Annotated in this window: 34 protein-coding genes, 1 tRNA gene and 2 pseudogenes; 21 read left to right on the forward strand and 16 right to left on the reverse strand. The window is 60.5% G+C overall.

What is annotated here, in order from left to right; translation table 11 throughout:
• Positions 1 to 71: 71 nt before the first annotated feature.
• The 5 genes from QZ294_RS06750 to QZ294_RS06770 all read left to right on the forward strand — a co-directional run bounded on the left by QZ294_RS06750 (position 72) and on the right by QZ294_RS06770 (position 4917).
• Complete coding sequence (locus QZ294_RS06750) at positions 72 to 1304, forward strand: dicarboxylate/amino acid:cation symporter (RefSeq protein WP_297048251.1); 1233 nt, start codon at positions 72 to 74, stop codon at positions 1302 to 1304.
• A gap of 18 nt (positions 1305 to 1322) precedes the next feature.
• Positions 1323 to 2033, forward strand: a complete 711-nt coding sequence (locus QZ294_RS06755) for an amino acid racemase (RefSeq protein WP_297048253.1) — start codon at positions 1323 to 1325, stop codon at positions 2031 to 2033.
• A 109-nt stretch (positions 2034 to 2142) separates the two neighbouring features.
• Complete coding sequence (locus QZ294_RS06760; protein WP_297048255.1) at positions 2143 to 3150, forward strand: D-cysteine desulfhydrase; 1008 nt, start codon at positions 2143 to 2145, stop codon at positions 3148 to 3150.
• 205 nt (positions 3151 to 3355) lie between these two features.
• Positions 3356 to 4015: a GntR family transcriptional regulator gene (locus QZ294_RS06765; RefSeq protein ID WP_297048257.1), complete on the forward strand. Its 660-nt coding sequence runs from the start codon at positions 3356 to 3358 to the stop codon at positions 4013 to 4015.
• A gap of 20 nt (positions 4016 to 4035) precedes the next feature.
• Positions 4036 to 4917 carry a DMT family transporter gene (locus QZ294_RS06770; RefSeq protein WP_297048259.1) on the forward strand — a complete coding sequence of 294 codons (882 nt, stop codon included), beginning with the start codon at positions 4036 to 4038 and terminating at the stop codon, positions 4915 to 4917.
• 210 nt (positions 4918 to 5127) lie between these two features.
• Here the strand turns inward: QZ294_RS06770 and QZ294_RS06775 are convergent.
• The 5 genes and pseudogenes from QZ294_RS06775 to QZ294_RS06795 form a co-directional block, all read right to left on the reverse strand.
• A pseudogene (locus QZ294_RS06775) lies at positions 5128 to 5673 on the reverse strand (DNA-3-methyladenine glycosylase); the annotation flags it as partial.
• Positions 5670 to 6734 carry a DHH family phosphoesterase gene (locus QZ294_RS06780; protein WP_297048261.1) on the reverse strand — a complete coding sequence of 355 codons (1065 nt, stop codon included), beginning with the start codon at positions 6732 to 6734 and terminating at the stop codon, positions 5670 to 5672. The gene QZ294_RS06780 and the pseudogene QZ294_RS06775, both read right to left, overlap by 4 nt.
• A 10-nt stretch (positions 6735 to 6744) precedes the next feature.
• Positions 6745 to 7494, reverse strand: coding sequence for a cobamide remodeling phosphodiesterase CbiR (gene cbiR / locus QZ294_RS06785; protein ID WP_297048263.1), 750 nt, complete (start codon positions 7492 to 7494; stop codon positions 6745 to 6747).
• Entirely contained in the window at positions 7491 to 8396 is a 906-nt protein-coding gene (locus QZ294_RS06790) for a glycosyl transferase family 1 (protein ID WP_297048265.1), read from the reverse strand. Before QZ294_RS06790 ends, cbiR begins: the two co-directional genes overlap by 4 nt.
• Positions 8397 to 8399: 3 nt before the next feature.
• Entirely contained in the window at positions 8400 to 11345 is a 2946-nt protein-coding gene (locus QZ294_RS06795) for an insulinase family protein (RefSeq protein WP_297048268.1), read from the reverse strand.
• A gap of 200 nt (positions 11346 to 11545) precedes the next feature.
• On the opposite strand from QZ294_RS06795, the gene aroC reads away from it, so the two are divergent.
• The 4 genes from aroC (at position 11546) to QZ294_RS06815 (ending at position 15432) form a co-directional block, all read left to right on the forward strand.
• Entirely contained in the window at positions 11546 to 12664 is a 1119-nt protein-coding gene (gene aroC, locus QZ294_RS06800; protein WP_297048270.1) for a chorismate synthase, read from the forward strand.
• Positions 12661 to 12960 (forward strand): helix-hairpin-helix domain-containing protein, encoded by a 300-nt coding sequence (locus QZ294_RS06805; RefSeq protein WP_297048272.1) that lies wholly within the window; start codon positions 12661 to 12663, stop codon positions 12958 to 12960. The genes aroC and QZ294_RS06805 overlap by 4 nt, the downstream gene beginning before the upstream one ends.
• Positions 12960 to 15278 carry an ATP-dependent RecD-like DNA helicase gene (locus QZ294_RS06810; RefSeq protein ID WP_297048274.1) on the forward strand — a complete coding sequence of 773 codons (2319 nt, stop codon included), beginning with the start codon at positions 12960 to 12962 and terminating at the stop codon, positions 15276 to 15278. The genes QZ294_RS06805 and QZ294_RS06810 overlap by 1 nt, the downstream gene beginning before the upstream one ends.
• A gap of 78 nt (positions 15279 to 15356) precedes the next feature.
• Positions 15357 to 15432, forward strand: a tRNA-Val gene (locus QZ294_RS06815).
• 51 nt (positions 15433 to 15483) lie between these two features.
• Here QZ294_RS06815 and QZ294_RS06820 read toward each other — a convergent pair.
• Complete coding sequence (locus tag QZ294_RS06820) at positions 15484 to 16569, reverse strand: site-specific integrase (RefSeq protein WP_297048276.1); 1086 nt, start codon at positions 16567 to 16569, stop codon at positions 15484 to 15486.
• A gap of 552 nt (positions 16570 to 17121) precedes the next feature.
• Entirely contained in the window at positions 17122 to 17580 is a 459-nt protein-coding gene (locus QZ294_RS06825; RefSeq protein WP_297048279.1) for a hypothetical protein, read from the reverse strand.
• Between QZ294_RS06825 and QZ294_RS06830 the strand changes: the two genes are divergently transcribed.
• Positions 17579 to 17923, forward strand: a complete 345-nt coding sequence (locus tag QZ294_RS06830; RefSeq protein ID WP_297048281.1) for a hypothetical protein — start codon at positions 17579 to 17581, stop codon at positions 17921 to 17923. The genes QZ294_RS06825 and QZ294_RS06830 overlap by 2 nt on opposite strands.
• Before the next feature lie 52 nt (positions 17924 to 17975).
• Here the strand turns inward: QZ294_RS06830 and QZ294_RS06835 are convergent, their stop codons facing one another.
• The 4 genes from QZ294_RS06835 to dndC are packed head-to-tail and all read right to left on the reverse strand — an operon-like array spanning position 17976 to position 22848.
• Complete coding sequence (locus QZ294_RS06835) at positions 17976 to 19526, reverse strand: type IV secretion system DNA-binding domain-containing protein (RefSeq protein ID WP_297048283.1); 1551 nt, start codon at positions 19524 to 19526, stop codon at positions 17976 to 17978.
• A complete protein-coding gene (gene dndD, locus QZ294_RS06840) occupies positions 19513 to 21564 on the reverse strand; it encodes a DNA sulfur modification protein DndD (RefSeq protein ID WP_297048285.1) in 2052 nt (683 codons plus the stop codon). The genes QZ294_RS06835 and dndD overlap by 14 nt, the downstream gene beginning before the upstream one ends.
• Complete coding sequence (locus QZ294_RS06845; protein ID WP_297048286.1) at positions 21561 to 21767, reverse strand: DNA modification system-associated small protein; 207 nt, start codon at positions 21765 to 21767, stop codon at positions 21561 to 21563. Before QZ294_RS06845 ends, dndD begins: the two co-directional genes overlap by 4 nt.
• Complete coding sequence (gene dndC, locus QZ294_RS06850; RefSeq protein WP_297048288.1) at positions 21760 to 22848, reverse strand: DNA phosphorothioation system sulfurtransferase DndC; 1089 nt, start codon at positions 22846 to 22848, stop codon at positions 21760 to 21762. The genes QZ294_RS06845 and dndC overlap by 8 nt, the downstream gene beginning before the upstream one ends.
• 418 nt (positions 22849 to 23266) lie before the next feature.
• Between dndC and QZ294_RS06855 the strand changes: the two are divergent.
• From QZ294_RS06855 to QZ294_RS06900, 10 genes and pseudogenes are all read left to right on the forward strand, one after another.
• Positions 23267 to 23946: pseudogene (locus tag QZ294_RS06855) on the forward strand (IS1595 family transposase).
• A gap of 147 nt (positions 23947 to 24093) precedes the next feature.
• Positions 24094 to 24333, forward strand: a complete 240-nt coding sequence (locus QZ294_RS06860; RefSeq protein ID WP_297048290.1) for a hypothetical protein — start codon at positions 24094 to 24096, stop codon at positions 24331 to 24333.
• Positions 24320 to 24628, forward strand: coding sequence for a hypothetical protein (locus tag QZ294_RS06865; protein WP_297048291.1), 309 nt, complete (start codon positions 24320 to 24322; stop codon positions 24626 to 24628). Before QZ294_RS06860 ends, QZ294_RS06865 begins: the two co-directional genes overlap by 14 nt.
• Entirely contained in the window at positions 24621 to 25019 is a 399-nt protein-coding gene (locus tag QZ294_RS06870; RefSeq protein WP_297048292.1) for a HepT-like ribonuclease domain-containing protein, read from the forward strand. The genes QZ294_RS06865 and QZ294_RS06870 overlap by 8 nt, the downstream gene beginning before the upstream one ends.
• A 166-nt stretch (positions 25020 to 25185) precedes the next feature.
• On the forward strand, positions 25186 to 25458 hold the full coding sequence (locus QZ294_RS06875) for an AbrB/MazE/SpoVT family DNA-binding domain-containing protein (RefSeq protein WP_297048294.1): 273 nt from the start codon (positions 25186 to 25188) through the stop codon (positions 25456 to 25458).
• Positions 25440 to 25772, forward strand: a complete 333-nt coding sequence (locus QZ294_RS06880; protein ID WP_297048296.1) for a type II toxin-antitoxin system PemK/MazF family toxin — start codon at positions 25440 to 25442, stop codon at positions 25770 to 25772. The genes QZ294_RS06875 and QZ294_RS06880 overlap by 19 nt, the downstream gene beginning before the upstream one ends.
• Before the next feature lie 129 nt (positions 25773 to 25901).
• Positions 25902 to 27152 carry a hypothetical protein gene (locus tag QZ294_RS06885; protein ID WP_297048298.1) on the forward strand — a complete coding sequence of 417 codons (1251 nt, stop codon included), beginning with the start codon at positions 25902 to 25904 and terminating at the stop codon, positions 27150 to 27152.
• Between the two features lie 711 nt (positions 27153 to 27863).
• Entirely contained in the window at positions 27864 to 29390 is a 1527-nt protein-coding gene (locus QZ294_RS06890) for an outer membrane homotrimeric porin (RefSeq protein WP_297048299.1), read from the forward strand.
• 28 nt (positions 29391 to 29418) lie between these two features.
• Positions 29419 to 31662, forward strand: coding sequence for an ATP-binding protein (locus QZ294_RS06895; RefSeq protein WP_297048300.1), 2244 nt, complete (start codon positions 29419 to 29421; stop codon positions 31660 to 31662).
• Entirely contained in the window at positions 31659 to 32981 is a 1323-nt protein-coding gene (locus tag QZ294_RS06900) for an extracellular solute-binding protein (RefSeq protein WP_297048302.1), read from the forward strand. The genes QZ294_RS06895 and QZ294_RS06900 overlap by 4 nt, the downstream gene beginning before the upstream one ends.
• A gap of 340 nt (positions 32982 to 33321) precedes the next feature.
• Here QZ294_RS06900 and QZ294_RS06905 read toward each other — a convergent pair whose 3' ends face one another.
• The 5 genes from QZ294_RS06905 to zraS form a co-directional block, all read right to left on the reverse strand.
• Positions 33322 to 36411, reverse strand: a complete 3090-nt coding sequence (locus tag QZ294_RS06905) for a response regulator (RefSeq protein WP_297048304.1) — start codon at positions 36409 to 36411, stop codon at positions 33322 to 33324.
• Between the two features lie 388 nt (positions 36412 to 36799).
• A complete protein-coding gene (locus QZ294_RS06910; RefSeq protein WP_297048306.1) occupies positions 36800 to 37312 on the reverse strand; it encodes a GTP cyclohydrolase in 513 nt (170 codons plus the stop codon).
• A 238-nt stretch (positions 37313 to 37550) separates the two neighbouring features.
• Positions 37551 to 38612 carry a LacI family DNA-binding transcriptional regulator gene (locus QZ294_RS06915; protein ID WP_297048308.1) on the reverse strand — a complete coding sequence of 354 codons (1062 nt, stop codon included), beginning with the start codon at positions 38610 to 38612 and terminating at the stop codon, positions 37551 to 37553.
• Positions 38613 to 38703: 91 nt separating this feature from the next.
• Positions 38704 to 40074 carry a sigma-54 dependent transcriptional regulator gene (locus QZ294_RS06920; RefSeq protein ID WP_297048310.1) on the reverse strand — a complete coding sequence of 457 codons (1371 nt, stop codon included), beginning with the start codon at positions 40072 to 40074 and terminating at the stop codon, positions 38704 to 38706.
• A gap of 41 nt (positions 40075 to 40115) precedes the next feature.
• The gene (zraS, locus tag QZ294_RS06925) at positions 40116 to 41687 is read right to left on the reverse strand and encodes a two-component system sensor histidine kinase ZraS (RefSeq protein ID WP_297048312.1); all 1572 of its coding nucleotides are present in this window, start codon (positions 41685 to 41687) and stop codon (positions 40116 to 40118) included.
• Positions 41688 to 41877: 190 nt separating this feature from the next.
• On the opposite strand from zraS, the gene QZ294_RS06930 reads away from it, so the two are divergent.
• Complete coding sequence (locus QZ294_RS06930; protein ID WP_297048314.1) at positions 41878 to 42474, forward strand: hypothetical protein; 597 nt, start codon at positions 41878 to 41880, stop codon at positions 42472 to 42474.
• Positions 42475 to 42535 lie beyond the last annotated feature (61 nt).

Genomic DNA, 42535 nt, shown 5'->3' on the forward strand with positions numbered 1-42535 from the left:
GATCATCCCGGCGGCGTGGCCGGGTGCCAACACCTTTCCGGGCAGTCCCGGAAAAGAGCAAAGGAGGGCATATGAACGGGAAACAACGGATGAGCCTGCCCGCGCAGATGGGCATCGGCATGGTGCTGGGCGTCCTTGCCGGGGCGCTCGCGCCGCATGTGGGCTTTGACCCCCAGTGGTTCAAGCCTTTCGGTCAGCTCTTCATCAACCTCGTGCGCATGGTGGTGGTGCCGCTGGTCTTTGCCACCCTGGTCGCCGGCGCCGCCAGCGTGGGCGATGTGGGCCGTCTTGGCCGCGTGGCCGGCAAGACCCTGGTCTACTACTTCGCCACCACGGCCATCGCCATCTGCATCGGCCTGGTGCTCGCCAATCTTTTCCAGCCGGGCGTGGGCCTTGATCTGTCCACGGCCAACCTCAAGGCCAGGGACGTCACCCCGCCAAGCCTCACCCAGGTGCTCCTCAACATCGTGCCCATCAATCCCATGGACAGCCTTGCCAAGGGCAGCATGCTCCAGATCATCTTCTTTGCCGTGCTGCTCGGATTTTCCCTGAGCATCTGCGGCGAGCGGGTCAGGGTGGTCACGGACTTCTTCAACGGCATGGGCGAGGTCATGATCCGCGTGACCACCATCGTCATGCTCTACGCGCCCATCGGCGTTTTCGCCCTGATGGCCTTCACCGTGGCCTCGCACGGGCTTGCGGTGCTGCTGCCGCTCATCAAGCTCGTCATCATCATGTATGTGGCGTGCCTGCTCCAGATCCTGCTTGTCTATCTGCCCTGCGTGAGGTTCAGCGGCCTCACGCCGGGCCGGTTCCTCAAGGGCATCAGCGAGCCGCTGCTCATCGCCTTCACCACCTGTTCCAGCGCCGCCGCCCTTTCCACCAACCTCATCAGCGTGGAAAAGCTCGGCGCCTCGCGCAGCGTCTCCAGCTTCTCCATTCCGCTCGGCAACACCATCAATATGGATGGCGCGGCCATCTACATGGGCATTGCCGCCATTTTCGCGGCCGAGGTCTATGGCATCCCCATGCCGCTGGACAAGCAGTTCGTGGTGCTGCTCATGGCCCTGCTGGCCTCCATCGGGTCCATGGGCGTTCCCGGCGCGGCGCTCATCATGATCACCATGGTCTTCACCCAGGTGGGCATCCCGCTTGAGGCCATCGCCCTGGTGGCGGGCGTGGACAGGATCATGGACATGGCCCGCACCACCATCAACGTCATGGGCGATGCCACGGGCGCCATCTTCGTCTCCAGGCTGGAGAACGACATGGACCCCGCGCGCGGCGCGGCCATGAAGCTATGAGATATGACGGAGGGAGTCATGCGGACATGCGGCATCCTCGGCGGCATGGGTCCCGAGGCCACCATTGACCTCATGCGGCGCATCGTGGCCCATACCCGGGCGCAGGACGATGCGGACCATGTCCACTGCCTGGTGGACAACAATCCCCAGGTGCCCTCGCGCATCAAGGTCCTGCTGGAGGGCGGGACGGTCTCGCCCGGCCCGTGCATGGCGGCCATGGGCCGGGGGCTGGAGGCCCAGGGGGCGGACTTTCTCTGCATCGCCTGCAATACCGCCCACAACTGGCGCGACGAAGTGGCCCGGGCCGTAAACATCCCGGTGCTGGACATGATCGCCCTGGCCGCGGCCGAGGCGGCGCGCCGCGCGCCCAAAGCGCGGGCGGGCATTCTCGCCTCGCCCGCCGTGCGGCTCACCGGCCTGTACGAGGCGCCCTGCCGCGGGCAGGGCCTTGAGCCGGTCTTTGCCGACGAGGCCGAGGAAGCGCGGCTCCTGGGCGTCATCCGCGCCATCAAGGCCGGAAGGACAGGCGACGACGTGCGCGCCGACCTGAAGCGCGTGGTCGAAAATGTGCTGAACAAGGGCGCGGGCGTGCTCATCGCGGCCTGCACCGAGCTTGGCGTCATCGGCGTGGAGGCGCCCGTGCCCGTGGTGGATGCCGCCGATGCGCTGGCCGCCGCCATCGTGCTGGAGGGCGCCGGCCCGGACGCCCTGAAGCGGCCTGGAGCCTGACGCGACGGCGGCCCGGGCCTCCCCCGGGCCGCCACACACGCACACCAACAAACGCGCGGTCATACGGCCCGCCCCTGGCCGCGCAAGACCTCCCAAGGAGGAACATACGATGAATCTGGCACGCTTTCCCCGTCGCGGCTATGTGAAGGAACCCACGCCGCTGGAATTCCTGCCCGCCTTCAGCAAGGCGCTGGGCGACAATATCCAGATCTGGATCAAGCGTGACGACCTGCTCCCCGGTGCGGGCGGCGGCAACAAGACCCGCAAGCTCGACTTCACCATCGCCGATGCTCTTTCCAAGGGCGCGGACACCATCATCACCTGCGGGGCCGTCCAGTCCAACCACTGCCGCCTGACGCTCGCCTGGGCCGTCCATGAAGGGCTGGACTGCCACCTTGTGCTGGAAGAACGCGTGCCCCACAGCTACAAGCCCACGGCATCGGGCAACAACTTCCTGTATCAGCTGCTCGGCGTGAAGAGCATCACCGTGGTGCCCGGCGGCAGCCCCATGATGGAAGAAATGGAAAAGGTGGCCGCCAAACTGCGCGCCGAGGGACGCAAGCCCTACATCGTTCCCGGGGGCGCCTCCAACGCCGTGGGCGCCCTGGGCTATGTGGCCTGCGCCCAGGAACTCATGGAACAGATGTTCGCCCAGCAGCTCAACTTCGACCACATCATCGTGCCCAGCGGCAGCGCGGGCACGCATGCGGGCTTTTTGTTCGGCATGCTCGGCTGCAACATGAACATTCCGGTGACGGGCATCGGCGTCAACCGCAAGAAGTCCGTCCAGGAAGAGGCCATCTACACGCTCATGCAGCAGATCGCGGACTACACGGACGCGCGCTTCCCGCTCCCGCGCGAGGCGGTCTCCGTCTTTGACGACTATGTGGGTCCGGGCTATTCGCTGCCCACGGACGCCATGGTCGAGGCCGTGACCATGCTGGCGCGCACGGAGAGCATCCTCCTGGATCCCGTGTATTCCGGCAAGGCCATGTCGGGACTCATCGATCTCGCCCGCAAGGGCTGGTTCACCAGGGGCAGCCGCGTGCTCTTCCTGCATACCGGCGGTTCCCCGGCGCTCTTTGCCTACGAGGACACCTTCCGCAAAGCCTGGTAAGGGAGTCCGCCCCGGAGCGCCCCGGCGCTCCGGGGTCCTTTCCCCGGCGGTCTGGCGCCCCTTCCGGTGCTCATCCTTGGCCTTGTCCGGCCTTCGGTGGAGCAGCGGGGCGGCACAGCCTGACGGCCCATAGCAAAACGCCAACGGGGATTGACACAGGACAAGGGCGGCGCTACCTCATACGTTCATTCGAGGAGGGCTGCCCTTGTCCCAGATCAAGACCTATGCCGAACAGGCCACGGCCTACATCAAGCAATGTCTTCTTGACGGCACCCTGTCCCCCGGCGACCCCATCCGCGAGACCGAGATCGCGCGCCATCTCGGCATCAGCCGCGGCCCGGTGCGCGAAGCCCTGCAAGGGCTGCTCCTGCAGGGCCTGGTCACGGGCGAACCGCAGAAGACCCGCTGCATCCGCCACCTCACCCTTCAGGAGATCGAGGACAGCTACTGCCTGGGCGGCACGCTGGAAGGCGCGTGCATCGTCCAGTCCCTGGAGCGCTGGGACGCGGGCGCCCTGGCGAACCTGGAGGGCATCCTCCAGGAGATGGCGCGGCAAAGCAGGACGGCCCCGGGCCTGGCCGCCCTGAGCCAGATCGACGAAGCCTTTCACGACGCCCTGCTGGCCCCCTGCCGCAACCGGCTCATGGCGGGCATCGCGCGCAATTCCTGCGCGCACATCTCCAAATTCCTCTACTACAAGTGCTGGGACACGCTCTTTTCCCCCGGCGAGTTTTACCAGCGCCATACCGTGCTATACGAGGCCGTTCGCAGCCGCGACCCGCGCATCATCGAGCGCGCCCTGCTGGAGCATTATGCCGAATCGGGCCGCAGGCTGGGGCTGGTCTGCGGCAGGCAGGAAGACTAAAGCGCGCCCCGGTCACACACATGTCCGCCCGGGCCAGAGGCTACATCCTGGCGGCGCTTGCCGCCGCCTTTTACGGCACGAACCCCATCTTCGCCGTGCCGCTGTACGGAACGGGCATGAATCCGGTCTCCGTCCTGCTGTTCCGGTACCTGCTCGGCATCCCGCTGCTGGCGGCGATCGTCATTTTCCGTTCCGAACGCCTGCTGCCGCGGGCGCGGGAGGTGTTCCCCGTGGCCCTGCTGGGCATCATCATGGGGATGTCATCCCTGACACTCTACGAAGCCTATACCTGTATGGATGCCGGCGTGGCATCCACCCTGCTGTTCATGTATCCGATCCTCACATCGCTGCTGATGTCGCTGTTTTTCCATGAAAAATTCAGGCTCAGTACAGGGATATGCCTGCTGATGATGGGCGCGGGACTCTACCTCCTCATGGACCCGGCGCAGCAGGATGCGGGCATCGGCATGAAGGGCTTTGTCCTGATTTTCGTCTCTTCCCTGCTGTATGCCGTCTATCTCGTCATGATCAAGGTCTCGAAGGTGCTTCCGTATATCCCCGCCGTCCAGTCCCTGCTCTATCAGCTGCTCTCCGGCGGCCTGGTTTTTCTCGCCGCCGTCGCCGCGGGAGACAGCCTCGTCCTCCCGGGGACGCTGTTTGACTGGGGAAACCTGGCCGCCCTGGCGATATTTCCCACAGTGCTTTCACTGCTGTTCACCATCAGGGCCATCCGCCGCATCGGTCCCACGCCCACGGCCATATTCGGCGCTCTTGAGCCGATCACCGCGGTGGCGCTGAGCATCCTCTTTCTGGGAGAAAACCCGACCTTGCGGGAATTCGCCGGCGGCGCGCTCATCGTGCTCTCGACCATGCTGGTCGTCGTGGCGGACAGGGGCAAATGACGCCCCGGCGGACCGGGGCGCGGAACGGCGGCACCGCCCGCGCGGCAGGCTCCCCGGCGCCTGTTTCCCCGTTGCCTGCGCCGGGTCGGCGTAGTCCGCGCCGCCGGCGCCCCCCGCCAGCGCCCAAAGGTAGAGGCTCGCCACCGAGGCGCAGGGCGAATAGCGCTTTTTGCAGCGGGCAATGAAGGCCGGGGTCAGCTCCCGCTTGCGGTAGAGCATACGCAGGCCCTTGCGGATGCCGAAATCCCCGGCGCTGAGGACGTTCCTCCGCTCCAGGCAGAAGATCATGACCATTTCCGCGGTCCACAGGCCCACGCCGGGAAGCTCGCAGAGGCGCGCGCACAGGGCCGCGTCCTCCAGCGCGGGCAGCGAGGCGAGGTCCAGCTCGCCGCAGGTGGCGCGGCGCGCGATCTCGCGCACATGCCCGGCCTTGCGCGCCGACAGGCCGCAGGCGCGCAGCTCTTCCGGCGCGGCGCCGGCCAGCCGGTCAGGCGTGAAACGGGGAAAGGCCTCCAGAAGCCGCCGCCAGACCGTGGCATGCGCGGCGGCGGAGATCTGCTGGCCCGCAATGGCGTGGACAAGGGCCATGAAAGGGTCGGGGATGCGCTCGCGCCGGAGGGGACCAACGGCGTCCATGAGCCGGCCGAGCGCCGCGTCCCGGGCGGCCAGATGGGCCATTTCCGCCGCCGTGCAGCGAACGAGGCATGGCTCCGGGTCCGTTCCGGCGCCGGCGTCCGGCGCGTCATGCCGCGTCATGCCCCGGCCGGGCTTTCCGGCGCGGAGAGCGCCGGGAGAGTGGGCGGCAGGGCGGCGGGCGTGTGGCTCCTGGGGCGGAGCTTGCGGGTCATGAGCCTGCGGCGGACGAAATCCACGGGCTTCACGCCCTCCGGCACGGCCGCGAGGGGAAATTCCGCGCGGCCCATGTTGCGATGGCCGCCGGCGGTGCCCACATCATGGAAGCAGGCATCGGCGAAACGGCCGATGTCGCGGCTGCCGTCGCCCCGGAAGATGACGGTGACCGTCTTGCCCACCAGGCCGCTCACGGCAATCCACTTGAGTCCGTGGACCCGCGTGAAGAAATCCGCCACGGAGACAAGCAGGTCCGCGCTCTTGATCTCGTTGAGCGAGGCATAGGCGCCGCCGCCCCGGCAGTCCGTGAGGCTGCGAAAGGCGCGGGAGAAGAACGGCAGCCACGCGCGGAGGTATTCGCTGCGGCTGATGCGGCGCAGGAGATTGGCGTCCGCATGGTGGGAAAGCCACTGGTAGGCGCGCAGGTCCTCCTCGCTGCCGGAACGCTCGAACGCGCCCGTATCCGTGCGGATGCCGTAGAGCAGAGCCGTGGCGAGCAAAGGCCCGGGCCGCAGGCGCAGGGCCTGGAGAAAGCGGGTCATCATGCTGCTGGTGGCGCCCACATCCGGCCGCACGTCGCAAAAGGCGTCTGGCTCGAGCAGGGCGGAAAGATCCGTCAGCGGATGATGGTCGATGACAAGGCCATAGGTCAGGCCGGCAAAGGCCGGATTGTGCGCGGGCTGGGAATCCACCATGGCAAAGTGGTCGTAGCAGGAGGCGCGCTCCGGCTGCCAGGGCCTGGCGGGGATACGCAGGTAGCGCACCATGGCGAGATTGTCCGGCCGGGTCACCTCGTTGATGCGCATGATGTCCACGGAATGGGTCTTGTTGTGCATGATGCGCTTGAGCGCCAGGGCCGAGGCCAGCGCGTCCGGGTCGGCATTGATGAGGATGCACCAGCGCTCGTCCTTCACCAGAGCCTGCCGCCACTGTCTGAAGCCGAGGATCTGTTCCGCTCTCGCCGCCATGCGTCCTCCTTCAGCGTGCCCGCGGCGCCGCATGCGCCGCCAGCTCCGCCAGATACCGCCGGGATGCCGCCACCCCCGCCCAGTCAAAGACTTCGGTCAGGTGGACGGCCTCCGGGGAAAAACGCCACAACAGGGCCTGCGCCACCGCCCGCTGCTCCTGCGTGAACGCGTCCAGCGGCAGGTGCCGGTCATGCCCCGGCCGGTCGCCCGGCGCGCTCCAATGGATGAGCCGCGCGCGCTCCGGCAGTTCCGACGCCAGAAGGGATGCCTGAGCATAGCCCAGCAGGTGCCCGACGTCCAGACAGACGCCCAGGCCATGCCTGTCAAGAAAGGCCGCGCCCAGCCTCGTGAGTTCGCAGCCCCGGATATTTTCCAGCAGGAGTTGCGGCGCCCCGCTCCGGCGCCAGCGGTCGGCAAATGCCGCCAGGGCATGCGCCGCCGCCGTTTCCGGACCGTCGGCGCCCGGCGGCGGATGCAGGACGGCCAGATGCGGGCCGAGATACGCCACCCTGTCCCAAACGGCCAGCGCCGCGCCGGCGGCCGCATGGCCGCCCTCCTTCCACGGCAGGTCCACGGGCAGGTGCAGGTGCCAGCGCAGGGGCAGACGCGCCAGGTCCGGCGGCAGGTCCGCGGCCGTATAGGCAAGGCACGCGGCCGTCTCGAAGCAGCAGAGCGCCACCTCCTCCACCCGGCCGGCGAGAAAACGCGCGTTTTCCGCCACAGTGCCGGGCAGGACGAAGGACGGCGCGGCCAGCCTCATGGCAGGCGCGCCCCGGCAAGCGCCTCCCGGGCCTGTCCCCGCAGACGCGCCAGACGCGCCCGGGCCAGGCCCTGTTCCAGCGTTTCGGGAAGGGCAGCCGCCAGTTCCTCCAGCGCCGCATGCAGGCGCGGGGAAAGCCGGGCGCACAGGCCGCGCGGCTCCTCCCCGCCACCGGCGGCGGCCGGCGCGCCATGATGGCAGAGGGCGGCGTCAAGAAATTCCCCGGCAAAGACGGCGAGCGCCTCCGCGTCCACCCGCAGGCCCAGGGCATGCCCGATACGCGCCAGCTCGCGGCCGGGCGCGGCCAGCAGGCGCTCATAGGACACCAGCAGCCGGGGCAGCCCCCGGCTGCCGTCCAGGGCATCGAGGGTATGGCACAGCCACAGCGCATGGGCGGTCTCCGCGGCCATGCCGTCGCGCCGCGCCAGCGACTGCGCCACGGCGTCGGGATGGCGCAGGGCCAGCAGGCAGGCCGGCATCAGCCCGGCCGCCGCCAGCACCGGCCGCCAGAACGGCATGAGCCGGGACATGCGCGGGTCCTTGAAGGCCGGGAGCGGGCGCCCGGCGATCTTGCGCCGCACAAGTTCCAGGGCCTGCGCGCCGGTCTCGCCGGCGGCCAGGGCCACAAGACGGCGCGGCTCCACAGGCGCGGCATCGGCCCAGGCGAGGCCGAGCGCTCCCAGAAGCGCCTTGTTGCAGGCGTAGATATCCCTGTCTTCAAAGAAGCCGCGCGGATTGCAGGGATGCTCCGGCAACAGCTCGTCGCCGAGGTCCGCGCCCAGAACGGCCAGCCCGCGCGCCAGGGCGCTGGTGCCGCTGCGGTGCATCCCGAGGACAAGCAGGCAGGGACGCGGCCTGTTTTCCGCGCCGGCCGCCGCATTCGGCCCGCATGCGCCGTCCATGCGCTACAGCACCCGGCGCGACGTCCAGCCGCGCTCCCGGGCCGCGGTCTCGGCCGCCTGCCCGCCCAGGACGCAGATCTCCCCGGCGCCGGCCGCGGCTTCGAGCGTGTCGGCGAAACGGCGGAAATCCTCCGCCGTGGTGGCGAGCATTTCCTCGCGCGTGCGCTGGCGCAGTTCCTCCGTGGTGCCGCTCAGCCAGCAGCCGAGCGCCTTGGCGCCCCGCGCATCCGGCAAAAGATAGGTGTCCAGATCCCCCACGGCGCCCACGATGGCCTGGGTCAGGCGGGCGCTGTCCGGCGCGGCCGCGCGCAAAAAGGCGGCCAGCCCGTCATAGGCTTCCAGCGTGCGTTCCACGTTGGGGTCCCGGTAGGAGGCGCAGACAAGGGTGCCCCCCACGCGGTCCAGAGAGCAGGAGACGCCGTAGGCGCCGCCGCGCACGCGCACCTCGTCCCAGAGGCGCCCCATGCGCAGATAGCGCAGGATGACGCTGGCCGAGCCGTGCCACTGGTAGCCGAGGTCGTAGAGGTTGGCGGCCTTGCCCACATAGTTGACCTGGGCCGGCGCCAGCAGCGCCTCGGCCCGGGGCAGGCCGTCCATGGGCGCAAGCGCGCGCATGTCCACGCCGTCGGCCGCCGCGTTTTCGGGCAGGCGCGCGAGCAGGGGCGCGGCATGGCGTTCGGCCAGGGCCAGGCCAGCGGACTCGGCCGTGCAGTCGAAAATGGCTCCCCCGGCCGCCACGATGCGGCGGCGCACTTCCTCCAGATCGGCCAGCACCGTTTCCGGCGCGTCTTCCAGCCGCCGGAGGAGTCCGCGCACGGAGTCCAGATAGGTCAGGCCCGCCAGTTGTTCGGAAAGCGCGCCCTCGCCGGTGTACCGGGCGCGCAGGCGCGCGCCCACGGTGGCGTGCCCGGCCGCCTGGATGCCGTATTCCAGACGGGCCTTTTCCTCCAGCAGCATCTGGCCCGCCCGCTCGCGCAGGACCTGCGGGTCGCGGGCGGGTTCCAGCAATATCTCTTCCAGGATGGCGAAGAGATCCGGGATCTTGTCATAGACGGCCTTGCCGCTGAGGGCCACATGGCAGAAGGTCTCGCGGCTGCCGAGCTTGAGGCCGCAGAGCGGCGTGGCGCCGACGCCGCCGGTCTTGGCGGCCATGTGGGCGCCCAGGGCCGCCATGTCGCGCCGGGCGGTGCCCGTTTCGGTGAGGGAGCGGCAAAAGAGCGGCAGCAGCGGCAGCAGCCGTTCCGGGAGCCGCGTCACGGGCAAAAGCAGGCTCACATAGGCAATGCCCGCCGTGGGAAGCTCATGGGCCAGGGCGGTCTGGGGGAGCCGGCGCTCCGTGAGCGGCAGGGGCTGGTTTTGGGGCGGCAGGTCGGCAAGGCCCAGCGCCGGGATGGTGGCGAGCGCCTCGGCGCTGTCCGGCGTGGTCTGCGCCTCTTCCAGCCGCCGCGTTTCCCGGACGAGGGCGCCGCGGCGCTCCGGCGAGGCCGCGGCGCGCAACGCCTCCAGCCGGGCCGCTTCGGCGTCGAGCCGCGTCTCGCCGAGGCTGCTGTCCGGCAGGAGCACCACATGGGCGCGGTGGGGATTGTCGAGGAAATGGCGGCGCAGGGCGTCTTCGAACACAGGCTCCCCGGCGGCCAGCCGGGCCTTGATGGCCGCCAGCGGCGCTTCCCAGGCCAGCGGCGCCAGAGGGTCGCCATCGTAGAGCCAGGTGGAGAGCGCCTGGATCATGGCCGCAAGCCCGCGCGGGAAGCGGCCGGAATTGTTCTCGCGATACGCGAATTCCACGCTGTTGACCGCGGCCTCCACGGCTTCGGCGGGGATGCCGTTCTCCGCAAGGCCGCGCAGCGTCTCAAGGATGAGCGCCTCGGCGCGGGGCAGGTCGTCCGGCTTTACGCCCTTGAGTCCCGTGGAATAGTACATCTGGCGCAGATCCGTCTCCAGCCCGCAGCCCGTGGTGTCCTCGCCCAGGCCCGAGCTGATGAGGGCCTGGCGCAGCGGCGAACCGGGCAGCCCCTCCAGGATATGTTCCAGCATCTCCATGAGCAGGGCCTCGCGCACATCCCCGCGTTCGCCCAGAAGCCAGTTGACGGTAAAGAGCGCGCGGGTCTCCCCCGGGTCCGCCGCGTAGGGCACCACCACGCGGCGCGGCGCATCCAGCCGTTTCTGGAGGGGCACGGCCGCGTCCGCCGCGTCCGCCGCGTCCGCCGCTTCCGGCCCGCGCGGCTCAAGGCGCGCCAGCTCCGCGTCGATGCGGGCCAGGCGCGCCTCCTCCGGGTCATCGCCCCAGAAAAAGAAGCGCGCGTTGCCGGGCTGGTAGTGACGGCGGTGGAAGTCGCGGAAGGCGGCATAGGAGAGGTCCGGGATGCGCTCCGGGTCGCCGCCGGAATCCAGGCTGTAGAGCGTATCGGGAAAAACGGCCTGCTGGCTCTTTTCCGCCAGGACGGAATCGGGCGAGGAATAGGCGCCCTTCATCTCGTTGTAGACCACGCCCCTGTAGGTCCAGGGGGCGTCATCCGGGCCGGCCTCCACATGCCAGCCCTCCTGGCGGAAGATATCCTCGCTGATGCGCGGGTGAAAGACCGCGTCCAGATAGACATCCACAAGGTTGTGAAAATCCTGGAGATTGGCGCTCGCCACCGGGTAGCAGGTCTTGTCGGGAAAGGTGAAGGCATTGAGGAATGTCTGGAGCGACCCCTTGAGCAGCTCCACAAACGGCTCCTTGACCGGATAGCGCTCCGAACCGCAGAGTACGGAATGTTCAAGGATATGGGCCACGCCGGTGGAATCCGTCGGCGGCGTGCGGAAACTCACGCCGAAGCACTTGTTTTCGTCCGCATTGCAGACGGAGAGCAGCTCCGCGCCCGTGGCGTCATGCCGCCAGAGCCGCGCCGTGCCCCCCACTTCGGGCAACTGCCGTTCTTCCACCAGACTGAAACCATTCCGGCCCATGCGTCCTCCTCGTTCCGGTTGCGGTGCCGCCGCCGGCAAGCCCCGGGGCGTTGGCAAAAAACTATAGGCACAGGGCCGGTTTTTGCAAGGGGGGCGGGGCAGGGGCGCCGCGCTTGTCAGCGGCGCGGGCCTCTCCTATACTCTGGCCGCCGCCTGCCCCGCACGCGGCCCTGCGAATCCCCTCAGCCCTGGACAAAAGCATGGCGGGCAACACTTTCGGGCGCGTCCTGCGCCTGACCACCTTCGGCGAATCCCACGGTCCCGGTCTTGGCGGCGTCCTTGACGGCTGCCCGGCGGGCATCCCGCTCGGCGAGGCCGACCTTCAGGCCGAGCTTGACCTGCGGCGCCCCGGCAACGGGCCGGCCTCCACCCGGCGCAGGGAGCCGGACACCGTGCGCCTGCTCTCCGGCGTGTTCGAGGGGCGCACCACGGGCACGCCCATTGCGTTTTACATCGCCAATGAGGACCAGCGCTCGCGCGATTACGGCGACCTTGCCGCACTCTTCCGCCCGGGGCATGCCGACTGGAGCTATCACCAGAAGTATCGCGGCATCCGCGACCACCGGGGCGGCGGCCGCTCCTCGGGCCGGGAAACGGCGGCCCGCGTGGCCGGGGGCGCCATTGCCAAAAAGCTGCTCGCCCGCGCCTGCGGCACGGTCATCCGCGCCGCCTGCGTGGAGCTGGGCGGCATTGCCGTGCCCGAGGCCGAGGTGGACATGGCGGGGGCCTCCGGCCGGGCCTATTTCGCGGCCTCGGCTGCGGCCCCGGCGCTCTGGGATGCGGCCGTGGCCGAAGCCCGCGCCCAGGGCGACACCCTGGGCGGCATCGTGCGCATCGTGGCGGAGCGGGTGCCCGCGGGACTCGGCGAGCCGGTCTTTGACCGGCTGGACGCCACGCTGGCCCACGCGCTCATGAGCGTGGGCGCGGTCAAGGGCGTGGAGGTGGGCGACGGCTTCGCCGCCGCGCGACGGCGCGGCTCGGCCAACAATGACCCCCTTTTCCCCGCCGGGGGGCAGGGCTGCGGCGCGCACCCGGAGGCCCGCTTCGGCAGCAATCACGCGGGCGGCATCCTGGGCGGCATCTCCAGCGGGCAGGACATCGTGCTCCGGGCGGCGGTCAAGCCCATCGCCTCCATCGCCCGCGAACAGGCCACCGTGGATACGGACGGCAACGCCGCCGCCGTCACCGTGGGCGGCCGCCACGACCTTTCGGCCATCCCGCGCATCGTGCCCGTGCTCTCGGCCATGACCGCCCTTGCCCTGGCCGACGCCCTGCTGCTCCAGCGGCGCATGACCGGCGACGGGGAGCCGCGGCCATGAACGACCGGCGCCCCCTCGCGGGCCTGCGCTCCGTGGGCAGGGCCACGCTGGAGGATTTTCGCCGGCTCGGCATCGACAGTCCGGAGGCACTGGCTGCCTCCGACCCGCGCGACCTCTACGACCGGCTCTGCGCGCTGGAAGGCCGCCGCGTGGATATCTGCCAGTATGATCTCTTCTGCTGCGCCGTGGCCCAGGCACGCGATCCCCATCTGCCGCCGGAACAGCGCGACTGGTTCTGGTGGTCGCGGCGACGCAAGGCGCGCAACGCCGCCGGAACACGCGGGCCGGAGGACTGATGCCCGATCTGCCCCTGCTGCGCGATGCGGACGCCGTGGAGCTTTGCGGCACGGTGGAGCGCATCGTCTTTCACAATGAGGAGAACGGCTTCACGGTCCTCAGGCTCATGCCGGATGACGGCGCCACGGACAGCGCGCCGACGCCCGGCAGCGCCCGCACACGACGCCCGACCCCGCGCGGCCAGCGCGACCCCGTGGCCTGCGTGGGGCACATGACCCTGCCCAGGGCCGGAACGCGCCTGCGCGTGCGCGGTCGCTGGATCACCAATCCGCGTTTCGGGCGCCAGGTGGAGTTCAGCGAGACCGAGGAACTGCTCCCGGCCACCGAGGAAGGCATCCGCCTCTATCTCGCGTCAGGACTCATCAAGGGCGTGGGTGAGGAAATGGCCGGGCGCATCGTGGCGAAATTCGGCACGGACGCCATCCGCGTGCTGGACGAGGCGCCGGAACGCCTGCTCGCCGTGCGCGGGCTTGGACCCAAGAGCCTTGAGCGCATCCGCGCGTCCTGGGCGCAGCACCGGGGCGTGCGCGACCTTTTGCTCTTCCTCCAGCCGCATGGCATCACCCCGGCCCTGGGCATCCGCATCCACCGGGCCTACGGCGAGCACGCGCTGGAGATCGTGCGCGAAAATCCCTACCGTCTCGCCATGGACATCCGGGGCATCGGCTTTGTCACGGCGGACGCCATCGCGGCCAAGCTGGGCTTTGCGCCCGACAGCCCCCTGCGCGTGGAGGCCGCCGCGCTCTATGCCCTGCAAAAGGCCACGGAAGAGGGGAACGTCTATCTGCCGCAGGCCCGGCTCGTGGAGGAAGTGGGCGCGCAGGTGGGCGCGCCGCCCGAAGCGGTGCTGGACGCCCTGGACGCCCTGGAGCGCGACGAACGCCTTGTGCGCGAAGATTTTTCGGAAGACGACGCCCCCGCGCCGGACCCCGCGGACGAGGCGGACACGGCGGAAGGCGCGGACATCGGCGTCTATCTCGGCCGCTACCACCATTGCGAGGCAAAAACCGCCTATTATCTGCACCGCCTGCTCCATTCGCCCAAGGCCGTGCGCTTTCCCGATCCCGACGCCCTTGCCGCCCGGGCGGCGGCAAAGCTGCCCATCGAGCTGGCCCCGGAGCAGCTGGCCGCGGTGACGGCCGCCGCGCGCAGCAAGGTGCTGGTCATCACCGGCGGCCCGGGCACGGGCAAGACCACCATCATCGACGCCATCATCAAGCTCTTTGAGACCACGCGGGCGCGCATCCTCCTGGCGGCGCCCACCGGGCGCGCGGCCAAGCGCATGGCCGAGACCTCGGGCCGGGAGGCCCGGACCATCCACCGCCTGCTCGAATACAGCCCGCGCGAGGACGGCTTTGCCCGCAACGAGGACAATCCGCTGGCCTGCGGCCTTCTGGTGGTGGACGAGGCCTCCATGATGGACTGCCTCCTCTTCTACCATCTGCTCAAGGCCGTGCCGCTGGGGGCCACGCTGGTCCTGGTGGGCGATGTCCACCAGTTGCCTTCCGTGGGTCCGGGCAATGTGCTCGGGGATGTCATCGCCTCCCGCGCGGCGCCCGTGGTGGAACTGACGGAAATTTTCCGCCAGTCGGCGGAAAGCGCGATCATCTGCAACGCCCACAGCATCAACCGGGGCGAAGTGCCCCCGCTGGAATCGAGCCGCGAGCGGCTCTCGGATTTCTACTTCATCCGCCAGGACGACCCGGAGCGCGCGGCAGCCCTCATGGTCGATCTGGTGACGCGCCATATCCCGCGCCGCTTCGGGCTTGACCCGGTGGACGAGGTCCAGGTGCTCACGCCCATGCACAAGGGCGCCGTGGGCGCCGGCCGGATGAACGCCCTGCTCCAGGAGGCGCTCAACCCCAACGGCCTTGAGGTGCGCCGGGGCGACCGCGCCTTCCGCCTCCATGACAAGGTCATGCAGGTGCGTAACAACTACGAAAAGGACATTTTCAACGGCGATATGGGCCGCATCACCTTTCTGGACCCGCGCGAGCGCACCCTGAGCGTCACCTTTGACGGACGCGTGGTGCCGTATGACTTCGACGAGCTTGACGAGCTGGCCCCGGCCTACGCCATCTCCATCCACAAGTCGCAGGGTTCGGAATACCCGGCCGTGGTCATCCCCATCATGATGCAGCACTATGTGCTCCTGCAGCGCAACCTCATCTATACCGGCGTGACGCGCGGCAAGCGCCTGGTCATTCTGGTGGGTGAACCGCGCGCCCTGCACATGGCCGTCAAGAACAACAAGACCCGGCGCCGCTACACGCGCCTGGCGCAACGCCTGGCCGGAGCCGAGGCCCCGGCGCATTGACACGGACGCCGCTCCCGCATAGGCTGCTGCTCACCTTTTTTCGTGCAGCATGCGCCGGACGGCGCGTCCATGACTTTCGGGCAGTTAGCTCAGCTGGTGGAGCATCGCCCTTACAAGGCGAGGGCCACAGGTTCAAGTCCTGTACTGCCCACCAAGGATTTCAGGGGGTTAGGGCAACGCTATTTTTGCCCGGCCCCCTTTTTGGTCATACAGAATCGGCCTTTTGGTCATACGGACTGCCCCTGAAAACAATCGGGGGCATTTTTTCCATGACCGTCACTTTCTGCGCGTTTTTGACGTGCTGATAGTGCTTCAGAACCATCATCGGGCTTTTGTGCCCCATGAGCGCGGCCACCGTGCCGTAATCCGCGCCCGCTGCAATAGCCTCGGTGGCGAAGCCGTGCCGCAGGTCATAGGGCCTGATGTGCCGCGTGATACCCGCCCGTTTCAGGGCGCATTGCCACGCATGCCGGATATGCGTCACAGGCTCGCCCTTGTAGGAAACCACATAGGCGATTCCGGCGGCGCCATCCTTTTCCTGCCACTCCCGAACCAACGGCAGGAGGGATGCCCTGATGGGCACTTCCCGCCACGCATCCGTGTTGCCCTTTTTGGCGTTGGGGACGCGGATGACGCCCTGACGGATGTCCACATGCTCCCAGCGCAGACTGAGCATTTCGCAGGGGCCGACACGCATACCGAACATGAAGCCGAGGATGATGACGCGCTTCAGATGCTCGGGTGCCACCTCGTATAACGCCGAGACTTCCTGCGGCGTTGGCGGCATGTATCGGGCGGCAACGCTGGTCGGGGCCACAGGGAAAAGCGGCAGGCTTTCAATGACCCCGTTGCGATACGCCCAATTAAACATCGCCTTGATGACTGCCATCTTGCGCCTGACGGTCGCGCCCTTGTTTCCTGTTGCAAGGCATCTGCGCTGCATTTCGATGAGGAGCAGCTTGTCCACCCGGTCAACGCTCATCTGTCCGTACCGTTCCAGCAGGTCTTTGACGCATGCGAGCGTCCGCGAAAGGTTGGCCTCCGTAAAGTTCCTGTCCTGAAGGTACAGATAGAGAAGGCGTTCAATCGTGAGCGGCACATCCTCCGCCTGCGTGGATTCAGGCTTTTGCACCTTTTCCGGCTCGAACTGGAGCTGGTAGAGAATCAGGGCGTTGAGTTTCTCGGCTTCTGCCCTCGTCGCAACAGACTTGCTCTCCAGCTTATGTGTTGTCGGGTTCCTCCAATAGACCTGATAGGGGTTTTTCCTGTTCTTCCTGACTCTAATTGCCATTGCACACCTCGGCATTTCTCCGGGATTTCCCGTTGAACTCCGCAAAAAGCTGTGCCGCTGACTTCCCGACCACGGTATGGGCAGGAGTCCTTCGACACTTCTTGCTGCCTTTTGCCTGTGCTTCAGCGTGCAGTATGTCCGCTACCCTGATAACAGCGGAGGTATGCCATCGCAAGCCATTCCCGCGTCCCCGGCCAAGGTTAATGGGCATGATGCCATGCGCTTCGAGCGTTTTTCTGGCGTTGCTCTCGCTCATGTTCAACGCGAGACCGATTTGTGTGCGCGTGAGCAGGAGGGGTTGGATTGAGTGTTCTGTCCTGGTGACCTGATTTTCGACGGATGCCCTGTCGCTTGCGCTTTCGCGCGTGATTGAAGAAGCCTCCAAGAAAGCCCGCATCGGGATTGTCCTTGATTCCCGCGCCCAGGAGCGCGGGCTTGGTGGCAGGACAATATGCCGTTAGACGATGTAAATGGGATTCGCCTGAAATTGCCTGAGGCTCCACGAAATAGGCGCCGACAGGAAGATCCCCTGTCGGCGCAGAGAGGCAATGCTTAGGCCGCTGTCGAGGCCTGGGCCAATTCGAAGAATTCCGGGCGGCGACCACGCGCGATGGTCTGGACAGTCTTTGTCACCCGGCTATGGTTGATGAGAGAGGTCAACGCTGTTTCAATGACGTTTCGGGGCAGACGGCTGGAAAGCGCCTGCATGAGCGGTGTCCGCTGGGTACGGCCATGCTCCTGGAGGTAGTGCAGAATGACCTGTTCGGGAGACTCCTCTTCACTGGCTCCGAACAACTCGGCAATGGTTTTCCGCGAATAGTCGATGATGGTGCAGGCTTCTTCCATCGTCTGCCTGGTGATGCTTGCCTCGCGGTTCACGAGCGCGAGGGTCAAGGCAAGTTTGAGGCACATGACGGACATACGCTGCTGGAGCGCGCGAAGCCTGTCAGTGCATGTTGCGGCTCGCAGGGAGCGCACGAGGTGCAGGAAGACTTCTCGTGCTTCCGCCATGCTCGGAATCGTTTCCGAGGAGGATGATGACGGCAATGCCGCCTCTGGAAGAAAAACCAAAGGCCCGGGAAGAGGAGTGAAGGATGCGGGAGTGAAGCCCGGCCCCACTGCGGGCAAAAAAGCAGCCCCCGCTGACCATGTTCCCCTGAGCCAACTGCTTGCCGACCTTGGACTATCGGAACTCACACCCTGCTATCGGGCCTATCTCCGCAAGGAATATGGCTGCTCCACGGACAAGATTACCGTGGAACAGTACGAAGAACAGAAAGCCATGCTTGAAACGTGCAAACAGGAGCCATTGAAGTTGAGGAATCTCATGCGGACTTTGCATGGGTTTATGTAGGAGAAAAAAGACCCCAGAGGATTCCGGGGTTTATATTTTCAACTTATTTATTTTAGTCGTCGCTGTCGAATTGCAATTTTAGTAGGACTGGCCGGCTTGCCTTAACGTCAACAGTATAACAAGTGCCTGGACGCAGGGCTGAAAAATTAACATCTCCCTTAAACATATTCTTAAGACTTCGTGGGCTTGCCGCATTAGTCTTAAGGCAAAGTGGTAAACCTATATTCTCTAAATAGTCATCTTTTCTTCCATCATAATCATCGGGACTTTGTGAAACAAGAATTACTGAAAGTCCCTTTGAACGGTGTAGCCGAATATTATTAGCTAATCCGGAATGATTCATGGATAGAAGTTCACGTGCCTCATCAATAGCTAGTACTAAGCGTAATCCTCGATATTCATTATCATCAAGCGGTGCTTCTTTCTGGCGTTTAAGATAGTAGTCGAGGGCAGATAATAATAGACATACAGTAAATATTTTTACATCAGCGCGTGCATTTGCAAAAGTTATGATCCAACTTTTTTGAAAAAAAACAGAAGGGGAATATTGAGGGTGAAATAAATCTCGTAAGGTTAAGCTATTAATGGTGGAAATGACACTATCTTTACTAAGGCCATTATCTAAATAAAATGCCTCTAAAGCCTCACGTATTTGCTGAAATGATGCATGATTGTGAGTGCGAAAAAAGGGTAATAATGCTTCACGAATATTATCAGTTTGCTTTGGGCCAAGTTTCCCTGCCACTTGAACAAAAGCGTCGCGGAAATTCTCCATTGCAGCAGTTGTTTCGTTATTATCGCTAAGGTTGTCGATATAAAACATATCTAATGGAATAGGTTCTTCAGGTACTGAAATAACGGTGGCCCCAAGTGAGTTAATGAGGTCTGTATTATTGCCCAAGTCTCCTTTACCTAAGTCTAGTAAGATAACTGAACATTCTGCTTGGCGTCTAATTTGATTTAATATATGCCGCATGACGCGTGTTTTTCCAGAACCTGCCTGTCCCATAATAGCAATATGAGGGGAATAACCTGACCCATTAAGTTCATGCGAAAAAATTTCCCCTTCTTCAGAATTTCTTAGCATATTACCAATTACTAACTTGATAGCCCCAGAGGAAGGACGCATTGTAGAATTGTCTAAATGGGGATGAATATATTGATCTGTATTTGGTAGGTCAACATATTTACCTAAAATTATCTCCCAAAATCTATGTTGATTTTGATTCGATTGTTCCCATATGTCATGAAGAAGAAAGAGTCCATTATCCCAGTGCGCTTTTACTACTGCTTGAAGCATTGGCATAGAGATATTATCAATCTCTTCTGGATGATGATTAATATAATTTGTCAATAATATCCCCACCCATAAAGGGTAATCATGTTTATCAAATAATATATTACCTCGAATTGACCCTGCACTACCAGAGCGGTGGTTATCAGGGTAATTTTTCTGTCCCATAGATAATCCAATCGCAAGTCTTGCTACTTCGTAGTTACTTTCAAATCCCAAATTTCGACGTAACTCCTTCATAAGGCCAGCGCCTTCCGCGCTTACAGAAAAGTTGGTAGAAAACAGATCATTAATATTAAGCTTCATCATTGCTATCTCCAAAGTATCCAGGGTGTGCAGTTGTTTGACCAGCGCCTGTTCCCATATCAATATGCTTTAATGTATAGGCTTTTAGTATATGAGGCTTTAATTTTTGATACTGTTCAACGTCAATCTCTTCATCTTGGCTAAGTAGTATCACCTGACGGCTATGGTCCTGAGTCCAAAAATTTAAAATATTTTTCCTGTGGAGGCTATCAAGCCTCCCAAGTGGCGTATCTACTATGAGAGGGGCATCAGCACCTGAAATGCTTGCAAGGGCTGATAGTAGCGCTGTGGCAAAAAGTTGTGATTCCCCAGCAGATTTATCAAAATCAAGTTCTTGACCATCTTTCGCCCATATCCTTGCAGTTGCGTCACTTTCAAGTGAAATTCTATCAATCTGATGCTTATGAGATAACTCTTTAAATACGTGCGTAATTTCTTCACTAATTTGATTAATCTTTAGTTTATATAGTTCATCAATCAATCTGCCGATGAAATTAGATATTTTGTCGGCTGTATGTAACAAGTAGTTAGTCGGTGCATTATCTAGAAAACGTTTATTTTCACGGGCAAACTCTGTTTTTATATTTTCCAGCTCTGCATTATCCGATGTCAACTTATTCCTTGTTCTATCTAAATTAGTTATACAGTCTTCACTTTTGACTTTAATTTCATCCATCTGTCTTTTAATACGCTCAACAAGTTCACCTGAATGGTCTAGTCCTTCTAGTTTTGCCATCTGTTTATGCCATGCTTCAAGCCTCTTGGCAATTACCTCGACATCTAAAAATCGCGAGTGAATCTCGTTTATAGTGATGTATGAATTATTGTACATTGAATGAATTTGGTTTAGGCATTCATCACTTAAGTAGTTATGAATGCATTTTTCAGTACAATTCGCAGGCGGGGGTGAAAATAGTGATTCCCAAGCGCTATTAATTGCGTCACTTAATTGGGACTTTTGATTATCTGAAAGGGGTGGAGAATATGAATCATGAGAGAAAAAAGATTGCAAGAATTTTTCACGTTGTGGCTTAAGGGCGATGCAGTCCTGATGCCACCTACGCGTAACTTGTTCCTTGCTTACTTGGTCAAGAAAATCAGTGACAGTTTTACGAGAAATTAAATGGATTGATAGCTTAGAACTAATGAGTTCAATTAAGTCTTCTCTTGCCTTTTGAAGCTTTTGTTGATGATCATTTATTTCTGTAGCTAAGTTTTTGATAGACGTAATGCTACCATCCGTTCCACCAATAGTTAGCATCCGTTCTTGAATTTTCTGATACTCTTGGTCAATAACTTCTTTTTGCTCTTCTAGTTCTTTCTTTTGTGATTCAAGTTCGGATATATTTTTTTCCAAACTTTGAATTTTTCCAACGAGGTTTGATAGATGCGTTTCATCAACCTGCGAAATTTCACGCCTCCTATGATATTGATAGTCACGTAGACGGTTTTGTAACTCTTTTAGTGTTACAATACCTAAAAAATTATCTATTGCTAATTTTACCTGTTCCACCCTATCCTTTGACGCAAGAGATTTTACCTCCTCACCATCAAAGAAGAAGAATGGTGCAAGATTTGGAATGACAAAATTTTCATCCAATATTTGTGGAAGTTGGTCTGATGGAATTACTTTTTTCGTGCCATTTTCTACTTTATATAAGCGAGTTTCTTCATCACCGTTCCACTTTCTATTCCTATCAAAGAACCATGACCTTGTAATACTATAACCTTCATAGTCATCGTCAACAAACTCTATTGAAAGCTGCATAGGGCTATCTGTATCCGCATTAAAATTGAATGACTTTGATAAAAATTTACTATAGGTTTCATTTCTGTCAATTTTTAGACCTGCACGTCCCAAATACCGCATAGATTCAGAACCATATAAACAAAGATAAACTGCTTCTAAAAATGATGTCTTTCCATAGCCATTCAATCCACCAATAAGTATTAAATTTCTATTATTGCGTGGAGGAGGGAAGTCGAACCTTTGACTCCGATAGGACTTAAAATTCATGAGTTCGAGTGTAGCTATTCTCATTGGTTGCTCCCTTGATTCAAGATGCTATCAAACTCATCATAAATACCACGCGCCCTATCCATATGCTGATATTCACGAATTTTTGATACTAGCTCTGTTATTTGTTGGGGAGGTATTCCTTCCTCTTCACACATTTTTTCAAAAAGTTCCTTGGACTTGGAGTCACTCCAAAGTGGTAAGTCCTTTAGTTCGAAGTTACGCATGACTACCTCGTAGGTATTTATCTGATATTTCTGTAGCCCATAATTCTTTTATGAGCCGAATTTCCTCAGAAGAGATTAGCAATTCCTGCGTTTCATCTTGAACAACAAGCAGTCTTTGCAAAATTTCTTTCCGTGCATTTAATGTGAAAGGGCCACCTATAATTTCGCCAGATGCAAGGAATTCTAATTTGCCATTTCTCCTACGTGCTTGTCGAAAATTAGGATTATTGCGAATGGCTTGCAACCAATCGCGAAAGTTGATTAGAGACTGATATTTTTTTTGCCCGGAATCCACAAACCCCTGAAGGCTTTTATCTTTATTCACTACTGTACATACCCAGCAACCAAATCTACTAGACCCACATCCCGTTGAATCTTCTTTGCTAAGGGCCATAGGGCATTCGCCACCATCAGCATCTCTATACATCTGGATTAACTTCTCATGAGTTCCTCCCCAGGGGGGGTCGTACTGACCGAGAATGTGCCAGACATCTCTAGTAGTTAACTCAACAATAGGGCGATAAATAAAGGCGCCATTGAGGCTGGAATGAGGCGTCAAGTAGGAATTGTCAAGGTTTGCATACTTTTCTATTCGTTTTTTACGGCTCTGACTTTCATCCTTTCGAACTCCCAAAACGATAATAGATGATCCAAATCGCGATATATTTTCTAAAATAAATTTGGAGGTAGGTTTAATTTTTAATCTATCTGTACACCATCTCATTTTTTGATTTGGACAGGGATAACCTTTTCCAATAAGAAGTACCCAGAAAGTGTGTTCTAATAGTGGCTTTGTATAGGATATGGTAATAGGCAATGAAAAACATTTCGCTGCATTTTGAATTAGACTGAATTGTTCTTGAACTTGTCGCTTGACAAACGGACTTTCAACCAGTGTGTCGTTTGAAACGAAATAAATGTTACGAACACGTTTTTGAGGAGAAACTCGTGTGATAGCGTCAAAAACCAAGTGAGAAACAAGTGAACTATCTTTCCCTCCAGAAAAACCTATTATCCACGGATGATTCTGTGACTCATCCTTATAGGCATTAATAATATTTTTAAGGAGTTTTTCGTACATACTGCCGAGGGGAGATTACGGGCTTAAGGACGCCATTTTATATCATAGCTATCAGTTTTTGTAAAGTGAGTGGGCTGAAGGTAGCACAGCTCAACTAACCTAGTGTATTTATTATATTTTCATTAACTGGCTTGCTACAGTCCTCTTGCCGTTTGATTCTTACTCCGCATTGCTTTCTTTCTTTGGTGTTTTATGTCGGTGCAACCCCTTTGCACGTTACCTTGGTATAATTATTGCAAGAGGTATAAAGCACATATTTAGGATTACATTAATAAAATGTATATGTATTTATTGCGTAGTGTTTGTAAATATGGAATTGAAAAAAGACCTAACTATATAATGAGCCATCGAAAGATGGGCAATTAATTTTTTGGCTCTTGACTAGCTGAGATGGGCTAAAAAGGTTATCCAGCCAGTCATGACAATGAAAAACAAGTACGCATATCGTTCAAGAATTTCTGAGGCAAAAATTCGGCAACTTGTGAAGCTTTTTTCCGTTGATTTGACAGCTTCACAGATTGCGAAATTGTCCGGTGTTAACCGAAACACCATCAACCGGTAGTGACTGCTTTCCGGGAAAGAATTGCCCGTTATTGCGAGGCGGAGTCTCCCGTCAAAGGGGAAGTCGAAGTTGATGAAAGCTACTTCGTCGCTCGCCGGGTCAGAGGAGTCAGAGGTCGTGGAGCACGCGGAAAAAACATTGTTTTTGGTCTGTTCAAACGCAAGGATAATGTCTATACGGAAATCGTTCCTGATTGCTCCAGAGCCACCCTCCAGGGCATCATACGTGGCCGTGTAGACCTTGAAAGCGTCATTCATTCCGATGGCTGGCGAGGTTATGACGGACTCGTTGATTTGGGCTATCAAAAACATTTCCGCGTCCAACATTCGCATAACGAATTTGCCAATAATCACTCACATATCAACGGAATAGAAAGTTTTTGGAGCTTTGCCAAAACTCGACTGGTCCGTTTTAGAGGTCTTCAAAAGCAAACTTTTTATCTCCATTTGAAAGAATGTGAGTTTCGGTTTAACCATAGGCAAGAGGACATTTACCTTCTGGTCTTAAAACTGCTCAGAGAAAATCCTCTCAGCTAGTCATGAGCCTTAATTAATTATTCAGAAGCTAAAACTATTATTCGCCAGGGTATCCGTGATTCCATTGATTTCAAGGAACTCAGGGCCAAACTCCCAGGGTGGAGGAAGCGGCCTCTGCAATGCCTTGTTTTTGATGTGATGGCGGAAATGGGCATCAAAACCGTGCCCTTTGCAGGGATGATCCTTCGCCCCAGGCTAACCCGTAAGCCTATCCAGATTGATGAATACGGAACACTGAATGTTTCAGGCCTGCTCGCCGAGAAGGAATTTCTCGGTAAGACCTGTCTTGCCTATCCCCACATTGGCGACAGGAAAATCACGCTGACCATCAAGCCCGTTGCGGAAGCCCCAGAGAAAGAAAGGGAGGTTTCCCATGAAACCATCTAGCGTTTTGAAGATGAATATGGACGTGCTCGCACTGGTTTTTTCCCGCTATCCCATGTTTTCCAACTTCCGCGTTACGGGTTCCGTTGGACAGTATGAAGATACGGACGCCAGTGACATCGACTTCTATTTTGATGCTGATTCGAGCGCAACACTTTTTGATATTGGAAGGCTTAAGGAAGAATTGGAAAATATCTTTCTTCTTGATGTGGATTTAATCAGTTCAAATCGTGAATCATCATTGTTTTATGAAAAAAATTATAATCAATTTCCGAGAAAGGACGCATTTAATGAGTAAGTCAACCAAAAAATACATTTACAAGCTCTTGGAGAGCGCGAAGAAGATTGAAGAAATCACGGACAAGGAAAATTTCTCTTCATTTCTGGCGCCTAAGTCATGGATAATTCGGGATGCGGTCGCACGGAGATTCCTGATTATAGCTTCAGTTTCTGAAATTCTTTTTAACAAGCATATGGAGTTTTGTATGAAATATCCTGAAATACCTTTTTCAGCCATGCAAGGCATGAAACGCTATCTCACTGAAATACAGGATGGGGATATTGATTGGGCAATCGTTTGGCAAACAACACAAGAAAAAATCCCTGAGCTTATCAAACACTGTGATGAAGTTATCAGCGCAACGGCATCTCTTGATTTATTAGGTGATATAGAGATACATATTTGCTAATCCTACGAACAGTAATTGGGGATGGACAGGATACGATAGAAAACTGCTTCCTGGTTCTCAAAAAAGCTCACCGGATTTGCGTCAATCCATGATTCATTTGCACCCTTGCGGCTGAGAAATTGACACAAGTCTAAAAAATAATTACGTTGTGAGTACGAGGTGAATTATGGATATTCCACTTGTCCCCATCGGCAATTCGCGCGGAATCCGGCTGCCAAAGGCGCTGATAGCTCAATGCGGTTTTGGAGACACTGTACGCCTGACCATTACGGATGCAGGCATCCTGCTCTCCCCAATCAATAATGAACGTGCCGGGTGGGAAGATGCGCTGCTTGCTTCCTCCTCCCACACAGACTCGGATACGCGTGAATTTCGGGAATTTAATCAGGTAGAATCAGCGTTTGACACTTCGGAGTGGACATGGCCCCAAAAACCATAAGCCGCTTTGAGATATGGTGGGCCAATCTCGACCCGACAATAGGGCACGAAATTAAAAAAACGCGTCCAGTCGTTGTTGTGTCTCCCGATGAGCTAAATCGGCATTTGGCTACTGTGCTGGTCGCCCCTCTCACTTCTACCATCCGGCCTTATCCCTTTCGGGTAAATACTGTCGTGAGTGATGTTCCGGGGCAGATAGCTCTTGACCAAATACGGGCATTGGACAAAATTCGACTTATCAAGCGAATTGAATCCTTGCAGCAGGATAAATGGCATGAAGTCATTTCAGTTCTTCAAACTATGTTTGGAGAATAGGTGGTAAATTTAATTTCACTACTTCTTTTCTATAGTTAATATCTCTTTTTATCCTTTCTGAGCAAATTTTTCGTTAAACATCGGCCAGTCTGCAATCATATGCAGACTGGCCTTTTAAGTGAGGTATATATGAAAAACAAGCTCGATTATTCTCGTGAGCTTGATATTTGGATATGGTCGAATAAACCGGAAATAGTTAAGTCCGCAGACTTTCTATTTTCAAAAATTATGAAGAATATTGGTGGCAAATTCGACCAAAATAGGGTAAAAAATCATTTAAAAGTCTTTTTAACAGACATTTTTGTAGCCCATAAACAAGATAACAAGCTTTTTATCTCGTTCAGCAGGAATAAAAATTCATATCGAGTGTCAAAGCGCTTTGATAAAATATATCTTCGGTACAAGTACGTCATTCTCGTTACTGATTTTCTTATCGAGCATGGCTATGTCGAGTATCACAAGGGAATCAAGTTTTCTCATTATTCGCGGGAGTCCAGAATCCGGGCCACCCAAAAACTGCTGAGGCTGTTCAGAAAATACCGCAGCAAAGCTGGGGTTATACTTAGAAGAAATCCACCTGTCATTCTCCGAGATGAGGATAAACAGGACATAGACTTTGACATGGATACCCTCGAAGTCAAAACAATCATCAGGAATGTAAATAGAATTAATAAATGTCTGGATAGACATTTGATTTCAGCGGATGTTCCTTGGGAAGAATATGCTGACTTTATGCTAAATTGCCACATTAATGAACAAACAAAGAAATACGTCAGAATTTTCAATAACTCCGATTTCAAACAGGGAGGGAGATTCTATTTTCACTGGAGCCAGATGATAAAATCGGAAATCAGGAAAAATATAACCATAGATGGCAAACAGACAGTCGAACTTGATTATTCCTGCCTGCATTTGAGTATGCTCTATGGACTTGAGAACATGGTTCCTCCAGCAGGTGATTTATATACTTTGGCTGGCATAGATAGCTGCTTCCGACCTATCATCAAGAAGGCTGTCAACATTGCCATCAATGCCAGGAATGAAACTTCGGCAATGCAGGCAATTCGTGAGGAAATCACTCAGTTAACTGAAAAGATGGGCTTTGTTCCACCTGGCCCAAAAACGATTCTTGAGAACTTGAAACAAGCTCATAGCCCGATCAAGAAATACTTCTGTACAGGTTACGGAGTACGGCTTCAATATCTTGATAGCTCGATAGCCGAACAAATCATGCTATCCTTGGCAGAAGAAGATATTTGCTGTCTTTGTATCCATGATAGTTTCATCGTTGCCAAGGAACATAAAGCACTACTGCACGAACTTATGATGAACAAGTTTGCCAAACTCTTCAATTTCAGACCAAGGATTTCTATTAAGTAATTTTTTTCATTCACCCTACTACTATACATATATCTCTACCAATATATAGTATATATATCGTACTTACCTTACCTTACCATTACTAATCCAAAATAGTTTTATCTTTTTGAACATTTTATCTTGTTTTTGATGATTTGCAGTCGAAAAAGTTGTTCACTGTTTACCTTAGATTATCATAAACATGTTGGTTACTATCCCCAGACGTACTGTATGAAGTGTTTGGATTTATGACTCGTCAGGAGCGGACAGTTTGAGTAACGCGAGTCATACACAAAACTGGTATTTTAAGGGTGTTTTGGACATATTTTTGGACATACTGCACACAAAAACACCCTATAATATCACATAGTTATTCTGTGTTATTTGACCCCTTACAAGGCGAGGGCCACAGGTTCAAGTCCTGTACTGCCCACCAGGGATTCAGGGGATGCAAGCCCGGCTTGCATCCCCCGTATCTCCCCGACACCATTCCCGACACGCATCAGGTTCCGGGCGCGCGGCGCGCGCATCCCATACCTGCACGGCACATGCGGACCCGAATGCCCCGCGGCGCCCGATGCCATCCCCTTCCGCCTCCGCGCCCGTTCCGGCGATTGCCATCCGGGGGGCCGTGGAGTATGCTGACAATGCTTTGTGAATCCTGCTGTTTGCTGCCAACGCCCGCGGCGCCTCCGGCTCCGCGGCGGCGAAGTTTTGCCCGGAGTTGCCGCCATGTCGTCTCCGCGCAACCGCCCGGCAGCCGGGCGCTCCCTTTTGGGGCGCGGCTGTCCGGTCATGGTCCTTTTCTGCCTGCTTTCCGGCCTGCTGGCGCCGGCCGCGACGATGGCCGCGGAGTTCACCGCCCTGGGGCACTGGATGTTCGGCCTGAACGCGGGGAACGTCTACGGCCAGAAGCGCGCGGACGTGCGCGACCATTTTCAGGCCGTGCAACGCCTGCGTACCCAGTTCGGCTTTGTGACGTCGCCCTCCCTGGACGGCCAGATACAGCTGGAAATGGGCAAGACCAACTGGGGGCAGGCATCGAGCGGCGGCGCGCTGGGCGCTGACGCGGCCCTGACGAAGCTGCGCCACGCCTGGCTTGACTGGCGCGTTCCCGGCAGCGGCACCTCCGTCCGCATGGGACTCCAGCCGGTGAACATGCCCTCCTTTGTCAACGGTTCGCCGCTGTTTTCCGAGGATGCCGCCGCCATCGTGGTCTCGCAGGAACTCCACAAGCGTCTGGACGTGACGGCCTTCTGGGTGCGCGCATCGGCATCCAATGAGGACCCGGGGCGCGAGGGCCTTCCCGGCTTCAACGAGATGGACTTTTTCGGGCTGTCGCTGCCGGCGCGCGGCGACGCTTTCCGCGTGACGCCCTATGCCATGTTTGCCGAGGCCGGGGTCAATTCCTTCGGGTCCCGCGCCAGATCCGGCTCCGGCTGGTCGCTTGCGCCCTATAAAAGCTCCCTGCGCACGGTGGCCGCCAACCTCACGCCCGTTGGCGGCACGCGCCTGCTGGCCGACCCGCGCGCGTCCCGCCAGCTCGCCCCCTGGGGCACGGCCTGGTGGGGCGGCATTGGCGGCGACGCGAACCCGGTCGCCCGCTGGCGCCTCGCCGGCGAAGTCGCCTTCGGCAGCGCGGACTTCGGCTCGCTCACGACCCGCGGCAGGAGTTTCGCCATGCGCCGCGCCGGCTGGTACGGGGCATTTCTTGCGGAATACCGGCAGGACCGCATGACGCCGGGGCTTCTGGGCTGGTATTCCTCCGGCGATGACGGCGACCCCCGGAACGGCTCGGAGCGCATGCCCGTGGGCAAGAGCGCCAACCGGGACTGGAAAGTGCTCAATCTCGCCTATGACGGCGCGCCCTTCTGCCCGGACGGCGGCGCGCAGATCATCAGCCCCAACGGCACCATGATCGGCACCTGGGGCCTGGTGGGCTTCCTGAAGGACATCACCTTCCCGGAGGACCTCAGGCATACCGTGCGCGTCGGCTATGTGCGCGGCAGCAACGATCCGGCCATGGTGACGGCCGATCCGTTTTTCACGGACGCATCGCCGGGGGGCTACCTCACCAGAAAGGACGAGGCCCTGGAGGTGGATCTTGAGACACGGCTCCAGCTGTACGAGAACCTGACCCTGATCCTGGATGCCGACTGGCTGCGCGTCAACTGGGACAGCGACGTCTGGAAGCGCTTCGGCGACCGCCTGGTGCAGGATTTTTACCGCGTGGGACTCACCGCGTACTATCACTTCTGAAACATGGAATTTGAGCGGAGAAAATTCCATGAGCCGACACGACAAGATTTTCTACAGCAAGCTCCTGCTGCTCTTTCTCGGCATCGTTTCCCTGCTGATCTTTTTTTACACCATAAAGCTGCGCGATGTCATCGAGCAGAACATCCTGTTCAATATCAATGAAATAGCCCAGCATGACAAACGGGCCATCAGGACCTGCATCGAGCTTTTCCTGGACGAACTTTCCGGGGTGGAAAAGCGGCTCGCGGCCCAGGGCGGCGATTCCCTCAGGGAGCTGGAAACGCGGCTGAACCTGGAAAGCTCCACCACCCCCTTCAAGCGCCTGTTCATGCTTGCCGAGGACGGCAGGATCTTCACGGACAAGTTCCTCATCTACACGCCGGGGCAGGGCGGCATCGGCGGCCGCTTCGACTTCAGGCACCTGTTTTCCGGCAACGACAGAAAAGAACTGGTCCTGCGCTTCGACGACAATGCCGAGTTTGCGGGCATCTCGCGCGAATCCATCCTTTACGCCATCAAGCTGGAGGATTTCAGCGTGGCGGGCCTGCGCATGACCGCCCTCATCGGCTTTACGGACATCAGCTTCCTCCAGGAGCACCTGATCATCGAGAGCTTTGTCAGGAACGACCGGGCCTATGGCTTCAGCTCCGTCATCGACATGAACGGCAACTACATCGTCGGGCGCACCAGAGATATCTATCTGCGTAATGACACGAACTTTTTCACCCAGCTCGCCGCCTCCCGCTCCAGCAGCCTGACCAAGCGGGAGATCGTCGGCCGGATGGCCCGGCGGGAGGACTTCAGCCTCTACCTGGAGGACGGGGACGGCAAGAAGCTGGTCTATTTCGTGCCGTTCATCAACCAGGCCGGCCCGCATCTGGACTGGTATTTCCTGATAATGGTCAACAACGACTTTCTGGTGGCGCGCCAGGCCACCTTCACCCTCATGGGCCTGTCCCTGCTCGTGCTGGTGGTGCTGCTCCTGACCCTGTTCATGCTCTATGGCATCTTCAGCCGCAACCGGCTGCACATGGCAAATGAATCCGTGCGCGTACGCAGCGAATTCCTGTCCAACATGAGCCACGAGATCCGCACGCCGCTCAACGGCCTGATCGGTCTCAACCATCTCATCGCCTCCCATGTGGAAGAGCGGGACAGGCTGCCGCAGATCAGGGACTGGCTCGGCAAGTCCAGAAGCCTTGCCGAGTATCTGCTTGCGCTGCTCAACGACATTCTGGACATGTCCAAGCTCCAGGCCGGCAAGATCGACATCGTCAACGCCCGTTTTTCCATAACGGACATGATCGCGGACGTGATTTTCATGCAGACCGCCAATGCCGAGAAAAACGGCCTGCTCCTCTCGCTGGAGGAGAATGTGCCCGTGCCCTGGGTCCTGGGGGACGCGACGCGCCTCAAGCAGATCCTGGTCAATATCATCGGCAATGCCGCCAAGTTCACGCCCTCCGGCGGCTCCATCACGGTCACGGTGCACCAGGAACGCACGGACGAGCGCCATGTGCGGACCATCTACCGCTGCCGGGATACGGGCAGGGGCATGAGCAGGGCCTTTCTGCAAAAGCTGTTCGATCCCTTCACCCAGGACGCGCAGGCGCAGCAGCATGCCGCGCTCAAGGGCACGGGCCTGGGCATGCCCATCACCAGGGAGCTTGTGCGGGCAATGGGCGGCAGCATCGAGGTGGAGAGCGAAGAAGGCGTCGGCAGCACCTTCACTGTCGGCATCCCTTCCGAGATCGCGGATCCGGGCGCGCCCGCTCCGCGAGCCGCCCGGACGCCCGGGATGCCCCCCGCCGGACAGGACGCCGCTTCCGGCGCCGTGCCCTCTCCGGCGCCGGTCGCGCGCGGGGGCAGGATCCTCCTGGCCGAAGACGCGGAGTTCAATGCGGAATTTCTCATGGAACTGCTCACGGACGAGGGCTTTTCCGTGGTCCATGCCGAAAACGGCCAGGCGGCGCTGGATATCTTCCGCGCGTCCGCCGTGGGGGAATTTGCCGTCATCCTCATGGACATGCAGATGCCGGTCATGGACGGCTGCGAGGCCGCGGCGGCCATCCGCGCGCTGGACAGGCCGGACGCGACCACGGTCGTCATTTATGCCTGCACGGCCAACACCTTCAAGGAAGACATGGACAAGGCGCTCGCCAGCGGCATGGACGACTTCCTCACCAAGCCCATAGACATCAAGGTCTTTTTGCGGAAAATGGCCGCGATCACCGGCGCGCCCGCGGGCGACGCCGACAGGAGGCGCCCATGACCCGACGTCTGTTTCCCGTGTTCCTTGGGGCCGCGCTGCTTCTGGGCGCGCTTTTGCCGGCCTGCGACCAGCCGCCCCGGCCCGTGCATCTGGTCATCAAGACGCCCATGCAGGAAATGAACACCCTCAGCAACCCGAACATCCGCGACACCACGGCCTTCCTGAAGCAGGCCTCGGCCGCGTTCGCGGAACACTATGCAAAGGCGGCGGTGCAGCCGGACGTCAAGACGTTCAACTATGTGGACGAGGTCAGGGCCGTGACCGACAGCTTCGGCACCGAAACGGCGCCGGACATTCTTTTTGGAGCGTTTTTCAATCTTTCCAGCTATATAGATACCGGACGCGCGGCGCCGCTGGATGACATGATCAGCCCGGCCCTGAAAGCGGACATGACGCCGCACGACTGGGACCCCGGCCTGCGCGAGGGCAGGATATATCTGCTGCCCTACCTGAAGATGCAGAATATCCTCATCTACAACAAGGCGCTGTTCCAGCAGTGCGGTCTCGGGTCCTATATCGGCCATGGCCGCGAGATCCAGAACTGGACGCTGCCCCAATGGCGGCGCATCCTCGACACTCTGGCCGCCAGATTGCCGCACGGCATCTACCCGCTGGCCGTCTTTGCCGCAAACAACCAGGGGGACACGCACATCCTCTCCTACCTGCGCGCCTTCGGCGGCAGGATTTTCGACAGCCGGGGCAATTTTGCCTTTCAGGACCCGGCCACGGTCAAGGCCCTGGCCTGGTTGCAGGAGGGGGTGCGCCGGGGCTGGTTCCCGCCCCATCCCGAGAATCTGGAAATGAAGGATTGCAGCGAGCTTTTCGCCAACGGCCAGCTGGCGATCTATATGTTCAACAATGCCAACCGCACCATCTACACCAATCTGGACGATTATGGTTTCGTCAATTATCCAGGGAACATAGCAACGGAATTCTCCAACGGTTTTCTCGTGTTCGACAATGGGGACCCCGCGCGGCTCCAGGCCGCCAAGGATTTCCTTGTCTTTCTGTATGACCGCGATGAATGGCGCGATCTTTCCGCCGGCAATATCCCCACCAGCAAGCGCACCCTGGACAAATACCGCGACCGCATCGTCATGATCGACGAATTTGCCCGCAATGCGCCCAATGTCGTCGATTTCACCAATAAAAGCCCCAACTGGCAGGGGCGGCAGGACTCGTTCCGCAGCGTGTTCTGGCCCAATATCCACAGGCTGCTGGAGCTGAAGATCACGCCGGAGCAATGCGCCGCGGACCTGGACCGGGTCTGCAACGCCGCCCTGGAGAAGGGACGCAGGGAACGCAGGCTCCACCCCTAGGGCCTAGACCTATTAATGTGACTGCTGGCTTGGGATGTGGCAGCTTGTGCAATGCCACAATCATCCGTCAAAAACAGCCTTTTTTGCGCTGGCGGCGTCACTGGGCGATTTTTGTCGGTCATGTACTTAAGTACACTCCCTCCAAAAATCGTCCACTTCCTTGCCAGCACAAAAAAATCTTATTTTTTAGGATCCTTGCGGCGACAGCCCCCGCCCTTCGCTCCGCTTCGGGCGGCCAGCGGAAAAACCTCTTTTCCGCACTGGAGAAACCATAACGGAGTTTAATGAGGTCTGAGCCTAGAGCAGGGGGCGCGCTCCGGCCCTGATGCGGCCTGAGGTTTCACCCCAGCAGCGTGTCCAGCGTCTGGAACAGAAGAGAGAAATCGATGGGCTTTGCGATGTGGCCGTTCATGCCGCGCGCCAGGGCCTCCTGCTTGTCTTCCTCAAAGGAATTGGCCGTCATGGCGATGATGGGCACCGAGGCAAGCCCGGCGTCGTCCAGGGCGCGGATGGCCTGGGTCGCGCCATAGCCGTCCAGCACCGGCATCTGCACGTCCATGAGCACCACGTCATAGGGCGCGCCCGCGGAGGCCATGAGCATCTCCACGGCTTCGCGGCCGTTGGCGGCCACATCCACGCTGTAGCCGGCTTCCGTCAGGAATTCGACGGCGATCTCCTGGTTCATGGCATTGTCTTCCGCCAGCAGGATATGCCCGGAACGCCTCCTCCCGGTGTCCCGGCTGTCCGCATCGCCCGCCGCCCCGGAAGGCAGCAGGCACGCGCGCACATCCGACCAGAAAACCGGCCTGCCCAGGCAGGCATCGATGTCCGGCTCCGACCGAGCGGCCTCCGCCCAGTTGCTGGCGAGCAGCGCCACACGGGGCCGCCTCTCCCCGGCGGCCTCGCGGATGCGCCGGGCGAGGGCGGCGCCGCCGCCCGGAACTTCCCGGCTGATGAGGCACAGGCTGTACCCGTCGTCTCCGGCGGCGCGCGCCAGCTCAAGGGCGGCTTCCGCCGTGGCGGCCAGGTCGACGCGCACTCCGTGGGCATCCAGCAGGCGCTCCAGCGCCTCGCGGGCGCGGGCGTCGCCTTCCACCACCAGCACCCTGTACGCTTCCGCATGGGGCAGGCGGCCGGCCGCGTCCCCGGGCAGGCGGAACAGCACGCGGAAGACGAATTCCGTGCCCACGCCGGGCGCGCTGTGGACCTCGATGTCGCCCCGCATCATCTCCACGATGTTCTTGGTGATGGTCATGCCGAGTCCCGTGCCCTGGATGCCGGCCACCGTGGAGGACCGGGCGCGTTCGAAAGGCTCGAAGATGCGGGCGAGAAATTCCTCGCTCATGCCGATGCCGTTGTCGCTGATGCGGAACTCGTAGGCGGCGTGGCCGGGCACGCAGCAGTCCTGCTGCTTCACGAGCAGGTGGATGGTGCCCCCCTCGCCCGTGTATTTTACGGAATTGCTGAGCAGGTTCAGGAGGATCTGGTTCAGCCGGAGCTTGTCGCACAGGACATGCTCGTCGCGCATGTCCTCGACATCCAGGGTGAGGGTCTGCCGTCTGGCGCCGGCCGTGGGCTGGACGATGTTCCAAAGCTCCCGGAGGATGACGGGCAGCTCCTGCGGCTTTTCCTCCAGCTGGATCTTGCCGCTCTCGATATAGCTCATGTCCAGGATGTCATTGATGAGGCTGATGAGGTGGTTGCCCGAAGCGAGGATCTTCCGCAGGTAGCCTTCCACCTGCTCATCCCTGCCAAGATGGGTGAGCGCCAGCGACGTATAGCCCACCACCGCGTTCATGGGGGTGCGGATGTCGTGGGACATGTTGGAGAGGAAGAGGCTCTTGGCCGTGCTGGCCCGCTTGGCCTGTTCCAGGGCTTCGGCGAGCCGGCTTTTCTGCTCCATCTCCTCGCGGATGCGCGCATCCACGCTCTGGAGGCCCACCACGATGCCCGAGAACTCGTCCCGCGCGCCGACGCGCACGGCCTTGAGCTGGTAGTACAGGATGCTCTCGCCATTGAGCGCCCGATAGTTGAAATAGGCGATCTCCCGGCGCGCCAGCGCGGCCCTGAGACCCTCGGGGGAACAGGCCTTCCGGAACGCCTCGCGGTCATCGGGATGGACGCAGGTGCGGAGATAGGCGGCCATCTTTTCCGGAAACGGCAGCGGGCCGGAAAAGATCCGTTCCAGGTCCCTGTCGGGGGCTTCCATGAGCTGGAGCACCGTTCCGTCGCCCGTGGCCGCGTCGAGCACGCACACAAGCTGATAATCGACGCTCAGGGCGCGCACCAGTTCCTTCTGGCGGCGGTCCTTCTCGCTCTGCTCCCGCTCCTCGGCAAGCTTCTGCGCCGTGCAGTCCAGCAGGAAGCGCTGGCAGACGATCTCGCCGTCCTTCTCCACCAGCTTGGCATTGCCCATCACATGGACGATCTTGCCGTCCGCGTGGACGACCCGGTACTCGTAACTGGTGCTGTCGCCCACCTTCTTCAACTGGCCGATGGCGGTGCGGAGCTTGGGCTTGTCCTCTTCGGCCACGGTGCTCGCCACCATCTGGAAGCCGCCCGCCTCCAGCTCCTCGCTGGAGGCGAAGTCCAGCAGCTTGAGCGCCGCCCGGTTGATGCTGATGACGCGGCCGCCATCCAGGGAATGGCAGAGGATGCCGCAGTCCATGGTGGTGAAGATGGTCTCCAGGGCGGCATTGTTCTGGAGGAGCCGCTCCTGGTAGAGGCGTTCCTGGGTCACGTCCACGCCGATGCCCATGGTGCCCATCATGGTGCCGTCCACATTCCGCAGGGGGGACTTGTAGACCGTGAGCAGCCGCGTGCCCGCCCCCGTGTTTATGGCCTCCTCGGAAACGTGCGTCTCCCCGCTCTCCATGACGATGCGTTCCGACTCGATGCAGGCCGGGTCATCCGTTTCCACATCCCAGATGTAGGCATGGCCCCGGCCCTGCACCTGCTGCCGCGTTTTGCCCACGGCGCGGCAGAAGCTGTCGTTGACCCTCTCGTGGATGCCGTCCCTGGTCTTGAACCAGATGAGATTGGGGGTGGTCGCCAGGGTGCATTCGAGGAACTGGCCTGTCTCCCACAGGTCCTTGCCCTGCCTGAAGCGCTCCTGCCAGCGCGTGAAATGGAAGCGCAGTTCGGCATCCTCCATGGGCAGGCGCCAGATGTCCGCGGCCCGCTCCAGCACGGGCGCGGGCAGGGGCGCGCCAGAGGGCGCGAGCACCAGAAGCTCGGCTTGCGCTACGGCCGCCAGGGCGGCAAGACCGGCGGCATCCAGGCCGGGACCGGCCACGATGACATCAGGACCCTCCGCGACATCGCGCACGAACACATGCCGAAAGCCGGGCAGGGGAGGAACGGCGCGCAGCAGCTCGACGACATGCTCCTGACAGCCCGTGAAACAGAACCTGACGGTGCATTCATACATGGATGCGCTTCCTTTTCTCCGCTTCCGGCAGCCGGCGCCACCGGGAGGGGCGGCCGGCAACGCGCCCGGACCAGTGACGGCACGGCCCGGGTCCATGACGGCGGGCGGACCTGTCAGGAGAGGAACACACGGGGAATGCCCCGCCCCTTGCGGTGCGGAACCGGCGAAAATACCGCGCCGCCGCCCCGCAGTGGCACCGGAGGCGACCACGGCCCGATCCGGCGGGCGACCCGTGCATTGTCTGGAAAACGGCAGTGTGATCATACCGGCATTTGCCGGTCTTTACAAGCCCGGCGGCCTTCCGGCAGAAAAAACCGCCCCCTCCCCCGCGCTGTGGGGGAAGGGGCGGCCGGGGCCCGAGGGAGGTGGATGGGCCCGATCTTGAACGTCACTGCGCGCCGCGATCCGCGGCGCCTCCGCAGGCCTGCCAGCGCTGTTCCAGCGCGCGGGCGAGCGACGCGGCCAGTTCCGGCTCGCGGACGCCATGCACGGCGAAAACTCCCCAGGGCAGCGTTCCGCATTCTTCCGCCGCCGCCTGGAAAATGTCTGCAAATACCGAATCCCGCCGCGCCTCGTCGGGCACCTGCACGGCCGCCGCACAGGCCGCATCCGGACGGCGGGCCGCCAGCGCCTCGGCCGCCACGCGCGCCAGACGTTCCGTTTTGGCCTCGGGCGGGACGAACCCGCTGGCCGCCCGGACGATGCGCTCCTTCCAGGGGCGGCCCTCCGGCGCCTCAAGGTCGATGGCGAGCGTCCGCGCGCGTTCCACCAGCGGCGCGGGCAGCGCGGGCGGCGGAGGGGGCGGCGTGCGCCACGCCGCGGCCAGCGCCACCATGCCCGCAATCGCCCCGCAAAACAGCAGGGGCACCTTCCAGCCGGTCGCTTTTTGTCGTGCGCCCATGGCGTGTGTTCTCCGGGTTCCTGGTTCTGGATACGCCATCGCCGCGGCCGGGGGCAAGAAAAACCCCGGCCGGACGGCAAAATTTTTATTGAAAGATCATTGAAAATTTTAGGCTCTGTTCTCCACTGCGGGAGAGGGATATTCCTGGTTCCGTCTGGAGCGGAGCGACAGACGGATGCTGGTGCCGGAAGGATCCGAAAAAATCATCACTCCAAAAATATACCAAAGCCCAAATTTCTCAGGCGCGCGGGGCGGCCGTGGAGGCCCTGGGGACGAGTTCCGGCTGGATGTTCCGGCGCACGGCGATCTCGGTGGCGTCCGTCTCCCCGGACATCCTGCGGTAGAGCAGCCGGAACGCCTCCTGCGCGTTCTGGGCCATGGAGTGCTCCACGCTCGTCAGGCTGACCCCCACGAGGTCGGAGGGAAAATCATTGTCGCAGCCGCACACGCTGTAGTCCCCGGGCACGGAGTATCCGGCGGCGGCGAGCGCGTCCAGGGCGCCATAGGCCATCATGTCGTTGACGGCCGCGACGGCCGTGAACGAGTCCGGCTCCGACTCCAGCACGGCGGCGGTGATCTTTCTGCCCAGGTGCCGCTCCAGAAGGATATTGTCGCGGGCCTGGGCCTGGCTGGCAAAGCTCGTGAACAGGGTGACCTTTCCCTCGGGGCAGATTTCGGCCCAGGTATCGCGCAGGCCCTCAAAACGCTTGACACGCACCGGAATGGCCGAGGAGAGCGGCGTGGAGATGCAGATGATGCGCCGGTGCCCCAGCGCGGCGAGATGGCGCGCCACCAGGCTGCCGGCGGCATGGTTGTGCAGCTCCACAAACTCGGCGGCGCTCTCCCCCTCCCTGTCAGCCATGATGACGATGGGCAACAGGCGCGCGATCTTGCGGACCAGGGGCCGCGATTGCGGCATCATGGCGAAGATGACGCCGCCCACATCCGATTCGGCCATGACCCGGAGGATGCGCGCCTCCTCGCCGGCATTGCCATAGGTGGTATAGACAAGGACATTGCATTCCATGCCCGCGGCCTCGCTCTGGAGGGCCTGCACCACGGTGGAGTAATAATAGTTGCGGATAAAGGGGCAGACCACCATGACCGTGCGCCGGGCAAACAGCGTGGCCCTGCGCCTGGTGGCGGCGGTATAGCCCAGTTCCTCGGCGGCGGCCCGCACCAGGCGCACCGTCTCCTCGGCAAAGGAAACATCGGGACGGCGGGCAAGGATCATGGACACCGTGGCCTGGGAAAGGCCGGTCTTTCTGCTCACATCCGCAAGAGTTACCCGTCGGCTCATCGTGCTCCTGTCATGGCTGGACTCAGACCTCATGAAAACCGTTTCCTGGTCGTTTCATTCCGCGCTGCCAGATCATAGCCGGGGTCTGGCCCTACTCCTGCTCAAGGCCGTACTTGCGCAGCTTGTTGTGCAGGGTCGCCCGTGTGATGCCGAGGCGGCGCGCGGCTTCGCTCTTGTTGTCGCCGGTCTGGCGCATGGTGTCCTCGATGGCGCGGCGCTCCACCAGCTCCAGGGCCATGCCCGCCAGCGAAAGGGCTTCCTGCTGCGCCGGGCCTTCCTCCGGGGGGGCGGCATGGGCGATATCGTCGGGCAGTTCCGCGCCAGTCACAAGGTCGCCGTTGCAGAGGATGACGGCCCGCTCCACCGCGTTTTCCAGCTCCCGCACGTTGCCGGGCCAGGGATAGCGCAGGAGGCTGTCCAGGGCCTGGGGCGAAAAGCCCTTGATGCTCTTGCGGTTGCGCTCGGCGAAACGCTGGAGGAAATAGGCCGCCAGCAGCGGGATGTCCTCGCCGCGCCGCCGCAGGGGAGGCACCTCGAGGGAAATGACATTGAGGCGGAAATACAGATCCTCGCGGAAGCGCTTTGCCTGCACCTCCTGACGCAGATCCCGGTTGGTGGCCGCGATGACGCGCACATCCACCGTAATGGGCGTATCCGAGCCGACGCGCTGGATCTCCCCCTGCTGGAGGGCGCGCAGGAGCTTGGCCTGGAGCTGGAGCGGCATCTCGCCGATCTCGTCCAGAAAGAGCGTGCCGCCGTTGGCCTGGACGAAGCGCCCCTCGCGGCGGCGGTCCGCGCCGGTGAACGCGCCCTTTTCATGGCCGAAAAGCTCGGATTCGAGCAGGGTCTCGGCCAGGGCGGCGCAGTTCACCGTGACCAGCGGCTTGTCGGCGCGGGCGCTGGCCGCATGCAGGGCGCGGGCCACCAGCTCCTTGCCCGTGCCGGACTCGCCCGTGACGAGCACGGTCGCCTCGGTGGGCGCCACGGTCTCGATGAAGCCGAGCATCCGCTTGAGCGCGTCGCTGCGGCCGATGATCTCCTGGCTGCCCGCGGCCTCGGTGAGCTGGCGGCGCAGTTCGCGGTTTTCCACGCTGTGGCGCGAGCGCTCGATGCACTGTTCCAGCGTCTCGCGCAAAAGGTCGAAATCCAGGGGTTTGACGAGATAGTCGTACGCGCCGAGGCGCAGGGCGTCCACGGCGGTCTCCACCGAGGAGAAGGCCGTCATGAGCACCACGGGCAGGGCGGGATTGTACTCCAGCATGGCCTTGAGCGCGTGGATGCCGTCCATGCGCGCCATCCGGACGTCCGTGAGCACCGCGTCAAAGGCCCGTTCGCGCACGAGGGCCACCGCCTCGTCGCCGTCCGCGGCCTCCTCCACGGCAAAGCCCCAGGAACGCAGCATGGTTTTCAGCATGCTGCGGTGGGCGTCGTCATCGTCGACCACAAGAATGGCGCTGCTCACGGCTTCCTCCTTCAGCCTCACCTGTTTGCGGGCCACCCGGCTCAGCGCCGGGCGCTCCCGGACTCTTCCTCCGGCGCCAGCGGCAGCCAGATGCGGAAGACGGTTTCTCCGCCCACGGACCCGTTCCCGTCCTTTGCGGGAACGGCCGGGCGCGAACGGACGGATATCCTGCCGCCATGGGCGGTGATGATCTTGTGGACCAGGGGCAGGCCCAGCCCCGTGCCACTGCCCTTGGTGGTGAAATACGGATCGAAGATATGCTCCATGATCTCCGGCGTCATGCCGCTGCCCGTGTCGCGCACGAGAAGGCAGACGCTCTCCCTGGCGCGGGAAATGGCGATGGTCAGCGTGCCGCCGTCGGGCATGGCGTCCAGCGCGTTGAGGCAGAGATTGAGCAGGGCCTGCCCCAGGCGCTCCACGTCAACGAACACATTGGGCACGCTGCGCGACGTGCGGCAGGAAAGCCCGACGTGGCGTTCGCCCGCGCTTTGCCGGATAAGGCGCAGCACATGGGCCACGATATTCTCCAGACATACGGAGCGCGGCTTCACGTCGCTTGGCCGGGAAAGGCCCAGAAGGTCCGTGATGACGCGGTTGAGGCGGTTGACCTCACGGACCATGATGTCGGCGGCCTCGCGCTCTTCGCTGCCATCGCCGAAGCGCTGGCGGAAATAGGTGGCAAAGCCCTTGATGGAACTCAGCGGATTGCGGATCTCGTGGGCCACGCCCGCGGCCAGGGTGCCGATGGCCGCAAGCTTTTCCCTGCGGCGCACCTCTTCCTCCAGCCGGTGGACCTCGCCCTCGGCCCGGAACTGGCGGCGGCGCGACTCCCTGGCGCGCTCGGCGAAGCTGACGGCCAGAAGGCAGACCATGCCCATCAGGAAGGCCACCACGCTGAGGATGATGGCATAGCTGCGGTTCTGGCGGCGCGTGATCTCAAAGGGCGAAACGTCAAGCCCCAGAAAAATGGTGGGCGGGGGCAGATCCTTGGACCAGTTTTCCCTGCCAAGCAAAAAATTCCGATAGACCACAAAGACGCGCCGCCCCTCCATGCGGATGGTGGTCCAGCGGACATCGTCCCCCGGGGCCAGGCCGGTCATGCGGTCCTCGTCCACCTCCTCGCCCTGCATGCGCAGCGTCTCGCCCAGCCGCGTGCGTTCGCTGTGGGCCACGATGGTGCCGTCAGGCATGGTCACGGCCACGAACTCGATGTCGGGGCTGCGCGTCATTTCCTCCAGCAGCACCTGGAGCCGCACGCCCGTCTCGCCCCGCAGGCCCGTCCGCAGGGCGCTTTCAAAGGCCATGATGAGCGAGGAGCCTTTCTCGGCCAGCAGGTCCGCCATGGCGCGCTCGCTGCGACGGATGGACATATAGGTCACAAGCGCCACGGCGAGCACCAGGATGAGCACGGCACTGCCGAGCATCCACCCCAGGGGCACGGGCGCGCCCGGCCTCCCGGAATTCGACGCGTCGATGCCCCTGCGGCCATCGACGCGCGATCTCGTTGGGGCGAAAGTTTCGGGTGCCGCCGGAGAAGCCGCCGTGGCGACCCAGGCGTCCCTGAGGCGGCCCGCGTCCGAAAAACCGGCCGCGGCCTCTTGCTCTGTGTTCATGCTTTTAGTATAGCCATCGCCCTCGCGCCTGTCATCTGTCCCTCTGGTCACTTTTTAACAGGTTTTTTGCACACTTTTTGCATCGCATTGCGCGTACTGGCGGAATGACCGTCGGCACAGTCCCGTCTCCTGTCCACGCCTGATCCCCCCTTTTTGCCGTATCCCTCCCGGTACGTCCCAAGAGTCCGCCATGCCCAAATTCCCCAGTTTCCTTGTCCTTGCGGCGGCGCTGCTCTGCCCCCCGCTGTCTTCCGGCGCGCGGTGCGCCCCCGCCGCCGACGGCCGGACCGGCGCCCCCGAAACGGCGCCCGCGCCCACCGGCGACAGCGCCATGGACATGCATGATGTCAGCCCGGAACGGGAGGAACGCTACACCCGTTCCGTCCGCCAATGGCTGGATAGCCTGCCCGCCGTCCAGCAGGAGCGGGCCAGGAAGATCCTCCGCGAGGCCCGTCCCGGACTGCATGAGCTTCGCGTCCGCATCCGCGAAAAAAAGGCGCAGCTTGCGGAACTGCGCTTCAGCAGCGCAACGCCGCCCGACACCCTGCCGCGCCTGGGGCAGGAGCTTCAGCGGCTCCGCACCCAGTTGCGCCGGCGCCTGCACGCCATCAACGAATTGCTGCGCCATGAAGCGGGCGTCCAGATGGGTCCGCTGGGCGAGGACGGACTCTGGCTCTCGCCCCCACCTGACGAGGATTTCGGGACCGCTCCCGGCCAAAGCTCCGGCCAGACCTCCCCGCAATCCCCTGACGTGACCGCGCGGGTCGCCGCTCTCGCGCGGCGCTGACCCGCCACCCGGACCCCAGCGCCCGATCTTTCCACGTTTCCATGGCTGCCGCGCCCGGTCC

Origin of the sequence: uncultured Desulfovibrio sp., from assembly GCF_910584445.1 — a bacterium.
Classification (GTDB): Bacteria; Desulfobacterota; Desulfovibrionia; order Desulfovibrionales; family Desulfovibrionaceae; genus Desulfovibrio.

What these genes read in the sequence shown, in the direction of transcription:
- dndD (WP_297048285.1), bottom strand. Translation starts at nt 21,564, where the DNA reads ATGAGAATAGCTACACTCGAACTCATGAATTTTAAGTCCTATCGGAGT.
- QZ294_RS06905 (WP_297048304.1), bottom strand. Translation starts at nt 36,411, where the DNA reads ATGTATGAATGCACCGTCAGGTTCTGTTTCACGGGCTGTCAGGAGCAT.
- zraS (WP_297048312.1), bottom strand. Translation starts at nt 41,687, where the DNA reads ATGAACACAGAGCAAGAGGCCGCGGCCGGTTTTTCGGACGCGGGCCGC.
- QZ294_RS06770 (WP_297048259.1), top strand. Translation starts at nt 4,036, where the DNA reads ATGTCCGCCCGGGCCAGAGGCTACATCCTGGCGGCGCTTGCCGCCGCC.
- QZ294_RS06750 (WP_297048251.1), top strand. Translation starts at nt 72, where the DNA reads ATGAACGGGAAACAACGGATGAGCCTGCCCGCGCAGATGGGCATCGGC.
- QZ294_RS06880 (WP_297048296.1), top strand. Translation starts at nt 25,440, where the DNA reads ATGGCCCCAAAAACCATAAGCCGCTTTGAGATATGGTGGGCCAATCTC.
- QZ294_RS06810 (WP_297048274.1), top strand. Translation starts at nt 12,960, where the DNA reads ATGCCCGATCTGCCCCTGCTGCGCGATGCGGACGCCGTGGAGCTTTGC.
- aroC (WP_297048270.1), top strand. Translation starts at nt 11,546, where the DNA reads ATGGCGGGCAACACTTTCGGGCGCGTCCTGCGCCTGACCACCTTCGGC.
- QZ294_RS06795 (WP_297048268.1), bottom strand. Translation starts at nt 11,345, where the DNA reads ATGGGCCGGAATGGTTTCAGTCTGGTGGAAGAACGGCAGTTGCCCGAA.
- QZ294_RS06910 (WP_297048306.1), bottom strand. Translation starts at nt 37,312, where the DNA reads ATGGGCGCACGACAAAAAGCGACCGGCTGGAAGGTGCCCCTGCTGTTT.
- QZ294_RS06760 (WP_297048255.1), top strand. Translation starts at nt 2,143, where the DNA reads ATGAATCTGGCACGCTTTCCCCGTCGCGGCTATGTGAAGGAACCCACG.
- QZ294_RS06930 (WP_297048314.1), top strand. Translation starts at nt 41,878, where the DNA reads ATGCCCAAATTCCCCAGTTTCCTTGTCCTTGCGGCGGCGCTGCTCTGC.
- QZ294_RS06860 (WP_297048290.1), top strand. Translation starts at nt 24,094, where the DNA reads ATGGGCATCAAAACCGTGCCCTTTGCAGGGATGATCCTTCGCCCCAGG.
- QZ294_RS06875 (WP_297048294.1), top strand. Translation starts at nt 25,186, where the DNA reads ATGGATATTCCACTTGTCCCCATCGGCAATTCGCGCGGAATCCGGCTG.
- QZ294_RS06915 (WP_297048308.1), bottom strand. Translation starts at nt 38,612, where the DNA reads ATGAGCCGACGGGTAACTCTTGCGGATGTGAGCAGAAAGACCGGCCTT.
- QZ294_RS06755 (WP_297048253.1), top strand. Translation starts at nt 1,323, where the DNA reads ATGCGGACATGCGGCATCCTCGGCGGCATGGGTCCCGAGGCCACCATT.
- QZ294_RS06780 (WP_297048261.1), bottom strand. Translation starts at nt 6,734, where the DNA reads ATGGCGGCGAGAGCGGAACAGATCCTCGGCTTCAGACAGTGGCGGCAG.
- QZ294_RS06885 (WP_297048298.1), top strand. Translation starts at nt 25,902, where the DNA reads ATGAAAAACAAGCTCGATTATTCTCGTGAGCTTGATATTTGGATATGG.
- QZ294_RS06900 (WP_297048302.1), top strand. Translation starts at nt 31,659, where the DNA reads ATGACCCGACGTCTGTTTCCCGTGTTCCTTGGGGCCGCGCTGCTTCTG.
- QZ294_RS06790 (WP_297048265.1), bottom strand. Translation starts at nt 8,396, where the DNA reads ATGGACGGCGCATGCGGGCCGAATGCGGCGGCCGGCGCGGAAAACAGG.
- QZ294_RS06825 (WP_297048279.1), bottom strand. Translation starts at nt 17,580, where the DNA reads ATGGCGGAAGCACGAGAAGTCTTCCTGCACCTCGTGCGCTCCCTGCGA.
- QZ294_RS06865 (WP_297048291.1), top strand. Translation starts at nt 24,320, where the DNA reads ATGAAACCATCTAGCGTTTTGAAGATGAATATGGACGTGCTCGCACTG.
- dndC (WP_297048288.1), bottom strand. Translation starts at nt 22,848, where the DNA reads ATGTACGAAAAACTCCTTAAAAATATTATTAATGCCTATAAGGATGAG.
- QZ294_RS06820 (WP_297048276.1), bottom strand. Translation starts at nt 16,569, where the DNA reads ATGGCAATTAGAGTCAGGAAGAACAGGAAAAACCCCTATCAGGTCTAT.
- QZ294_RS06835 (WP_297048283.1), bottom strand. Translation starts at nt 19,526, where the DNA reads ATGATGAAGCTTAATATTAATGATCTGTTTTCTACCAACTTTTCTGTA.
- cbiR (WP_297048263.1), bottom strand. Translation starts at nt 7,494, where the DNA reads ATGAGGCTGGCCGCGCCGTCCTTCGTCCTGCCCGGCACTGTGGCGGAA.
- QZ294_RS06890 (WP_297048299.1), top strand. Translation starts at nt 27,864, where the DNA reads ATGTCGTCTCCGCGCAACCGCCCGGCAGCCGGGCGCTCCCTTTTGGGG.
- QZ294_RS06830 (WP_297048281.1), top strand. Translation starts at nt 17,579, where the DNA reads ATGCTCGGAATCGTTTCCGAGGAGGATGATGACGGCAATGCCGCCTCT.
- QZ294_RS06845 (WP_297048286.1), bottom strand. Translation starts at nt 21,767, where the DNA reads ATGCGTAACTTCGAACTAAAGGACTTACCACTTTGGAGTGACTCCAAG.
- QZ294_RS06870 (WP_297048292.1), top strand. Translation starts at nt 24,621, where the DNA reads ATGAGTAAGTCAACCAAAAAATACATTTACAAGCTCTTGGAGAGCGCG.
- QZ294_RS06805 (WP_297048272.1), top strand. Translation starts at nt 12,661, where the DNA reads ATGAACGACCGGCGCCCCCTCGCGGGCCTGCGCTCCGTGGGCAGGGCC.
- QZ294_RS06895 (WP_297048300.1), top strand. Translation starts at nt 29,419, where the DNA reads ATGAGCCGACACGACAAGATTTTCTACAGCAAGCTCCTGCTGCTCTTT.